This is a genomic window from Gaiella sp., assembly GCF_035710885.1.
Taxonomy (GTDB): Bacteria; Actinomycetota; Thermoleophilia; order Gaiellales; family Gaiellaceae; genus Gaiella.
The window spans coordinates 1-55,829 of sequence record NZ_DASTCS010000071.1 but is presented as its reverse complement, the minus strand read 5'-3'; the positions used below and the strand labels follow the sequence as shown (position 1 = coordinate 55,829).

Below are 55,829 nucleotides of genomic sequence, written 5' to 3'. Positions count from 1 at the left end.
GCCGTCGATCTCGAACATGGGCTACATCACGCTCGCCCAGACCGCGGTCGAGCGCGCCGCGACGCTGCCCAAGTCCGGGAACGCGGAGGGAGCCGCGGTCGCGGTCGACCCGCTCGGCGGGATCACCGTCCGGCTCGGCACGACCCCGCAGGGTCAGGGCCATCGGACCGTGGCCGCGCAGGTCGTGGCCGACGAGCTCGGCTGCGCGCCGGAGGAGGTCACCGTCCTCTCCGAGCTCGACACGGCGACGACGCCCTGGACGGTCGCGTCGGGGAACTACTCGTCGCGATTCTCGGGCGTCGGTGTGGGGGCGGTGCAGGCCGCGGCGCGCAAGGTGCGCGTCAAGGTCGACGCGATCCGGGCGCATCTCGGCGACCCCGAGCTGCCACTCAGGAAGGTCGCCGGGTCGGCGCACTGGAACCCGGAGGGGCTGCCCGAGGGCATGGAGCCGGGTCTCACTGCGGTCGCGTTCCACTCGACCCCGAACCTCGACCCGCCCGACGTCGAGGACCGGGTTGCCTCCTCCGGCGCGCACGGCTTCGTCGTCGACGTCTGCGCGGTCGAGATCGACTCCGCGACGGGCGAGGTCACGGTGACGGACTACGTGAGCGTCCACGACGCCGGCACGTTGCTGAACCCCCTGCTCGCCGACGGCCAGGTGGTCGGCGGGTTCGCCCACGGCGTGGGCGCGGCGCTCTTCGAGCGGCACGCGTACGACGCCGAGGGGAACCTCCTGACCTCGTCTCTCGTCGACTACCTCACTCCCACCGCGCCCGACCTGCCGCCGCTGACGGTCGACCACCTGGAATCGCCTTCCCCGTTCACGGCGCTCGGCGCGAAGGGCATCGGCGAGGGAGCGACGATGTCCGCCCCGGTCGCGATCGCCAACGCGGTCGCCGATGCTCTCGGCCGCGACGACGTGGAGCTGCCGCTCACTGCACCGCGCGTGTGGGAGCTGCTGGGAGACTCCGCCCACGCGGAAGCGGCCGACGAGGTCCGATGAAGCCGCCGGCGTTCGACTATGTCCGCGCCGAGTCCCTCGCGGAGGCGTTGGCCGTCCTCGCAGAGGGAGGCCCGGACGCCAAGCCGATCGCCGGGGGCCAGAGCCTCGTGCCGGCGCTGAACCTCCGTCTCGTCCGGCCGAGCCTGCTCGTCGACCTGAACCGGGCGGGCCTCGACGGCGTCTCCGCCGACGGGATGCTGCGCGTCGGCGCGACGACCCGTCAGGCTGCGCTCGACGGGGACGATCGCGTGCACCCGCTCGTCCGCTCGGCGCTGCCGTTCGTCGGTCACTTCGTGACGCGGAACCGGGGGACGGTCGGGGGCTCGATCGCGCACGCCGACGGGGCCGCAGAGCTCCCGCTCTGCCTCGTCGCCCTGGACGGGGTAGTCGTCGTCGACGGGCCCGACGGGAGGCGCGAGATCCCGGGGGCGGACTTCTTCGTCACGCACTTCTCGACGACGCTCCGCCCCGGGGAGCTCGTGGTCGAGACCGTCTGGCCCTTCGGCCAGGCGGAGGAAGCCTGCGCGTTCGAGGAGCTCGCTCTCCGCGCGGGGGACTTCGCGCAGGCGATGGTCGCCGTGGTGCTCGGGCGCGACGGGTCGGGGGCGGTGCAGAGCGCAGGCGTCACGGTCGGCGCCGTGACCGACAGGCCGACCCGGCTGACGGAGGTCGAAGGCCTCCTTCTCGGCTCCTCGGGGACCGAGGCCGCGGCCGACGCGGGCGCGCTCGCGGCGCGGGCCGTCGACCCACCCGGGACCGTCCACGCGAGCGCCCGCTACCTTCGCGAGCTGACGGGCACTCTCGTGAGACGGGCGATCGAGAGGGCGTCGTGACCGAGATCGACCTCACGGTGAACGGCCGCACAGTCCGAGAGGTCGTCGAGCCGCGGCTTCTGCTCACTGACTTCCTCCGCCACCGGCTGGGCCTGACGGGCACGCACGTCGGCTGCGAGCACGGCGTCTGCGGGGCGTGCACCGTGCTCGTCGACGGCGTCTCGGTTCGCGGCTGCTGCCTGCTCGCGGTGCAGACGGACGGCAGCCACGTCGAGACGGTCGAGTCGCTTGCCGACGGCGGCCCCCTGACCGCGCTCCAGGACGCGTTCCGGCGTCATCACGCGCTGCAGTGCGGCTTCTGCACGCCGGGCATCCTGATGGCCGTGCTCGACTTCGTCGAGCGCCATCCGAACCCGTCCAGAGCGGAGATCGTGGATCTCCTCTCCGGGCACCTCTGTCGCTGCACGGGGTACGCGCCGATCGTCGCCGCCATCGTGGACTTCGTCAGCCTTTCTCCCTCGGGGAGAACGGCGTGAACCTCGCGTGCTCGCTGCTCGCGGCCTGCGAGCGGCATCCGGAGCTCGAGGCGTTCCCGGGCATCCCGTACGGCGAGCTGCTGCCGCGCGTGCGGCGCATCGCCGGCGGCCTCGGCGTCGACCCGGGCGAGCGCGTCGCCGTGGTGCTCGACAACAGGCTCGAGACCGCACTGCTCTACTGGGCGGCCCAGTGGGCCGGGGCCGTGTTCGTCCCGTTGTCGTGGCGGCTCTCCGAGGACGAGCTCGACTACTGCCTCGGCGACTGCGGGGCGCGCGTCGTCCTTCGGGAGGCCGACGGGTTGCCGGCCGGCCCCGAGCACTCCGGGGAGCTCGACCGGGACGAGCGCGAGATCTCGCTGCTGCTCTATACGTCCGGGACGACCGGTCGCCCCAAGGGGGTGCCGCGCTCGCACGCGGCAGACCGCGCGGGCGGCTGGTCGCAGGCGCTCCAGCACGGCTACGGATCGGCCGACCGCACGCTCGGCGTGATGCCGCTCTACCACACGATGGGGATCCACTCGCTGGTCGCGATGCACCTCGTCGGCGGCTGCTTCGTGCCCCAGGCACGCTGGGACGCGGCCGAGGCGTTGCGGCTGATCGAGCAGCAGCGCGTGACGTCGCTGTACCTCGCGCCGACGCTGTTCCACGATCTCGTCCACCACCCGGACCTGCCCCGTCGGGACGTGTCGTCGGTCCGTGCGCTCGGCTATGCGGGCGCGGCGATGACCTCGACGCTCGTTCGCCGCTGCGCGGACGTCTTCTCCCCGGAGGTCTTCGTGAACCACTACGGGTCGACGGAGATCTACACCTTCTCGATCGGCCGGGATCAGCCGGCGAAGCCGGGATGTGCCGGGCGGCCCGCGGTCAACACGCGGCTACGCCTCGTCGAGACGGGCGAGATCTGGGCTCACCTCGGCTCGGACGAGGCGTTCGGCGGGTACTGGAACCGTCCCGACGCGGACGAGAAGGCGATCCACGACGGCTGGTACGCGACGGGTGACACCGGGCACCTGGACGAGGACGGTGACCTCTGGATCGACGGCCGGGTCGACGACATGATCATCTCCGGAGGCGAGAACGTGCACCCCCTCGAGGTCGAGGACGTGCTCGCCGCGCACCCGGGCGTGGTCGAGGTGGCGGTGATCGGCGTCCCCGACGAGCGCCTGGGGCAGCACGTCACGGCGATCGTGGTAGGGGAGGCGTCGGCCGACGAGCTCGACGAGCACTGCCTCGCCTCGCCGCTCGCGCGCTTCAAGCGGCCGCGCGAGTATCGCTTCGTGGACTCGCTTCCGAAGAGCGCGTCGGGGAAGATCCTCCGGAGGATGCTGCGGGACGAGACCAGAGCTGAAGCGTGACCGAGCACGAGGGGTTCACCGTGGCGCGCGACGGCGCCGTCGCGACGATCACCCTGGACGTGCCGGGGAAGCTGAACCGCGTCTCCATGGCGGCGCGCGACCAGCTCTCGGCCGTCTTCACGGAGCTGGATGCGGACGAGGCCGTGCGGTTCGTCGTCCTCACCGGCGCCGGCGGCCAGTTCACCGCCGGCGGCGACATCGCGGGGTTCCTCGAGCGCTCGCCCTGGCAGGTCTCGCAGCTCGCGAGGAACGTCGCCGCGCCGGAGCGCTGCTCCAAGCCCGTGATCGCGCGGCTCGAGGGGTACGTCTTCGGGGTCGGGCTGGAGCTCGCGCTCGCGTGCGACTTCCGTCTTGCCGCCTACGACATCCAGCTCGGCCTGCCCGAGGTCACCCTCGGGATGATCCCGGGGTCGGGAGGGACGCAGCGGCTCGTGCGCCTGATCGGCCTCGGACGCGCGAAGGACATCGTGATGCGCGGTCGGCGCGTCCTTGCGGACGAGGCGCTCGCCCTGGGGCTCGTCGGGGCGATCATGCCTGCGGACGGGCTCGACGCAGCGGTCGGCGGCCTCGTCGACGAGCTCTCGCGACACTCGCCGCTCGCGCTCGCGATGGCGAAGCGCGTCCTCAACGCGGCCTACGACGGGCCGCTCCACCTCGGGCTCGAGCTGGAGGGCCTCGCGTACGGGCTCCTGCGGCAGACGCACGACTTCCGCGAGGGCGTCGAGGCGTTCGGCGAGAAGCGCCCGCCGGAGTTCACCGGCGACTGAGCGCCCGACCAAGGCCAGACGGCCTCGCGTCACATGCGGAACACGCCGAAGGCCGTCTCCAGGACGGGGGCGTTCGCGGCGGCCGCCAGGCCGAGCCCGAGCACGCGGCGGGTGTCGCGCGGGTCGATGATCCCGTCGTCCCAGAGGCGCGCCGTCGAGTAGTACGGCGAGCCCTCGTGCTCGTACTTCGCGCGGATCTCCTCGGGGTCGGCGTCGCCGACCGTCGTCAGCACCGTCGCGGCCTGCTCGCCTCCCATCACGCTGATCCGGGCGTTGGGCCACATCCAGAGCTGACGCGGGCCATAGGCGCGGCCGCACATCGCGTAGTTGCCTGCGCCGAACGAGCCGCCGGTGACGACCGTGAACTTGGGCACGTCCGCGCACGCCACGGACATCACGAGCTTGGCGCCGTCGCGGGCGATGCCGCCCTCCTCGTACTCGCGGCCGACCATGAACCCGGTGATGTTCTGGAGGAAGACGAGCGGGATCCGCCGCTTGCAGGCGAGCTCGACGAAGTGCGCGCCCTTCTGGGAGGACTCGGCGAACAGGATCCCGCGGTTGGCGAGGATCCCGACCGGGAAGCCCTCGATCCGCGCGAACCCGCAGACGAGCGTCTCGCCGTAGAGCGCCTTGAACTCGTGGAACCGGCTCCCGTCGACGATTCGCGCGATCACCTCGAGCGGGTCGAGCTCGTGACGGAAGTCCTCCGGGACGAGGCCGTAGAGATCCGCGGGATCGACGACGGGGGCCTCGGGCGCCGTCTGCTCCCACGGCGAGGGCAGGGGGTCGCCGAGGTTCCGGACGATCTGGCGCGCCAGGGCGAGCGCGTGCTCGTCCGACGTCGCGTAGTGGTCGGCGACGCCCGACCGGCGCGTGTGCACGTCCGCTCCGCCCAGCTCCTCGGCGGTCACCTCCTCGCCGGTCGCCGCCTTCACGAGCGGCGGGCCGCCGATGAAGATCGTCCCCGTCCCCCGCACGATGATCGTCTCGTCCGACATCGCCGGGACGTAGGCGCCGCCCGCCGTGCACGAGCCCATCACGACGGCGATCTGCGCGATCCCCTTCGCCGACATGCGCGCCTGGTTGAAGAAGATCCGCCCGAAATGGTCGCGGTCCGGGAAGACCTCGTCCTGGAGGGGGAGGAAGGCGCCGCCCGAATCGACGAGGTAGATGGACGGCAGATGGTTCTGCTCGGCCACCTCCTGCGCGCGCAGGTGCTTCTTCACGGTGAGCGGGAAGTACGTGCCGCCCTTCACCGTCGCGTCGTTCGCGACGATCACGCACGCGCGGCCCTCGACGATCCCGATGCCCGTCACGATCCCGGCAGACGGCGCCTGGCCCTCGTAGACGTCCCAGGCCGCAAGCGCATTCAGCTCGAGGAACGCCGAGCCCGGGTCGACGAGCCGGTCGATCCGCTCCCGCGCGGGAAGCTTGCCGCGGGAGCGATGTCGCTCGAGGGATTTCGCGCCGCCGCCTGCCGCAACGACCGCCGTGCGCTCGCGAAGCTCCGCCACGAGCTGCTCCATGAGCGCCTCGCGGCGCGCGAACGCATCGTCGCGGGCGACGCGGGTGGCGAGCACGGTCATGCGGTCTCCAGCGTGACGAGCACGGCGCCGGTCGTCACCTGGTCGCCCACCGTCACGTCGACCGTACGGATGCCGCCGTCGTAGGGCGCGGTGACGACCTGCTCCATCTTCATCGCCTCCAGCACGACGAGTGGCTGGTGCGACTCGACCTGCTCTCCGGTCTCGACCCTGACGTCGATCACCTTGCCCGGCATCGGCGCGATCACACGGCCGTCCCCGCCCGCCGCGCCGCTCGTCTGCGCCGCGGCCTCGACCTGGAGCGCAGGCAGTGGAGGCGCCGCCGCGAGGTTGAGGCGCCAACCCTCGCCCCAGGGGCCGCCGGGTGGCGGGAGCGGGGGAGGGGAGAGAGGCGGGAAGCGCCCGAGGAAGCCGGTCGACACCTCGCCTGCGCGGAACGCCGGGTGGGCGACGAGCCAGCGGAGAAACGGGAGGTTCGTCGTCACGCCCTCCACGACCGTCTCGTCGAGCGCCTCCGAGAGCCGGTCGAGGGCCTCCGATCGGTCGGTGCCGTGGGCGATCAGCTTGCCGATCATCGGGTCGTAGCTCCCACCGACCTCGTCTCCCTCCTCGACGCCCGCGTCGACGCGGATCCCCGCGGGCAGGCGCAGGCGGCGCACCGGCCCCGGCCGGGGCAGGAACGTGCGCGGATCCTCGGCGTAGAGCCGTGCCTCGACCGCGTGCCCCTCCGATGCGACCTGCAGGCCCGCGAGTGACTCACCGTCGGCGACCCGGAGCTGGAGCTCGACGAGGTCGAGGCCCGTCACGGCCTCGGTCACCGGATGCTCGACCTGGATCCGCCCGTTCAGCTCGAGGAAGTAGGCCTCGTCGCCCTCCACCAGGAACTCCGCCGTCCCGGCGCTCTCGTAGCCGATCGCGCGGCCGAAGGCCACCGCGTGCGAGGCGAGCCGCTCACGCACGCCCGCGCCGAGACCGGGCGGCGGGGACTCCTCGACGACCTTCTGGTGGCGGCGCTGCACGGAGCAGTCGCGCTCGCCGAGTGCGAGGACGGTGCCGCGGCGGTCTCCGAGCAGCTGCACCTCGACGTGCCGGGGGTCGGGGAGGTAGCGCTCGCAGTAGACCGTGCCGTCGCCGAACGCCGCCTCGGCCTCGCGCGAGGCGGCCTCGAGCGCCTCCTCGAGCTCCTCGGGTCGCTCGACGACGCGCATGCCGCGCCCCCCGCCCCCCGCGGCTGCCTTCACGAGCAACGGGAAGCCGAGCTCGTCCGGCTCACCGGCCTCGAGCGTCGGCACGCCCGCTACGGCCGCGATCCGCTTCGACTCGAGCTTGTCTCCGCCCCGCCGGAGTGCCTCGGGCGGCGGGCCGACCCAGGTGAGCCCGGCGTCGAGCACGGCCTCGGCGAAGACGGCGCTCTCGGCGAGGAACCCGTAGCCGGGGTGAACGAGCTCTGCCCCGCTCTCGCGGGCGGCGGCGACCAGCGCCTCCGCGTCGAGGTACGAGACCACCGGCACCGTGGCGTCGGCGACACGAGCGTGGAGCGCGCCCTCGTCTCCCGGCCCGACCACCGCGATCGTGCGGAGCCCGAGCCGCCCGCACGTCGAGAAGATGCGCACCGCGATCTCGCCACGGTTCGCGACCAGGAGCGTCCGAGCGTCGCTCATCGCCGGACGACACTAGTGGATCGGCCCGCTGCCACAGCTGTCGAGCGCTGTCGCCGGAAGGCTCTCCGGCCTACGCGAAGAGGACGACGAGCAGGGCGGCGAGCGCCAGGGCTCCTCCCGCCGCGGAGAGCGCGGTCGTCCAGGCAGGCCGCAGCTCGGCGTACGTCCCCGCTGCCAGCGCACGGTCCGTCATCGCGCCGCGATCACGTCAGCTTTCGCCGTCCCAGTAGTCGACCTCGCTCGCGATCCTGAACAGCCGCGCCGGGTCGGCAGGGTTGCCGGGCCAGATGCCGATCTTCCCGCTGTCGGGGTAGACCGCCGCGTCCGGCGACTGCTTCGTGGACAGGATCAGGACCCGGATCGGCCGGTCGGTGTCGTTGCGCAGCTGGTGAGCTCCCTCGGGCCCCTCGCGGAAACAGACGACGTCGCCCGGGCGCATGACGTGCTCACCCTCGGGGTCGCGCAGCGTCGGCCGGCCCGCGACGACGAACAGCCACTCCTCGGCCCCGTACTCGTAGTGGTAGGGGAACGTCCGCTCGCCGGGCTCGAGCTCGTAGAGGCTGGCGCCGAGCTTCTGCGCACCGATGTGGTCGCCGACCACGGCACGGCGCCAGGAGAACCCGGGACGGTCGCGGCTCAGATCGAGCTCGCCGTCGATCAGGTTGAACGACCTCACGGAGCCGGGGGACGGTCCGGCGGCACGGGCTTGGGCTTCGGCTTCTCCGCCGGCTCGCCGGGCTCGAGCATCCGGCGGGGGTCGACCTCGCCGACGGCGTCCTTCACCTCGCGCACGCCGGTGCCGAGCCGCCGTGCCACGTCTGGCACGCCCTTCATGCCGAAGAGCAGCGCGAGCACGCCGAGCAGGATCACGATCTCCCAGATGCCGAGCCCGAAGGGCACGGGACCATCCTACGGGAGAGCCCAGTCGACCGGCTCGCGGCCGTCTGCGGCGAGCAGCTCGTTCGCCGTGGAGAAGTGGCGGCACCCGAAGAAGCCGTTCGACGCGCTCAGCGGCGACGGGTGGGCCGACGTGAGCACGTGATGGCGCGTCGCGTCGACGACGGCGCCCTTCTGCTGCGCGTAGCGCCCCCAGAGGAGGAACACGATTCCGTCCCGCTGCTCGGAGAGCTCACGGATCGCGCGGTCGGTGAAGTGCTCCCAGCCCTTCCCCGCGTGGGAGGCGGCGCGGCCGGGCGAGACCGTCAGCACCGCGTTGAGCAGCAGGACGCCCCGCTCGGCCCACGGTGTCAGGTCGCCCGACGAGGGGCGCGCCAGCCCGAGGTCGCGCTCGAGCTCGGTGTGGATGTTCTGCAGCGACGGCGGCGCGGGCACGCCGGGCGGCACCGAGAAGCAGAGCCCCATCGCCTGACCCGGCCCGTGGTAGGGGTCCTGCCCGATCACCACGACGCGTACCTCGTCGAACGGCGTGAGCGCGAACGCGTTGAAGACGCGGTCTGCAGGCGGGTAGAAGCGCCGGCCGGCGGCGACCTCCGAGACGAGGAACGAGCGGAGCTCAGCCATGTACGGCTGCTCGAGCTCGTCGCCCAGGACGGCGAGCCAGCTCTCGTGCATCCGGGGCTGCACGAGCGGAGCCTATGCCGCGGGCGGGACGGTCGACCCGGCGGCGCCGGACCGCGGCGCCTCGAGGTTGACATTCGCGCGGCGAACCTCTAAACGAGGCGCGTCCCGGCGCAGCGGGCGCCGGTTACGAGGAGGAGCACGATGAGCGAGACCGGCTCGACGGCCCCCGGCACGACCCTTGGGCAGAAGAACCTCTCCACGATCCACGCGGTCGCCCAGTCGCTCGCGATCGGCCCGATGTTCTCGACAGCGCTCCTCCTCGGTCTGATCTCGAACCCGGTCACGGGAGCAGGCTGGAACTCCGCGCTCGCGGTTCTGCTCGCCGGTCTCGGCGTGCTGGCGATCGGCTATGTCGTCGCGCTCTACGCTCGCAGGTTCGCCGGGGCGGGTGCGGTCTACGAGTACCTGACGCACGGCGCGCACCCCTGGGTCGGCGTGCTCACGGCCGGGATCTTCTTCCTCGGGACGCTCTTCCTCGGCGGTGGCGGGATCTACCTCGGAGTCGGGAACCTCGCCGAGGGGTTCTGGAACGCCCACATCTCGGAGGACGGGCCGGCGTGGTGGATCTGGGGGCTGATAGCGCTCGCGATCGTGCTGGTCCTCAACTACATCGGCGTGCGCATCGCCGTCGGCGCGATGCTGACGTTCGCGGCAGTGTCGTTCGTCCCCATGCTGATCCTCGCGATCGTGATCGTCGCGAAGGGCGGTGAGGACGGGATCTCGCTGAGCGTGTTCGACCCGGGCGAGACCGGGCTCCTCGACCTCACCGGAGGCGGCGTGCTCGGCGGCGTGCTGATCGGCATCCTGCTGTTCGTGGGGTTCGAGGCCGCGGCCTCGCTCGGCGAGGAGTCGCACGACCCGCACCGGTCGATCCCACGCGCCGTGCTCTTCACGATCGCGGCCGCCGCCGCGTTCTACGTCGTGATGTCCTTCGCCTTCTCGATGGGATACGGCAAGGAGGCGGTCGAGCAGGGCGCCTGGGCCGGAGACCCCGCGGCGGTCAACACCATGGCGACGGAGTACGTCGGCTCGTGGTTCGCGACGCTCCTCGAGCTCGTCGTGATCCTCGACGCGATGGCGCTCGCGCTCGCAATCTGCGTGACGATGGGACGCGGCTTCTTCGCACTCGCCCGCGACGGACTCCTCCCGTCGTTCTTCGCGAGGAAGTCGCGCTTCGACACGCCCTGGGCGGGCAACCTGATGGTCGCCGTCGGCGGCATCGGGCTGATGCTGCTCTCATGGCTGGCCGACTACGGCTCGCGCCTGTTCCTCGCGCCCGACGACTCGGGCAACCTCGTCCCGACGCTGCCCGACGGCTTCGCGACGTTCATCCTCTCCGCGACGATCGGATCGCTCGCGGTCGAGCTCGTGTACCTGATCCTGGCCGTCGCCGCGTTCGGCCTCGTTCGCCAGGCCGGGAACAAGTGGTGGCAGTACGCGATCGTCGCGATCGCGGTCCTGACGCCGGTTCTCGGATACCTCGGGGCGCTCAAGCCCGAGCCGCACGATCGGTCGAACGTCAACTGGGAGGCGCTCTACTGGACGATCGGCGTCGTGGTCGTCGCGCTGCTCTGGTTCCTGATCCTGATGCTGACGCGTCGCCGGAACGTCGACAATGCCGCGCGGCACGCGGCCGAGCACCGCGGGGTGCCGCCGCTCGACGAGGCGCTCGACTACGGTCCGGCGTCGTAGTGACGGAACCCTCGTGGCACGACCTTGGCCCCGCGGACGACTCGCCGGAGGGGGTCCTCCGGCGGGTCGAGGTGGAAGGTCGCGCCGTGTGCGTCGGGCGCACCGCCGGCGGCTGGGTCGCCTTCGACGACACGTGCACGCACGAGGAGTGCTCGCTCGCGGAAGGGGAGCTCGACGGCGGGGTGGTCGTCTGTCCCTGCCACGGCTCCGAGTTCGACGTTCGCACCGGCGACGTGCTGACGCCGCCGGCGCTCGAGCCGCTGCCGATCTACGAGGCGCGTCAGGAGGAGGGGGCGCTCCTCGTCCGCCTTGCGCCCCCTCCGGTGGCGGAGGCGGCCGCACATGCCCGCGACGACCATGTCACCGAGGCCGTCTCGCGCCAGGCGACCGTCCCTGGCCCTTCGCTCGAGGGGCTCGTCGTCGACGACGTCGACCTCACGGACCTCGACGTCTGGGAAGAGCGGGTCCCGTACGACTGGCTGGCCCTCCTTCGCCGCGAGGCGCCGCTGCACTGGCAGCCCGAGCGCGACGGGCGCGGGTTCTGGGCACTCACCCGCTACGACGACGTCGTCCAGGTGTCGAAGGACTGGCAGACGTTCTCCTCCGAGCTCGGAGGGACGTCGCTGCAGGACCTGACGGAGGAGGAGCTCGAGGCGCGGAAGTCGATGATCGACACCGATCCCCCGCCGCACACGAGGATGCGGGCGCTCGTCAACAAGGGCTTCACGCCGCGCGTCGTCAACGCGTACGAGGAGCGGATCCGGGGGCTCGCTCGCGGCATCCTCACAAACGCCTTCGAGCAGGCCGAGTTCGACTGGGTCGAGTCCGTCGCGGCAGAGATCCCGATGTGGGTCTTCTCCGAGATCATGGGCCTGCCGGTCGAGGATCGCCGGCTGATCATCGAGCTCGGCGACAAGATCCTCGGCAACACCGACCCTGAAGTGGTGGGGGAGGAGTACGTCGCCGAGCGGGCACTGCAGGATCCCGAGCTCCGCAGGCTCCCGTTCTCGAGCCCGTTCTCGCTCGACCTGATCGAGTACGGCCGGGCGCTCGGCGAGAAGCGGCGCAGCGACCCCCGGGACGACATCACCACCAGGCTGGTCGAGGCGGAGCTCGACGGGTCGAGACTCTCGGAGCAGGAGTTCGGCGTGATGTTCATCCTGCTCACGACGGCCGGGAACGAGACGACCCGGCACACGATCAGCCTCGGGCTGCTCGACCTCCTCGAGCACCCCGACGAGCTCCAGCGGCTCGTCGGCGACCCGTCGCTCGCCGGTCTCGCGGCCGACGAGCTGCTCCGCAGGGCGCATCCCGTGCACCACTTCCGTCGCACCGCGACCCGGGACGTCGTCATGCACGGCCGCCGCATCAGAGAGGGCGACAAGGTGACGATCTGGTACGCGGCGGCGAACTACGACGAGGAGAAGTTCGCCGATCCGTACCGGCTCGACGTGGGGAGGACGCCGAACCGACACGTGACGTTCGGCCTCGGCGGGCCGCACTTCTGCCTCGGGGCGCACCTCGCGAGGCTCGAGATCAAGGTGTGGCTCGAGGAGATGGTCCCGTACCTTCCGCGTCTCGAGCCGGTCGGCGATCCGGTGCGGCTACGCTCGAACTTCTTCAACGGCATCAAGCGCATGCCGGTCCGGGTACGCGGCTGAGAGGCGAGGAGGTGACGGGGTGAGCACTCACGGTCACGATCCCGAGGCCGCAGTCGCCTCGCTGCGGGGCCAGGGCGTCAAGGCGGTGCGGCTCCTCTACACCGACCTGCACGGCATCGCGCGCGGCAAGGACATCCCGATCGGCCACTTCGTCGAGCTGCAAGAGGAGGGAGTCGCGTTCTGCGCGGCCGTGATGGGCACGGACCTGCGGCACACGCCCGTCGTCGGCGGCGAGGAAGGCTACGTCGACTTCGCGATCCGCCCCGACCTCGACACCCTGCGGGTCGTCCCCTGGCAGCCCGAGGTCGCGTGGTGCCTCGGCGAGGCGTGGCGGCTCGACGGCTCGGACCACTGGCCGTCGTGCCCGCGGGCGCTCCTCGCGCGCGTGGTCGACCGCTACGCCACCCACGGTCTCCTGCCGGTCGTCGGGCCGGAGCTCGAGTGGTTCCTGTGCGAGCGCGATCCGACCGCGCCCGGCGGGATCAGGCGCTACGTCGACCAGCTCTCGCGGGTCTACACCGTGGGCGCGATCTCCGACCCGCGCCAGATCAACCTGAAGATGCTGCTCTGGGCGGACGAGCTGGGGCTGAAGGCGTACGCCGGGAACCACGAGTTCATGAACTCGCAGTACGAGATCAACGTGAAGCACTCCGGGGCGCTCGACGCCGCCGACAGGGCCTTCATGCTCAAGGCGGCGGTGAAGGAGATCGCGGCGATGGAGGGCCTGGTCGCGACGTTCATGGGACGGCCGTTCACCGACCAGGGCGGCTCCGGCTTCCATCTCCATCTCTCGCTCGCCGATACCGACGGCCGCAACGCCTTCGCGTCGGACGAGGCGCAGGTCGCCCCGCTCGCCCTGCGGTTCATCGGCGGCATCATCCGGCACGCGCAGGGGCTGCAGGCGCTGCTCGGGCCCACCGTCAACGCGTACAAGCGGATCCTCCCCGACAGCCTCGCCCCGACGCACGCCAACTGGGGCCACGACAACCGCACCGCGTTCTGCCGCGTGCCGAACGAGCGGGGCTCGCGCACACGCGTCGAGGTGCGGACGGGCGACGGCTCGGCGAACGCGCACCTGATCACGGCGGCGCTCCTCCTCGCAGGGCTCGACGGGATCGAGCGCGAGCTCGAGCCGCCCGAGCCCGTCGTCGGCGACGCCTACCGGATGGACGACGCGCACGCAGGCACGAAGCTCCCGGCGGACCTCGGAGCGGCGCTCGACGCGCTCGAGGCCGACACGTGGCTCGTCGAGCAGCTCGGGAGCGAGCTCGTCTCGACGTTCGTCGCGATGAAGCGTTTCGAGGTCGAGCGGTTCACCGAGGCCGTCGGCGCTCTCGACCTCGAGGTCGTGTCCGAGTGGGAGGTCGAGGAGTATGCGTCCCACCTTTGACCCGTCGCGGCGCCGCGTGCGGGTCGAGCTCGACGGAGAGCCTCGCTGGGGCCGGCGGGACGGCGAGACGATCGTGCTCGACGACGGGACCGAGCTGCGGGAGTCGAAGGCGCTCTACCTCGCACCGGTGGAGCCGACGAAGATCTTCGCCGTCCATCTGACGTATCGCTCGCGTGTCGAGGAGTACGCGGCGAGGATGCCGCCGCAGCCGTCGTACTTCGTCAAGCCGCCGAGCGCGCTCAACGGCCACCGGCGGCCGGTTCGGATGGCGAAGGACGCGCGGTTCCTCAACTACGAGGGTGAGCTCGCCGTCGTCGTCGGGCGACGGATGAAGGGCGTCTCGCTGGACGACGCGTTGTCCCACGTTGCGGGCTACGCCTGTGCCAACGACATCGGCATGCACGACTTCCGGCACGCCGACCGCGGTGCGATGCTGCGCGTCAAGGGTCAGGACGGCTTCCTCCCGCTCGGCCCGGAGCTGGTGCCCGCCGCCGAGTTCGAACCGACCGACTACACGCTGCGGACGTACCTCAACGGGGACATCGTGCAGGAGGCGACCGCCGGCGACCTGATGTTCGGCGTCGCGTATCAGCTCGCCGACCTCTCCCGCGTGATCACGCTGGAGCCCGGGGACGTGATCCTCACGGGGACGCCTGCGAACTCGCGGCCGATGAAGCCCGGAGACGTCGTCGAGGTCGAGATCTCCGGCCTCGGGCGGCTGACGAACACCGTCGAGGAGTGGGACGTCGATCTCGCCGGCCCGGGCGAGCAGCTCCAGGTGTCGGCGCAGACTCTCCACGTCGCCCTGGCGATCCCCGAGGACGAGGCCGAGCGTAGGGTCGCGGAGGGCCGCGTCGCTCCGTGATCCGCCTCGGCCGGATCGACCACGTCGGGCTCCGCGTCCGCGACCTGGACGAGGCGGCCGCGCGGTGGTGCATCCAGCTCGGCCTCGTCGAGAGGCCCGGTGGGCGCGAAGCCGGGCGCGCGTACCTCTCCTGCAACGACGAGCCGTACTCGCTCGAGCTGATCCGGGGTGACGAGCCGGGGCTCGACCACTACGCGTTCGAGCTCCACCGGGGGTGCTCCCTGGACGATGCCCGCAGTCACCTCGAGTCTGGAGCCGCTCCCTGGCGGGAGTCCGAGGGGTGCCTCTACGTCGAGGACCCCGACGGACGGACGGTCCAGCTGATGCCCCACCGGGAGCCCGCAGCCGAGCTCGACCGCCGGCCGCAGCACGCCCGCCCCTCCTCGACCGTCCGCCTCGGCGGCCCCAGGCGGCTGGGGCACGTCAACTGCCTGACGGGCGACCTCGAGGCGGGGCACCGCTTCTATACCGAGGTGCTCGGGATGCGCCTCTCCGACCGGCTCGGCGAGGCAGGCCTCTGGTTCCACGTCAATTCCGACCACCATGTGATGGCGCTCGTCGACGTCGGGTACGAGCACTTCCACCACCTGGCGTTCGAGGTGGTGGACATCGGGAAGATGCGCGACATGCTCGACCACCTCGCGCGTCACGGTCGCTGGGTCTCGTGGGGGCCGACGCGCCACGGCATCGCCGGGAACATCGCGACGTACGTCCGCATCACCGAGGAGCCGTGCCACGTGGAGCTGTACTGCGACATGGAGCAGCTTGCCGACGACCACGTGCCGCGCACGTATCCCGACGACCGCTACTCGTCCAACACGTGGGGCCCGCTGCCGCCGCGCTCGTACTTCCGCTTCGACCAGGTCGCGATCGACTTCGAGCGCGAGAGCTGGGAGACGCGAGGGCGGCCCCTGCCGCCCCCCGGGGAGCCCGCATGACGCCCAGGGGCTACAGCCTCCCGCTCACCCCCGAGGGGAGCTCGTCGCTCGTCCCGTACCCGCCGTGGCACTACGTGGGCGCGTTCCTCGTGATCGACTACTGGGCCGACCCGGAGAAGGCGGTCGCGTTCCTCCCCGACGGCATCGAGCCGCACCCGGATCCCGGCCGCTGCGCGTTCGTGGCCGCCGACTGGCAGTCGTGCTCGGAATCCGGCGAAGAGCTCCTCGACCCCTCGCGGTCGCAGTACAAGGAGGTGTTCGTCGTCGTCAACGGCCTGCTCGACGGGGAGGAGGTCACGGTCTGCTCGTACATCTGGGTCGACCGCGACTTCGCGCTGGCGCGCGGCTGGATCCAGGGGTTCCCCAAGAAGCTCGGCTCGATCTGGGTCACGCGCAGCTTCGGGCTGGGCGGGCCGGCCGACCCGGGGATGGCGCCGGGGGCAGGGTTCGGCGTGACCTGCGCCGCCTACGAGCGGCGCGTCGCCCAGGCGACGGTGACGCTGGAGCACGTCTCGACGGGAGGACCGTTCCACAACGCGCCGCCGATCGTCAACGTTCGCCACTTCCCGCGGCTCGCCGCGGGGCACCACGACGATCCCGCGGTGCACGAGCTCGTGCGCGCCGTCTCGCGCGACCGCGCGGTGTCCGACGTGTGGGAGGGGTCGGCGACGCTCGAGCTCTTCGGCGCCGCGCACGAGGAGGTCGACGCGCTCGCGCCGGTCCGCATCGGCCGCGGCTACCGCTTCACCTTCGCCTACACCGTCGACGACCTCGAGACGGTGCGGGAGCTGCGCGCATGAGACCGGCGTGAACAGCGCCACGATCGCCGGCGTCGAGGTCTCCACCGAGCACTTCATCGGGGGCGATCGCGTCGGCGGCGAGGCGACGTTCGTCGACCTGTCGCCGATGGACGCGCGGCCGTTGGCGGAGGTCGCCCGGGGCGGGGAGCGCGAGGCGGAGCTCGCGGTTGCCGCGGCGACCGAGGCGTTCCCCGGCTGGGCTGCGCTCGGGCCTGCCGGCCGCGCCGCCCACCTGCACCGCCTCGCCGACCTGATCGACGCGAACGTCGAGCGCCTCGCCGCCGTCGAGAGCGCGGACATGGCGATGCTGCTCCGTTCGCTCCGTGCGCGGGTGATCGCGCGCGGAGCGCGCAACTTCCGCGCCTACGCCGACCTCGCCGTCGCCCACGAGGAGCGCGTGTGGGAGTCCAACGGAACGCTGAACCGCGTGATCCGCATGCCGAGCGGCCCGGCCGTCGTGATCACCCCCTGGAACGCGCCGTTCATGCTCTCGACCTGGAAGACGGCCCCCGCGCTCGCCGCCGGCTGCACCGTGGTGCTCAAGCCCGCCGAGTGGTCGCCCCTCTCCTGCTCGCTCCTCTGCGATCTCGTCCAGGAGTCCGGGTTCCCGCCGGGCGTGTTCAACGTCGTCCAGGGCATCGGTGAGGAGGCCGGGGCCGCGCTCACCGCCCACCCGGGCGTCCGCCGGATCTCGTTCACCGGATCGCCGGAGACGGCGGTGCACATCGGCACCGCCGCAGCGCGCAACATCGTCCCGTTCACGGGGGAGCTCGGCGGAAAGGGGCCGCTGCTCGTCTTCGCCGACGCCGACCTCGAGGCAGCTGCGCGCAAGGCTGCCGGGCAGTACGACGACGCGGGCCAGGTCTGCCTCGCCGGCACGCGGCTCCTGGTCGAGGAGAGCGTCCACGAGTCCTTCCTCGAGCTGTTCCACCGCTTCACCGACGAGCACGTGCTCGGCGACCCGCGCGACGACGCCACCACCGTCACTCCGCTCATCCACCCCGACCACCTCGCGCGCGTCGAGGGGTTCGTCGAGCGCGCGCGTGCGCACGGCGACCAGATCGTGCGCGGCGGCCGGAGACGCGAGGACGTCGGCCCCCTGTTCTACGAGCCGACGCTCGTGGTGCCGAGGTCGAACGACTCGGAGATCGTCCAGCGGGAGGTGTTCGGCCCGGTGCTCACGTTCCAGACGTTCGCCGACGAGGACGAGGCCGTCGCGCTTGCCAACTCGACGCGCTACGGCCTCTCCGGGATCCTCTACACCGGCTCGGAGGAACGTGCGGAGCGCGTCGGGCGCGCCGTCCGGGCGGGGACGCTCTGGGTCAACACCTTCCTCGTCCGGGACCTCACCGCCCCGTTCGGCGGGATGGGCATCTCCGGGATCGGGCGCGAGGGCGGTGATTACGCGCTCGACTTCTACTCCGACCTGAAGACGCTCCAGATCCTCGACGGGACGACTGCATGAGCGCGATCGACGCGTATGCGGCCTCGGTGACGGTCGAGGAGCTCGACAGGGACCCGTACCCGGTCTATGCGCGGCTGCGCGCAGAGGCGCCGGTCTGCCTCGTCCCGGCCGTCCGGCTCTGGTTCGTGACGCGCTGGGCGGACGTCGAGGAGGCGGCGACCCGGCCCGACGTCTTCTGCTCGCGCGTCGACCCCTCGCCGCTCGAGCGGACGATGGGCGGCGAGAGCATCCTCCTCGTGGACGGCGAGCCGCAGAAGCGCCTCCGCTCGATGCTCGATCCGTCGCTCCGCCCGCGTGTCGTGGAGGCGGCGACGCCGGATCTGATCGAGCCGCTCGCCGACGAGCTGCTCGCCGCGATCGAGGCCAAGGGGGAGGCCGAGCTCATGAGCGAGTACTTCGAGCCCGTCTCGGTGCTCGGGCTGGGCCGTGTCCTGGGGCTCGGCCATCTCGACGGCGACACGCTGCGCGGTTGGTTTCACGGGCTCGCGGAGGGCGCGACCAACTTCGAGGACGACCCGGCGAAGTGGGACGTCGCAGACGCCACCGCGGCGGAGATCGACGAGGAGCTCGCGCCGGTGTTCGAGCGCCTGTACGCCGACCCGGACGGCTCGACGATCGCGACGATGCTGGCGCTCGCCGGGGGCACGCTCGAGGAACGGGTCGCCACGATCCTGCCGACGCTGAAGGTGATTCTCCTGGGTGGGATGCAGGAGCCCGGCCATGCCGCGGGCTCGACGCTCGTCGGGCTGCTGGAGTCGAGGCAGGTGAGGGCAGTGGTCGACGACCTCACGCTCGTGCGGGATGCCGTCGAGGAGGGCCTGCGCTGGGTCTCGCCGATCGGCACCCAGACGCGCCGCGCCCTCGTCGACGCCGAGCTCGGCGGCACGACCGTCCCGGCAGGCGCCAATCTCGGCCTCCTCGTCTCCTCGGCGAACCGCGACGAGGAGGTGTGGGGGCCGACCGCGGGCGAGTTCAACCTGTTCCGCCCGAGGCGGAGCCATGCGGCGTTCGGGTTCGGGTCGCACTTCTGCTCCGGCCATCACTTCTCGCGGGTGCAGATGCGGATCGCGCTCGGCCGGCTGCTCGACCGCCTCCCGGGGCTGCGACTCGATCCCGACCGACCGCCCGTGTTCGACGGCTGGGAGTTCCGCGCGCCCCGGCACCTCCACGTCCGCTGGGACGCATGACCCGGCTGATCGAGAACGTGTGAGACGTGTCGCGGCCAGCGCGAGGCCCGCGCCCTGCTCGGGTACTAATTCGCCGGGATGAGCACCGCCTTCGAGCTCCCGTCGCTCCGCCTCGACGCGACGCGCGAGGAGGCGCTGGAGCGTGCGTCCGCGATCGTCAGGGGCGCCTGGCAGAGCTTCGACCGCGCGCGGCCGGGGCAGCCGGTGATCGACGAGAGGCTCCACGAGCTGCTCCGTGCGGCCCTTCCCGGGCAGGGCTCGAGCGTGCTCCAGGCGCTCGACGATGCCGCCCAGCTCCTCGACGTCTCGATCGCCCAGCCACGCCCGCGCTTCTTCGCCTTCGTCGGCTCGTCCGGGCTCGAGATCGGCGTCCTGGGAGACCTCCTCGCGTCGTGCTTCGACGTGAACCTGGCGGTCTGGGCGGGCGCCGCCTCCGAGGTCGAGGACCAGGCGGTGCGCTGGGTCAGCGAGTTCATCGGCTATCCGGCCGAGGCGGGCGCGTTCACGAGCGGCGGGACGATCTCCAACGTCACGGCCTTCGCGGCCGCGCGCGAGCGGGCGCTACCCGGTTCGCGGCGCGCCGGGATGACGGCCACTCCCGGAGCGCTCTACTGCTCACAGGAGGCTCACTACTCGGTCGTCCGCTCCGCGGAGCTGCTCGGCCTGGGATCGGAGCAGGTTCGCTCGCTCCCGGTCGACGGTCGGCGCCGCCTCCGGCCGCAGGCGGTCGCCGAGGCGGTCGACGCCGACAGGGCGGCGGGCGTCGCGCCCGTCGCCGTCGTCGCGACCGCCGGGACGACGCTCACCGGTGCCGTCGACCCGATCGACGCCCTCGCGGACGTCTGCGAGGCGCGCGGCGTCTGGCTGCACGTCGACGGCGCGTACGGGGTCGCAGCGGCGTCCACGCCGTCCGCGGGCCACCTCTTCGCCGGCGTCGAACGCGCAGACTCGGTCACGCTCGACGCGCACAAGTGGCTCTTCCTGCCCAAGGCGTGCGGCGTGGTGCTCGTCCGCCGGCACGACGACCTCCACGGGGCGCTGGCGCACGAGGAGGACTACATCCCGCACGAACGGCCCGAGCACCACATGGTCGACATCACGCTCGAGTACTCGCGGCCGTTTCGCGCCCTCAAGGTATGGCTCGCCTTTCGCGCGCACGGGGCGGAGGCGATCCGCGCGGCGATCGAGCGCAATCTCGGCCAGGCCCGCCTCCTCTACGCCGAGGTGGCGCGGCACGACGACCTCGAGCACCTCTGCGGCGAGCCGCCGCTCTCGATCGTCCCGTTCCGGCATGTCCCCGCGGACGTCGAGGACCTCGACGAGCACAATGCGCTGCTCGTCGAGGCGTTGCAGGCGAACGGGGACGTCTGGGTCGCGCCGGCGCGTGTCGACGGCAAGGTCTGCCTGCGGCCGTGCGTCGTCAACTACCGCACGACCGACGACGACGTGCGCGCTCTCGTCGACCTCACGCGCGAGGTCGGCGCATCCCTCGCGTGAATCCACGCCTGCCGGTCGAGGCTCCGAGGTAGCCGCGAGGCGAAAGCTCGGGGCTAGCGCTTCTTCTTGGCGCTCTTGCCGGTCTTGCGACCGGCCGCGCCCGGGCGGTCCGAGACCGGCTTCGTCCTGACGGGCATGCCGGCTCCGCCGTGCTCCATGCGTCGCCTCAGCTGCCGGTTCGTCGCCTCGGGCAGCTGCTGCTCCTGCCCGACCGCCTCCATGTACGCGCGCCGCTCGGACGGCGTCAGCAGATTGAGCATCCGCTGAGCCTGCTCGGGGCTCTTGGGCTCGCCGAACGCCTGCATCTTCTTCATGGCCCCGGCGAGCTCCGGGTTCTCGCGCTCGAGGGCCGCGATCGATGCCTTCTGGAACCAGCGCTTGAAGAGCGGCACCTTCGAGAGGAACGTGATGACCGGTCGGAGGTACTTGCCGTTCTGGATCCGCCCGAGCAGGACGAAAACGCCGAGCAGCACGGCCAGCACGAGCAGCAGGACGAGCGGGATCCAGGCCCAGAACGGCACGGCGCGATCGTAGCTGGCCGCGTTCTCGAGTGGGGCGCCGGGGAGGGAGCGCGGAGTCGTCGCTCGCTTAGAGTTGCCCGATGATCTCCAGCCGTCGGAGGGGCCTGGTCGGGCTGGGGATCGGGCTCGCGCTCGCGGACTCCTCGGTCGTCACGCTCGCCCTCCCCGACATCCTGCGGCAGTTCGATGTCGAGATCCCGCAGGTGGCCTGGGTGCTCACGTCGTACAACCTCGGGCTGGCGCTCGCGGCCGTGCCCGCCGCGTACGCGGCGCGCCGGCGTCCCGTGGCGGCCTTCGTGGTGGGGACGCTCGTGTTCGCGGCCGCGTCGCTCGCCTGCGGGCTCGCGCCGTCGTTCGGAGTGCTCGTGGGCGCACGTTGCATCCAGGCGGTCGGTGGGGCGCTGCTGGTCTGCGCCGCGCTCGACCTGCTGACCGCGATCGAAGGCTCCGACGCCCGCGCCGTGCGCACGTGGGCCTCGGCCGGGGTGCTGGGAGCTGCGCTCGGGCCGGCGGCGGGCGGGATCCTCACCGAGACGCTCGGCTGGGAGTCGATCTTCCTCGTGCAGGCGCCGCTGGCGCTCGTGACCCTCCTCGGCGTCGTGCGCCTCCACGTCAGGCCGCTCGTCGAGTCGGCGGGACGGCCGAGCCTGCCGGCGAATGCCGCGCTGCTGCTCCTCTCGGGAGCGCTCACGGCCGCGCTCTTCCTGCTCGTGCTCCTGCTCGTCGACGGCTGGCGCATGCCGCCCGCCGTCGCAGGTGTGGTCGTCACGGTGATGCCGGTGGCGGCGATCGCCACCGCGGCGTTCGCGGATCGCGTCGGGAGCACCGTCGTCCGTGCTGCCGCCGGTGTGATCCTCGTCGCCGGGGGGCTCGCCGCGCTCGGCGTGCTGCCGGGCTCGAACTGGGGATGGACCGTGCTGCCGCAGGTGCTGGTCGGCGCCGGCCTCGGGCTCGCCCTCTCCGCACTCACCGAGCGTGCGCTGCACGGCCGCTCCCCGCAGGCGGTCCACGGCGGCTGGACGATCGCAGCCAGGCACGCGGGCGTCGTCGTCGGGCTGTTGCTCCTCACGCCGGTGTTCACCAGCGCGCTCGACCGCAACGAGGATCGTGCGCTCCGCGCGGGAGCAGCCGCTGTGCTCGACAGCCGCATCCCGCCGCTCGAGAAGCTCGCGGTCGCGCAGGACGTCCTCGCCATCGTCCGCGGCGCGGATCGCGAGGTTCCGGACGTACGGGAGGCGTTCGTCGACCGCCCGGACGTCCCGGAGTATCGGAGTCTCGAGGAGCGCCTCGTCTCCGAGCTCGACCGCGCCGTCACCGCCGCGTTCTCGCGCCCGTTCCTGCTCGCCGCGTTCCTCGCGCTCGCCGCGCTCGTCCCGATCGCCATCTCGCGCCGAGAGGTGAGCGTGTGAGGGCGGCGCCCGTGGTCGCGGCGGCGGTGGTGGCCATCTCCCTCGTCGGGGCGTACGTCGCTCTCGGCGGGACGTCCTACGAGCCGAGCCCGGTCGCCGACCCCTGCGCGCCCCGCCCGCCGCGCGACACGAACGGCACGGGCGAGCGGCTGGAGCTCGTCCTGCTCGCCGCTTCCGACGCCACGGCCTGCGAGCTCGGCGTCTCGCGCGAGGAGCTCGTGCTCGCTCTGCGGAGCGTCGACGAGCTGGACGCGCTTGCCGACCGAAAGGGCCGCTCGCGGGACGAGCTGGAGGATGCGCTTCGCGCGGGTCTCGTCCGCGCGGTCACCGAAGGCGAGAGCCAGGGGCTGATCGGCTCGACGACCGCAGGCGCACTCCGCTTCGCGGCGGAGCGCCTACCGCTGGGGCTGCTCCTCTCCGTGCTCCGCGGCGCATCGTCCTTCCTCGACTGAGCAGGGGTAGGGTGCCGCGGTGAGCGCCCGGCGCCGCCAGATCGCTCTCGGGGCACTCGCCCTCGTCGTCGTGGTCGTCACGTTCGCGGTCGTCCTGCCGCGGATCGCGGACTACGGGGAGGTCTGGGAGCTCGTCTCGCAGCTCGACCGCACCTGGCTGCTCGCACTCGTCGGCGCCGTCGCCCTCAACATCGTCACGTTTGCCCCCCCGTGGATGATCGCCCTGCCCGGGCTCCGCCTCCGACAGGCGCTGCCGTTCACCCAGGCCTCGACCGCGCTCACGTATGTCGCTCCGGGCGGCGGCATCGTCGGGATGGCAGGGTCCTACGGCCTGCTGCGCGCCTGGGGCTTCGACTCGCGCGCGGTGGCGCGCGCCGTGACGCTCACCGGCATCTGGAACCAGCTCGCCAACCTCCTGCTGCCCGTCGTCGCCGTGCTGCTGCTCTCGATCGAGGAGCAGCGCGACGCCCTGCTGACGACGGTCGCCGTGATCGGCGCGATCGTCTTCGCCGCCGCCGTCGGGCTCCTGGCGCTCGTGCTCTGGAGCGACGGCCTCGCCCGGGGCGTGGGAGAGCTCGTCCAGAGCGTCGTCAACCGGGTGCGGCGGGTCTTCACGCGGGGGCCGCTCCTGGGCTGGCCCGAGCGGCTCGTCCATTTCCGGCGCGCGACCGTCGATCTCATCAGGCGCCGGTGGCACGTGCTGACGCTGGCGGCGATCGTCGGGAACCTCGCAGTGTTCCTCGTGCTCATCGTCTCGCTGCGCGCCGTCGGGGTCGAGTCCAGCCAGGTCACGTGGGTCGAGGCGTTCGCCGGCTGGTCCCTCGCCCGCGCGCTCCAGCTGATCCCGTTGACCCCGGGGGGCGTCGGGCCGGTCGAGCTGGGGCTGACCGGGATTCTCGTCGGCTTCGGCGGCCCGAACGCCGGGGTCGTCGCCGCAGTGCTCCTGTACCGGGCGTTCACGATACTCCCGACGCTGATCATCGGCCTGGCGACCATGGCCGCGTGGCGCTGGCTGGGGCCGGGCCGCTCCGAGGAAGGAGTCGACGCAGCCGCGGGGAATCCGCCCGGCGGGTGAAGGAGCAGAGCCACAAGGAGGAGATGTCCGCCGCGCTCCGCGGGGACTTCCAGCGACTGCGGGAGCGTGGCGTGCCGGCGACGCTCGTCCCGCACGAGGAGACCGGCGCGGAGCCGGAGGCGCCGCCGCCGAACGCAGCCGGCGCCGGGGACGAGGACGGCGTGACGGCTGACGCCCAGGGAGTCGCCGACGCGGTCGCTCGTTCTGGCTCCAGGCCGTCCTCACCGGCGGTCGAGGAGGAGGCGGCCGAGCCTCCCCGGCCCGGCTGGCTCGCCCGCCTCGTAGGCCTATAGCGGCACCTGTACCGTGGCGCCGATGAGGGCGCTGCGACGCCTCGCTCGGTTGATCTGGGGCGACGACGTCGACCCTGCGCTGCGCCCCGTGCTGGGCGTGACGCTCGCCTCGATGGCGGCGGGGTCGACGCTCTGGAGCTTCATGGCGATCTGGGCGGTCGAGGAGCTCGGTGCCAAGAGAGAGCTGCCGTATGCCTTCCTCGTCGGCGCGCTGCTCTCCGGTGTCGTCGGATTTGCCGGCGGCTACCTCTCCGACCGCATCGGCCGGCGCCGGGTGCTCCTGATCGGACAGGGGGCCATGATCGGCTACCCGGTGCTGCTCCTCGTGCTCTCGGGCTCGAAGTGGGCGGGCCTTGCGGCGCTGAGCCTGGCCGGCGTGGTCGGGGCGCTCGGCGGTTCCGTCGCGCAGGCGATGGTCGCCGACCTGGTCGCTCCCGAGCGGCGGGAGGCGGCCTACGCGTCGGTGCGCGTGGCGGCAAACCTCGGCGTCGTCGCCGGTCCCCCGATCGGAGGCCTCGTGCTCCTGATCGGCTCGTGGCCGGCCCTCTTCCCTACGGTCGCCGTGCTCTCGGCAGTCGCCTGGTTGATCGCAGTCCGGTACCTGCCTCACCGCGGCGCGTTCTCGCCGGAAGGGCCCCCCGAGCGCGGCTCGCTGGGCGTGATCGTGAGAGACCGGCCGTTCCTTCTGTTCCTCGGGTCCGCGGTCTTCGCGTGGCTCGTCTACGTCGCGTACGAGGTCGTCCTGCCCGTCTCGATCGTCGACGGCTTCGGCTACGAGCCGGCCGCCTGGGGCTTCCTCGTATGGATCAACCCGCTCCTCGTGACGCTGTTCCAGCTGCGGCTGACGCGGCTCACGGCGCCGGTTCCGGCCGCGCCGAAGCTCGTCGTCGCGCTGCTCGTGATGGGGCTTCCGTACCTGCTCCTCGTCAAGTCGCACGCGGTTCCGGTGCTCGTGACGGTCGTCGTCGTCTTCGTGATCGGGGAGATGCTCTGGGTGCCGACGTCGCAGGCAGTCGTGGCGTCGCTCGCCCCTGCCGACATCCGTGGTGCGTACATGGGTGCGTTCGGCAGTGCGCCCGCGATCGGCTTCGCCCTCTCGCCGTTGATCGGCCTCCAGGTGCGCAACAGCTTCGGCGACGACGCCACGTGGACGATGTTCGCGTGCATCGGCGTGATCGCGGCGGTGCTCGGCGGGCTGGCGCTGGCGGGCGTGCGACGCCGCGTCGGCGGCGGCCCCTCTGCTGTACTGGAGACGTGAGGCAGGACGAGCGGGAGGCACTGCTCCGCGAGGACGTTGCGCGGGTCCAGACCGCGCGTGAGCGGCGGCAGCTCGCCGGGGTCGACGAGGACCTTCGCTCCAGCCCGCTGCGCGGGAAGCAGCTTCCGCTGCGGCTCCGCAACTTCCGCCCCGCGGCGGACGGCTACCTCACCTCCCTCGGCGGGCCCCTTCCCTACATGGTCAGGCTGCGCGAGATCGAGAGCCTGACGGCGGCCCACGAGCGTGCGCTCGTGGCCGAGCGAGAACGGCTCGTGCTGGAGGCTCCCGCGGACGGCTTCGACGCCGCCTGGCGGGCGGTGGCCGAGACGTGGAGCTTCCACGAGGTGAACGACCTGATCGAGCGGCACAACCGCTGGTTCCCGGCGGAGTCGCGGCTGCCCATGGATCCCCGCCGCGGCGACTTCGCGCTCGTCAACGGACGCGACTACCGGCTGCGCTTGCTCGACGCGGCCTGGGTCCTCGGGCGGTTCCCGCCCGGGCCGACGTCGTAGTTCACGCCGCTCGCAGCCGCGCTGCGCCGCGCGTCGCCGCGATGAGGGTGAGCCCGCAGAGCGCCCCGCACAGGAGATAGGGGACAGGGTCGCCGAACGCCTGGGCCAGCGCTCCGCCGACGGCCGGGCCCGTCAGGGCCCCGAGGGCCCACGCGGTGTTCGTCACGCCGAAGCCGATCCCCTGTGAGAGCCCGGCACGGTCGGCGCGATCGGCGACGAGCGACATCCCCGGGGTGTAGAAGCCCCCGAAGGTGACGGACGCGGCCACGACGAGCACCGCGACGACGATCGGCTCGGTCGCGAGCGCGAGAGCGGCGGCCACGACGATCGAGGCGGCGAGCGCGACACGCACCGGAAGCAGCCGCCCGTGGCGGTCCGAGACGCGCCCCACGAACGGGTTGACGAAGACCTCCACGAGACCGGCGGCGAAGAACACCGCGGCGATCGCCAGCGCGCCATAGCCGGCGTCGTCGAGGCGCAGCGGCACGAGGACGTCCAGCGCCCCGAAGAAGAGGGCCGGCAGGGTGTTGAGCCAGAGGCCTCCGACGAAGGCGCGATCGCGGACCGCCCGCTTTGCCGCTCCCGGGCGGGCCTCTTCCCGCGCCGGCGCCTCGATCGTCGCGATGCCCGCCGCGAGCCCGGCCGCCACGAGCGCGACGAGTGCGAACGACGGCCGGATCCCGACGACGTCCGCGACACCGCCGAACATCGGCCCGACCACGAACCCGAACACCGCCAGCCCGAACACGCTGCCGAGCGCCTGACCGCGGCGCTCGCGCGGCACGCTGACCGCGACCCACGCGAGTGCGCCGGCCCAGGTCGTCGCGCTGGAGACGCCCTGGGCGAACCGCGCCGCGCCGAGGGCGACAGGCCCGCCCGCCAGCGCGAACGCGAAGCTCGCCAGGGCGAGCACGAGGAGCCCGGCCAGGACACCGCGCTTGGGCCCGACCCGGCCGACCAGGATGCCTCCGGGGATCCCGCCGACGAGGGCTCCCGCCCCGTACGTGCCGAGCAGGATCCCGGCCTCGAGCTTCGTCAGGTCGTAGTCGTCCGCGAACCTCGGTAGGAGGGGGATGATCGCCCCGAACAGCATCGCGTCGAGGAACACGATCGACCCCGTGACGGCCACGATGCGACGCACTCGGCGAGGATACGGCGAGCTGCCTTCGACTCGCCCGGCTCGAACGGCATCGACGCGCCGCGGCGGATGCTGGCGAAGCCGGCGCCTTCAGGGATCTTCCCCGCCGCAGGCGGGGGTCCGAGCGGCGGGATCCCGCTCCTGCGGGGATGCGGCGAGCTGCGTTCGACTCGCTTCGGTACGACGCGTCGTTGCGGCGGCGAAGCCGGCGCCTTCAGGGATCCGCCCCGCCGCAGGCGGGGGTCCGAGCGGCGGGATTCCGCTCGGCGGAATCCCGCTCGCGGACCAAAGAAGCGCACCGAGTCGGTCTCGCCTCCGTCCAGCTCACCCGATCGACCTTCGCCGAAGCGACTGCCGGGCGGGAGTGCCTTCGTCCTTCGGCGCTCCGTGCTCGGTGCACTCGGAAACCTACCGGCGAATTCCACGACCGTCAAGCGCTCCGAACGCGACGAGATCGCAAATTGCGACAATTACCGGCCGCGGGGTCTTTTCGCGATGGATTCGCCTCGAGAGCGCGAAATCAACGCAAGAATGCACCGAGGCCGGTGCTCCCTCGTCCGGCTTGCCGACCGACCTCCGCCGAAGCGTTTGCCTGTCGGAGAGCCATCGACCTCGGGCGCTCCTTCCTCGGTGCACCCAGGACACTAGACCGTCAGGAGGTGATCGTCAAGCAGTGTGGGAAACAAGAAGATCGCTGTTTGCGATCTTTTCTTTACAAGGCGCACATACTTGCGTAGAGCCGCATGTGCTCTACATAAACGGGACCAAGGATTCGCCGAGCCGGGTGCGCTTTCGTCCACTTCCCCGGCTGACCTTCCGCTTCCGCGTACGGCCTCCCGGGAGAGCTTCGTCCTACTCGCGTCCCGTGCTCGGCGCAGCGGCAATCTACGCTGTCGCGGCGGTGCCCGCAAGGAGAACCGATCACGGAAAGGCCGCAAATTGCGAACTCGAACGCACGTGGGGGATCGGATGACGGGGAAGCACGTCGTCGTGACGGGGGCCGGCACGGGGATCGGACGCGCGATCGCCCTGCGGCTCGCCCGCGAGGGCGCCTCGGTGACGCTCCTCGCCAGAGGCCGTGAGCCGCTCGAGGCGACTGCGGCGGCGGCCACGGGCCCGACCCGGGTGGAGCCGTGCGACATCCGTGACCGCGCGGAGGTGGAGGGAGCCATGGAACGCGCGGCGAGATCGCTCGGGCCGATCCACGCTCTCGTCGCAGCGAGCGGGATCGGCGGCCCGAACGGCGACTCCGACGAGGGCGGCGACCGCTTCGACGACCTCGTCCGGACGAACGTCAACGGCACGTACTACTGCGTGCGTGCGGTGCTGCGACACCTCGCCCCCGGGCCCGACGCCCGTCACATCGTCGTCATCTCCTCCATCCTCGCCCGGATCGCCGTGGCCGGGTACACCGGCTACAGCGCCTCGAAGGCGGGCCTTCTCGGTCTCGTCCGCTCGTTCGCGGCCGAGCTCGCCCCGGCCGAGGTCCAGGTCAATGCGATCTGTCCCGGCTGGGTCGACACGGACATGGCCTGGCAGGGCCTCGCCGCGGCTGCGTCGGCGGGCGGCGTGACCCGGGAGGACGCATATCACGACGCGATGCTCCAGGTGCCGCTGCGCCGGATGTCGCAGCCCGAGGACATCGCGGGCACCGTCGCCTGGCTCCTGTCCCCGGACGCCCGTGGCGTCACGGGCCAGACGATCGACCAGAACGGCGGCGCCTGGGTCTGAGCGACGATCGGTCGGCGGCCCCCCTCGGGTGCCGCGACGACCTCGCGGGCAACGGTCTAGGTTCCGCGTAGCGGGCGTCGGCAGCGAAGACGGAGGCGTGGTGCGGTCGAGCGCGAGGGCGGTGGTGATCGGCGGCGGAGTGGGGGGCTGCTCGGTCCTCTACTGGCTGACGCGGCTCGGCTGGGACGACGTCGTCCTGGTCGAGCGTGCGGACCTGACGAGCGGCTCCACGTTCCACTCGGCGGGCCTTGTCGGCCAACTCCGCTCGTCGCTCTCGCTCACCCGGATGATGATGGAGAGCGTCGACCTCTACCGCACGCTCGAGGCAGAGGTCGGCCTCGCGACCGGCTGGCGCGAGGTCGGCTCCCTGCGGCTCGCCTCGTCGCAGGAGCGCATGGAGGAGATCGCCCGCCAGGCCGGGTGGGCGAAGACCTTCGGGCTCGCGCTCGAGCTGATCTCCGCCGCGGAGGCCCAGGAGCTGTTCCCTCCGATGACGGCCGACGGCGTGCTCGGCGCCGCGTACCTCCCGACGGACGGGTACATCGACCCGAGCCAGCTGACGTTCGCCCTCGCCGAGGGCGCGCGCAGGCGCGGTGCGGAGGTCGCCACGAGCACCCGGGTCACCGGAGTCCGCGCCCATCGCGGCCGCGTCACGGCGGTCGAGACCGAGCGAGGGGCGATCGAGACGGAGGTCGTCGTCAACGCCGGCGGCATGTTCGCGGGCGAGCTCGGTGCGCTGGCGGGGGTGACCGTGCCGGTCGTGCCGATGGCCCACGAGTACCTCGTCCTGAAGCCCTCGGGGCTGCCCCTCGACATGCCGACGATGCGCGACCCGAGCCTGCTCGTCTACTTCCGGCCCGAGTCGGGCGGGCTGATCATGGGCGGCTACGAGCGGCATTGCGCGCCGTGGTCGCTCGACGGCATCCCGCCCGATTTCAACGGCAAGCTGCTCGAGGAGGACTGGCCGCGCTTCGAGGAGCTGATGGAGAACGCGATCGTGCGCGTCCCCTCGCTGGAGGAAATGGAGGTCGTGCGGCTGATCAACGGCCCCGAGGCGTTCACGCCCGACGGCGAGTTCATCCTCGGCCCTTCCGACCTGCGCGGCTATTGGGTTGCGGCCGGGTTCTGTGCCCACGGGCTCGCGGGCGCCGGCGGCATGGGCAAGCTCGTGGCCGAGTGGATCGTCGAGGGGACGCCCTCACTCGACGTCTGGCACATGGACTCCAGGCGCTTCGGTTCGGCCTATCGCTCGCGGGACTACACCGTCGCGCGCACCAGGGAGATCTACGAGACGTACTACGACGTCGAGTACCCGGGCCACGAGCGCGAGGCAGGGCGGCCGCTGCGCCTGTCGTCGGCGAACGCCCGGCTGCGCGAGCTCGGTGCCGTGTTCGGGGAGAAGTCGGGCTGGGAGCGGGCGAACTGGTTCGAGCCGAACGCCGCAGCCGGGGACGAGTCACTTCGCCCGCGCGGCTGGGCGGGGAAGCTCTGGTCCCCGGCGATCGGCGTCGAGCACCGCGCGTGCCGCGAGGGCGCGGCGCTGTTCGACGAGTCGTCGTTCGCCAAGCTCGACGTCTCCGGGGACGGCGCAGCCGACTTCCTGGAGAGCCTCTGCGCGAACAGGGTCGCACGCGAGGAGGGGCGCGTCACGTACACGCAGATGCTCAACCCGCGCGGCGGCATCGAGTGCGACTTCACGGTGACGCGCCTCGGGGAGGACTGGTTCAGGATCGTGACGGGGACGGCGTTCGGCCAGCACGACGCAGCGTGGATCCGCCAGCACGCGCCCGGCGACGGCTCCGTGCACGTCACCGATGTGACCTCCGCGTCGTCGTGCTTCGGCCTCTGGGGGCCTGCGAGCCGAGAGGTGCTCCAGCCGCTCACGGTCACAGACCTGTCGAACGACGCCTTCCCCTACATGACCGCGCGCGAGCTCGCGGTCGGCCCCGTGCCCTGCCTCGCCGTCCGCGTGACGTACGTCGGCGAGCTCGGCTGGGAGCTGTACTGTCCGGCCGAGTTCGGCGCGCGGCTGTGGGACGAGCTGTGGGCCGCCGGCCGGGACCACGGCCTCGTCGCAGGGGGATACAAGGCGATCGACTCGCTGCGCCTCGAGAAGGGGTACCGCGTGTGGGGTGCCGACATCTCGCCGGAGGACACGCCGTACGAGGCCGGGCTCGGATTCGCCGTGAAGCTCGACAAGGGCGACTTCGTCGGACGAGACGCACTCGTCGCGGCGGCCGAGCCGGAGCGCCGCCTGCGCTGCCTGACGCTCGCCGAGCCCCGCGCCGTCGCGCTCGGCTCCGAGCCCGTCCGGGTCGGGGGCGAGCCCGTGGGCCGGGTGACGAGCGGCGGCTACGGGTACACGGTCGGGGCCTCGATCGCGTTCGCCTACCTCCCCTCGGAGCACGGCGTGGGCAGCGAGGTCGCCGTGGAGATCTTCGGGGAGTGGATCGACGGCGTCGTCGTCGACGAGCCGCTCCACGACCCGTCGGGCGAGCGGGTCCGCGCGTGAGCGCCACGCTGGCGGCCGCCGTCGAGCGGGTCTGGCCCGCCGGCGGGTCGACGTGGGAGGTGCTCGGCGGCGGCATCACCAACCACAACCTCAAGGTGACGCGGGCGGAGGGAGTGTTCGTCCTCCGCGTTGCCGGGAAGGACACCGACCTGCTCGGCATCGATCGCCACGTCGAGCTCGCGGCCACGCGGGCCGCGGCGGCGGTGGGCGTCGGGCCCGAGGTGGTCGACTTCGTCGAGCCGGAGGGCTGGCTCGTCACACGGTTCATCGACGGCTCGATCCCCCCGCCGGAACGTCTCCGGGAGCCGGCGCAGCTCGCGCGGGTCGCCGCGACGCTCCGCGCCGTCCACCAGGCGCCGCCGATCCCCGGACGCTTCGACGCGCTGGAGGTCGTCGAGACGTACCGCGGCACGGCGCTCGACCGCGGCGCGTCATTGCCGGTCGCGTTCGCCGACGCGCACGATCTGGCGAGGAGGATCGCGGGCCTGCGCGCCGGCCAGCCTCCACGCCCGTGTCACAACGACCTCCTCAACGCGAACGTGATCGACGACGGCGAGCGGCTCCGGATCGTCGACTGGGAGTACGCGGGGATGGGCGACCCGTTCTTCGACCTGGCGAACTTCTCGATCAACCACGAGCTCGACGCCGGCGCCCGGGCGGTGCTCCTCGCGGCCTACGCGGGCGACGCGCATCCCGACGCCCTCGCGGCGCTCGACCTGATGCGCTTCATGTCCGACTTCCGGGAGGCGATGTGGGGGGTCGTGCAGAGCGTCGTCTCCGAGCTCGACTTCGACTTCGACGGGTACGCGGCGGAGCACTTCGAGCGCCTGGAGCGCACGGCGGCCGAGCCCGCGTTCGTGGCCGCGCTCGGCCGATGAACGACGAGGGGCGCCTGCGGGCGCCCCTCGTTCGCACGCCTCTGAGACGTTCGCTAGGCCGGCTCGCCCTCCGTCGGGAGGTCGAACTGCCCGAGCGATCTCTCCTCCAGAGCCTCGAGCTCTTCCTCGGTGCCCATGCGCACCGGGCCCTTGAACCAGTTCTTCGCGGAGATGACCCACCACCCGCCGAAGAACAGCAGCGCGCCGAGGACGGTGACCGGTGCGTAGTTCACGACGTCCCAGTTGAAGCCCGGGTCGTCCTTGAACGGGATGCCCGCGGGCGAGATCGGGAGCATGAACAAGACCGAGATGATCGCCACCCAGACGATCGCGATCGGGTCGATCCACTTGTAGTGCTTGCCGAGGCTCCAGGCGCCCGGCTCCCAGGCGTCGCCGATGCGATACCGGAGGATCACCGGGAGGATGAACGCGATGTACAGCCCGATCACCGCGATCGAGGTGCCCACGAGATAGCCCACGAACGCGTTCCAGTACGTCGGGATCATCAGCGCCCAGGCGAGGAAGCCGATTGCGACCACCGCGAGCTGCGGGACGCGGTTACGGCCCACCTGGCGCCAGAGCCTGTGCCCGGGGATCGCGCCGTCGCGCGAGAACGCGAACATCATCCGGGACGCGGACGTGACCGAGGCCGTGAGGCAGAACATCTGCGCGATGCAGCAGATGAGCAGGAGGATCTCCGCCCAGTTCTGGCTCATCGACGCCTGCCAGATGTACATCACCGCATTGCTGCCCGCGGCGACGACGCCCTCCACGTCCGGGACGGCGAACGTCACGGCGAGAAGCAGGATCCACCCGAACACGACTGATGCGACGACCGACATGTACATGCCCACCGCGGCCATCCGCGAGGCCTGGTGCGTCTCCTCGGCGAGGTGGGCCGAGGCGTCGAACCCCGTGATCGTGTACTGCGACATCAGGAGCCCGATCCCGAAGACGTACCAGAACATGATGCTGCCGAAGTTCGTCCCGGAGAAGCCCGAGTTGTTCAGCGTGTCCGTGAAGACGAAGCCGATCGACCGGTGCTGATCCGGGACGATGATCAGGACGAGCACGATGAAGGCGACGCCCACCATGTGCCAGTACGCCGAGATCGTGTTGAGCATCGACGTGAACCGGACGTTGAACAGGTTGATGACCACGGCGATGATCATCACGACGGAGTAGGTGAGGAGCGTCCACTCCTTCGTGTTCGGGTAGTCGAACCAGAAGTTCAGGAGCGCGGTCGAGAAGATCGCGAGCCCGTACCCGATCGCGGCGGTCACGGCGATCTGGCCCACGAGGTTGAACCAGCCCGTGAACCAGCCCCACGCCGGGCTGCCGAGCTTGGACGACCAGTAGTAGAGGCCTCCGGCCGTGGGGAAGACCGAGGCGATCTCGGCCATCGCGAGGGCGATGATCGTGCTCATCGTCCCGACCCACAGCCAACCCCAGGAGATCGCAATGGGACCGCCGTTGTTGAAGGCGATCGCGTACGAGGTGAGGCAGCCGGCGAGGATCGAGATGATCGTGAAGCTGATCGCGAAGTTCTGGAACCCGCCCATCGCGCGGAACAGCTCCTGCGCGTAGCCGAGCCGGTGGAGGATCTGCTCGTCCTCCGAGGTGTGGTACCCGCCGCCCGCGGGCCCTGTGCTCATCGCCTGCCTCCTTGTGGGGGTTTGAACGGGGTATTCACCTATGCGGCGTTCCTCGTGTCAAGACATGTCAACGATCAGCGAGTGTCGTCCGCGAGGCGGACGGAATAGGATCGCCGCCATGCTGACCTTCGCGGAGCTGAAGGCGCTCGCCGCGACCGGCGAGGTCGACACGGTCGTCGTCGCCTTCACCGACATGCAGGGGCGCCTGCTCGGCAAGCGCCTTCACGCCGAGTTCTTCGTCGAGGAGATGGAGGCGGAGCACCCGGTCGAGGGGTGCAACTACCTGCTCGCGCTCGAGATGGAGATGGACCCCGTGCCGGGCTACGAGATCGCGAGCTGGGAGCAGGGTTACGGCGACTTCGGCATGCGCCCCGACCTGGCGACGCTGAGGCGGGTCCCCTGGCTCGAGGGGACCGCGCTCGTGCTCGGCGACGTCCAGTGGCACGACGGCTCGCCGGTGCAGCCGTCCCCGCGACAGGTGCTTCGCGCCCAGATCGAGCGCGCGGCGGAGCTCGGGCTCACGCCGATGATGGGCTCCGAGCTCGAGTTCTATCTCCTCGAGGAGACCTTCGCCGAGGCGCACGCCAACGGGTACACGGGCCTGACGCCGACCGTGCCGTACATCCTCGACTACCACATCCTGGCCACGACCTACGACGAGCCGCTGCTCCGCGCGATCAGGAACGGGATGCAGGAGGCGGGGATGCGAGTGGAGGCCTCGAAGGGGGAGGCCTGGCCCGGCCAGCAGGAGATCAACTTCCGGTTCTCGGACGCTCTGACGATGGCCGACAACCACGCGATCTACAAGAACGGGGCCAAGGAGATCGCCTTCCTGCACGGACGCTCGATCAGCTTCATGGCCAAGCCGTTCGAGGGCTGGATCGGCAACTCGTGCCACATCCACTCGTCGCTCTTCCGCGGCGACCAGCCGGCGTTCGCGGACGACGAGGTGCTCTTCGGCCGGTGGCTCGCGGGTCAGATCGCGTGCGCGAAGGAGCTCGCGGTCTTCTTCGCACCCACGATCAACTCGTACAAGCGCTACGCAGCGGGAAGCTGGGCGCCGACCACGCTCGCGTGGGGCCACGACAACCGGACGTGCGGCTACAGGGTCGTCGGCCACGGCACGGCGAGGCGCGTGGAGACGCGGATCCCGGGCGGCGACGTCAATCCCTACCTCGCGTTCGCTGCGATGATCGCGTCAGGCCTGCACGGGATCGAGCAGGGCCTGGAGGCACCGCCGCCGCTGCAGGGCAACGCCTACGAGTCCGACTCGGAGCGGTTCCCCTCGTCGATGAGAGAGGCGATCGCGGCGCTCGAGCAGGGGTCGATGGCGCGCGCCGCCTTCGGCGACCAGGTCGTCGACCACTACCTCAACTACGCACGCACCGAACAGGGGCTCTTCGATCGCTTCGTCACCGACTGGGAAAGAAAGCGCTACTTCGAGCGCATCTGACCCCCTGCGGCTGCCACGGGCGAAGCGGGCCCTCGACGTCGCCGTCTCGGGGTCGTTGCTCGTCGCGCTCACGCCGGTGTGGGCGGTGGTGCTCGGCGCAATCGGCGTCGACATGCTGCGCTGCCCGCAGGACCGCGGGCGCCTCATCTACCGGGAGCGGCGCATCACACGCGGCCGCCCTTTCGAACTGCTCAAGCTCCGTACGTTGCGCGAGAGCGTGCTCGTCGAGGCGGCGGGCCATGTCCGGCCCTTCGAGGCGGACGCCGCCAATCTCACCTGGGCCGGCCGCCGCGTGCTGAAGCCGATGTACCTCGACGAGCTCCCGCAGCTCGTCAACGTCCTGCGTGGGGAGATGAGCCTCGTGGGGCCCCGCCCGCAGCCCGAGCAGCTCGTCGAGCGGCAGCTCGCGCGCGGCCTCGACTACCGGCTTCGCGCGATCGCGGGATGGACCGGCCCCGCCCAGGTCGAGAAAGGGCACGACGTGGCATCCGAGGAGCTCGACCTGGCGTACGTCGAGCTGCTCGCGTCCGGGTCCGGCTGGGAGGTCGTCCGGCGCGACCTGGACATTCTCCGTCGTACGGTGGGGACCATGCTGCGCCGCGAGGGGCTCGCCTACTGATGACCCACGAGAAGAGGATCGAGATCCGCTGGCGCGACCTGGACGCGTACCGCCACGTCAACAACGCGGTCTACGCCACCTACCTCGAAGAGGGCCGCGACGAGTGGATGGTGCGCGCGCTCGGCGACGCAGGCGACCCGTGGGACTACGTCCTCGCCCGCGTCGCGATCGACTTCCGCCGCGAGCTGACGCAGGAAGACGACGCCGTGCTCGTCCGCATCCGCCTCACGCGCATCGGCACCTCGAGCCTGACGCTGCGCGAGGAGATCGTGACCGTCGACGGCTCCCTCTCGGCCGAGGCCGAGGCCGTGCTCGTCGCGCGCGACCCCGAGACGGGTCGCTCCCGGCCGCTCACCGACGTCGAGCGGGGCGTGCTCGCCGCTCGGCTCGAGCCGGGGGACGGCGCCTGACACCCTGCCCGGTGTCAGGCGCCGGCGAAGCTCAGTGGACGATCAGCACGTCGGTGTGCGCCGCATGCGCCACCGCGTCGCCGACCGAGCCCTCGATCACGCGCGAGACGAGGCCGCCTTCGTGCGCGCCCAGCACGATCAGGTCGGCCTTCCTCTCGTCGGCCAACTCGACGATCGCATGGCTCGGGTCGCCGGTGGTCACCACCGCTTCCACGTCCGTCAGGCCGAGCTCGGTGAGCCGGGCGACGGCGTGGTCGACCTCCTTCCGATGCCGCGAAGGGGGATCGGCGGGATCCCACGGGCCCTGGCCTCTCGTGAGCAGCACCGGGGCGACGCTCGTGACGAGCACCTTCGCCGAGAGGGCCTTCGCCAGCTCCGCGGTGCGCTCGAGGATGCGCCGCGCAACCGGTCGCTCCTCGTAGGCGAGGAGGATGGTCTTCATCACGCACCTCCTTTCTCGCCCAGCCTCGCGCGCCCGCGCCGCCACCGCATCCGCAAACGGCGCGATCGGGCGTGCGGGGAGCTACGGATTCGCCGTGGGTGTTGCGTAGGCTTGAGCCGTGGCCGACCGGCCGATGATCGGGATCACGTCCTACGCGCAGCCCGCGCGCTGGGGCGCCTGGGAGCTTCCGGCCGCGCTCGTGCCGTTCCACTACGTCGAGTCGGTCGAGCGGGCCGGAGGCCGGGCACTCGTCGTGCCGCCGAGCGTGGAGGCGGTCGACGAGACACTCGACGTCCTCGACGGCGTCGTCTTCTCGGGCGGGATCGACATCGATCCACAGACGTACGGAGCCGAGCGCCACGAGCAGACCGACCCCGCGCAGGCGCGCCGCGACGCGGGCGAGCTGGCGCTCCTCCGGCGGGCCCTCGAGCGCGACGTGCCGACGCTTGCGATCTGCCGCGGCTTCCAGCTCCTCACCGTCGCGCGCGGAGGCGACCTCGTCCAGCACCTGCCCGAGTCGCTCGGCCACGAGGGCCACCGCGAGGTGCTCGGCGCGTTCTCCGAGCATCCCGTCGAGGTGAAGGAGGGGACGAAGCTCGCCGAGATCCTGGGACCGCGCCACGACAGCGTCCAGTCGAGCCACCACCAGGGTGTCGGCCGGGTGGGGGAGGGCCTCGTCGAGACCGCCTGGGCCGAGGACGGCTCGCTGGAGGGCCTGGAGGATCCCGACAAGCGATTTGCCGTCGCGGTGCTCTGGCATCCGGAGATGGAAGAGGACAAGCGCCTGTTCGAGGCTCTCGTCGCCGAGGCGCGGCACTATCGGGCGGAGCGCTCCGCGCCCAGGGCCGCGATCCCGTGACGGCGCCCGTCACCGCGTTCCACTCCCAGCTGCCGGTGAAGATCGCCTTCGGGGACGGCGTCATCGCCGAGCTGGGGGACGCGCTGGCGTCGCTTCGCGCGACGGCAGCGCTCGTCGTGGTCGAGGAGCCCGTCGCCGAGCACTCGGACGTCGTGGCGGCGCTGCGTGCGGTGGAGAGCGCCGGCGTCCGGGTCGAGCGCATCGTCAAGGGTCCGGGCGAGCCGACGTTCACCCTGGCGAACGAGCTCGCCGGGCGGGTGCGGGGCCGGGCGCTGGACGCGGTCGTGGGCATCGGCGGCGGCTCGGCGCTCGACGTGGCGAAGGCCGCCAGGATCGTGGCCGACCAGGGCGGAGAGGCCTCCGACTACGCGAGCGGCGCGCGCACGCCCGAGCCGCCGCGCATCGGGCTGGTCCTCTGCCCGACGACGGCGGGGACGGGAAGCGAGGTCTCCGGCGCGAGCGTCCTCACCGATACCGCCGGCGACCGGAAGATCGGCTTCGGGCATCCGGACATGCGAGCCCAGCACGCCCTCGTCGACCCGGTGCTCACACACGGGCTCCCGCCGGCACCGACAGCCCACTCCGGTGTCGACGCCATCGCGCAGGCGATCGGCGGCTGCACCGTGGCGAACTCGTCGCCGCTCTCCGTGGCGTTCGGGCTGGAGGCCTGCCGGCACGCCGCGCGGTCGGTCCGCGAGGCGGTCGCCGACGGGGGCGACGAGGACGCCCGACGGCGCCTCTCCTGCGCGAGCCTGATCGCGGGGCTCGCGATGAACCTCTCCGACTGCGCTGCCGATCACGCGCTGGGGCAGGCGCTCGGGAGCGTGAAGCACCTGCCGCACGGCCTGACGGTCGGCCTCGTCCTCGCCGAGACCCTCGACCTCACGCGCGCGGACTGCGCCGACCGCCTCGAGCGGGTGGCCGATGCCCTGGGCGAGCCCGCCGACGACTCCACGGACGGCTCACGTGCCGTACGGGCCGTACGCCGGATCCTCGCGGACGTCGGCTTTCCGACTCTCCGGGACGCCGGGGTGACCGAGGGCGATCTGCCCGCACTCGTCACGAGCGCGACCGGCGAGCAGTCGTACAACCTCGAGGTCGACTGTCACGACTGGTCCGAGGCCGAGGTCGAGCAGGCGTTCCGGGCGGCGCTGGCTCTGGAATCCCGCTGACCCGATGCTAGGCTGGCCGCAGCCGAGGTGATGCCGGCGGTTGCCGGCACCTCGGTGGTAACGCCCGAGCCGTCCTGCGGATTCGGGACACGTGCCTCGACAGCAAGGTCGTGAGATTGAGGTTCCCAGGCGCCGCCCGGCCCGCCCACCGCGACCGACGAGGCTTCGCGTCGTGACACCGCTCGATCCGGCGCGCGGCTCGGGCCAACGGCCCACGCCGATCGGGCCGTTCAACGCGGTGCAGCCCGGGACGACGCGATCACGCCCGATCCCGGCACCGTGGATCGACTGCCCGGTCTGCGCGTGGCGGCACTACCCGAGCACGAGCGGGGGCCGTTGGCAGATCGCGACAGGCTGCGCGTCCTGCGGCGCGCCGCTGGACACCGACTGACCCCGGACGGCGGGCCGCCGCCGCGCCCTCCGGCCACCATCCCCGAGGAGAGGACACCACGCCGATGCGATCCAAGCGACAGATGACCATGGCGAAGATGATGCGCGAGCAGGCGGTCCGTGACCGGCGCGCGCGCAAGCAGGAGAAGAAAGAGGCGCGCCGCCAGGCGGCGACGCCCGGTGAACCGGACGCCGTCACTCCGGAGGAGACGACTCCGACCGCCGACGGCCAGGAGCCCGGCTCGCCCCCGTCCAGCTAGGGCTCCGTCGAGACGAAGACGCTCTTCAGCTCGGTGTTGTGCACGAGCCCGTCCATGCCGAGCTCCTTGCCGACCCCCGACTGCTTGTAGCCGCCGAACGGCGCCTGGGGGAAGACCGAGCTGTTCGAGTTCACGCCGATCGCCCCGGTTCGGAGAGCGCGGGCGACGCGGAGCTGACGTGCGCCGTCGCGTGTCCACAGCGACCCGGAGAGGCCGTACGGCGTGTCGTTCGCCAGGCGGACCGCCTCCTCCTCGGTCTCGAACGTGATCACCGAGACGACAGGCCCGAAGATCTCCTCGCGCGCGACCACCATCTCGTTCGTGCAGTCCCCGAGAACCGTGGGGCGGAGGTAGAAGCCGCCGGCGAGCGCCCTGTCGTCCGGCCGGGAGCCGCCCTCCAGCACCGTCGCCCCCTCGTCGACTCCACGGGCGATGTACCCCTCGACGGTCTCCCGCTGCCCGGCCGAGACGAGTGGGCCGACCTGGGTCTCCGGTGACTCGGGATCTCCGACGACGATCTCCCGCGTCGCGGCGACGTAGTGCTCGAGCAGCTCCTCCCGGGCCGAGGCCTCGACGAGCAGCCTGGAGCGGGCGCAGCAGTCCTGACCGGCGTTCTCGAAGACGGAGAACGGTGCCAGCCGCCCCGCCTTCGCCAGGTCCGCGTCTGCGAAGACGATGCAGGCGCTCTTGCCCCCGAGCTCGAGCGTGACGCGCTTGACCGTGCCGGCTGCCTTGCGCGCGATCTCGATCCCGACCTCGGTCGAGCCGGTGAACCCGACCTTGCCGACGAGCGGATGCTCGACGAGCGCGTCACCCACCGCGCCTCCGGGGCCCGGGACGACGTTGAGCACGCCCGGGGGGAGCCCCGCCTCGAGACCGAGCTCCGCATAGCGAAGGACGGAGAGAGGGGAGAGGCTCGCGGGCTTCAGCACGACGGTGTTCCCGGCCGCGATCGCCGGCGCCGTCTTCCAGTTGCCGATGTTCAGCGGGAAGTTCCACGGCGTGATCAGCGCCGCGACGCCGATCGGCTCGCGGAAGGTGAGAACGATGCCGTCGCGGTCGACGGGGATCGTCGAGCCGAAGAACTTGTCGACCGCGCCCGCGTAGTAGCGCATGACCGCCGCGGCGTTGCCCGCGCACCAGCGCGCGTCGCCGATCGCCATGCCCATGTCGCGCGTCTCGATCAGCGCGAGCTCGTCCGCATGCTCCTCGATCAGGTCGGCCCAGCGGTAGAGCACCTTCGCGCGCTGGACCGGCGTGCGCACGCCCCAGTCCTCGAACGCCCTCGCGGCGGCCCGCGCGGCGCGGTCGGCATCCTCGGGCCCGGCCTCCGCAACGGTCCGGAACACCTGGCCCGTCGCGGGGTTCACGGTCTCGAAGGTGCGGCCCTCCGCGGACGGCACCCGCTCGCCGCCGATCAGGAGGTTCTCGACCGCGCCCACGTCGGCAACCCTAGATGGGAGAGCATCGAGTCAGGCTGGTTCGGCCGCTCGAGATTCGCCTCGGTTCGCGGCCGGAGGGCGGCCTTGCCGCCCGGGAGGCCAGCGTGCCTGTCGATGCCGAGCCCGAGGAGGGGGCTCGTGGGGGAACCAGGGTTCCCTGCGTCGTCAGACGCCGACGACGTGGACGAGCCAGCGGCGGTCGCGCTCGCGGTCGAGCTCGAGGAACAGCACGCGCTGCCAGCGGCCGAGGCACAGGACGCCGTCCCGCACGGGGATCGACTCGCCCGCCGGCCCCATCAGCATCGACATGCAGTGCGAGTGGCCGTTCGAGGCCTCCATGTCCTCCTCGGACACGTTCTCGGTGCGCCTGTCCCAGTCGTCGTGCGCGTAGTAGTGCTCGGTCGGGACGAGCCGCCGGAGCAGGACCGAGAAGTCCTCGAGGAAGCCGCGCTCGTACTCGTTGACGCGCACCGAGCAGGTCGTGTGCGGCGAGTAGACGCAGCACACGCCGTCGCGGACACCGCTCTCGCGGACCGCCTCCTGCACCTGCTCGGTGATGTCCGTCACCGAGAGCCCGCCCGCCGTGCGGAAGTGCGTCTCTCGATGGAAGGTCTTCATCGAGCCGCCGTTCGGGACGGAGCCCAGTGTCGCCTCGGTTGGCCCGGGTGCGCTCGCCATCCGACCGCATTGTGTCAGCAGCGCGGCAGAGAGGTCGCGCGCAAGCGATGACCCGGTTAGCGGACGGAGGCTCTACGCTGGTGCGAAGCGGGCCCGTAGCTCAGCTGGTCAGAGCAGCCGACTCATAATCGGTAGGTCCCTGGTTCGAGTCCAGGCGGGCCCATCATCCGACGCCGGGGGGATGCCGGGCTCACGCCGAACGTGCTTGTCTGTAGACGGCCCCGCTGCGCGACCCGTATCCCCCCTGCGCGCGGCGGGGCCGCCCGACCAGGTTTTCTATCGCGCGTGCGGCGCCGGTGGACTGGACGTTCGACCCGACTTCCCCTACCCGCACGAGGGGCACGCGCAGGGAACAAGAGGTGCGCGGAGCGGCTGCGGGAAACGTGCATGAGGATCGCGGACGGCGGGTATACACGCTCATCATCGACAGCGTCACCAGGGGGGAGCGGATCGTGTCCACCGACGATCATGAAGTGCGAGCCGGCGCAGAGGTGAGGCCCGACCACGAGGTCGGCGATCCCGATTCCGGCTGGCCGCAGCTGTCGGAGCTCGATCTCGGCGTCTGCCTGTCCACGTCGCCGGCACGGGCGGACGGTGGTGCCGAGGAACCCCGAGCGAGGGCCGATGGAGCTTCTCACCGGAGGTAGGAAGCGACGCCGACAGCGGGGGCTGGCGCCGCGGCTCTGGCTCGCTGCGGCAGGCATCGCCGCCGTGGTCGTCGCCGCCGCGCTCCTCGTCAGGGTCTAGGTGTAGTCCCGCCGGCGTCCCGACGGCGACCGGAGGCTCGCTCCGCATGACACAAGACCCCCCGAAGTGGGGGTGGATCCACGCCCCGTCGCCGCGATCGACCTGTCATCACGACCGTCGAAGAGCACGCAGCGGACGCGATACCCGGGTACGCCGCCGGGGGCATGCAGCCCTCCGAGGCACTTCTGTCCACTCGCTGTGGTGACCAGGAGAGCGACCCGTCCCTGATGCTCGGCGTGGTGATCCTCGTCGCGGTCAACACGCTCGTCGTCGTGACGCTGATCGTCGGCCTCGTCTGGATGCTCGCCTGACCGTGCGCGGCGGGGCCTAGCGGCCTCTGCCATACGCGCAGCTCTCCGGCTCCGCTCGAAGGCGAGCGTCCCCGGGAGGAGTCGGACGGTCCGCGCGGTATCTCGCATGGGCGGCAGGTCCGGTGACAGGCCGCCTGAGGGTTGGGGACCCCGACCCTCGAGAGGACGGCTGCGGAGCCGCCGCCACCCCCTCCCCTGAGGTGCGGCGGCCCGCGCCGCCCACCGGGAGAAAGCTGGGGGCCCGGCACTCGGGCCCCCGGTCACGACGCAACGTCGAGGCAGGCGAGTTGTCGCCCGTGGGGAGAGGAGTCGCGCCGCGCTGGTGGTATCTGTCTCACATCCGGTGCTCGAATACGAGAGAATTGGCCATCCATCGAAAGGAAACGGGCGGAAAATGGACAAGTTCAATGAGCTCACCACGGGCGCAAAGCTCGTGCTGGGCGCGACGATCGTTTTCCTGATCGTCTCGTTCTTCAGCTGGTTCGACTACGGGGGACCGGGAGAGGACGAGCTCGACGCGATCGGGGCCGACACGGGCATCACGATGTGGCACGGCGTCGGCTGGATCGCAGGTTTGCTCGCGATCGGGCTGATCGTCTGGCAGGCGCTGCGCCTCGCCAACATCGAGTTCGAGGTCGGAGTCACGCCGTCGATGATCACGGCCGCGCTCGCGGTGCTGCTGCTCATCTTCACGTTCATTCGTTGGATCGACAAGCCGGGCGGTGACTTCGTCGATCGCACGTTCTGGTCCTGGCTGGGACTCGCACTGGCGATCATCATCGTCGTCGGCGCCTGGATGAACATGCAGGCCTCGGGCGAGAGCCTGGCCGACGTCAGGAGCCAGATGTCGTCCGCGACCTCGAGGGCTCGAGACGCGGTCGACCGTGACGACACGCCCGCCCAGGCACCGCCCCCACCGTCTGCCCCGGACACCGCCGACACCGTCGTCGACGACGCCGGCGACGAGCCACCCAGACCGGCCTGACGGCTTCCACCGCGGGGCGCCTCGCCTTCGATTGACGGTCGAGGCGCCCCGCTACACTCAGCGCATGGCCGAGATCGGCACGCTGCGCGTCAAGACGGGCCTCGCAGAGATGCTCAAGGGCGGGGTCATCATGGACGTCGTCGACGCCGACCAGGCGCGGATCGCGGAGGAGGCCGGCGCGTGCGCGGTGATGGCGCTCGAGCGGGTCCCCGCCGACATCCGCCGCGACGGCGGCGTCGCCCGCATGTCGGATCCGCAGCGGATCCGGGAGATCCAGGAGGCGGTCTCCATCCCGGTGATGGCGAAATGCCGCATCGGCCATTTCGTCGAGGCGCAGATCCTCGAGGCGCTGGAGATCGACTACATCGACGAGTCGGAGGTGTTGACACCTGCCGACGTCGAGCACCACGTCGACAAGCACGCCTTCACGGTCCCCTTCGTGTGCGGCGCCACGAACCTCGGCGAGGCGCTCCGGCGGATCGCGGAGGGCGCAGCGATGATCCGGACGAAGGGCGAGGCCGGGACGGGCGACATCGTGAACGCGGTCACGCACATGCGCGCCGTGTTCGGAGCGATCCGGCACCTTCAGGGCTTGCGCGACGAGGAGCTCTACGCCGCCGCCAAGGAGCACCGGGCACCGTACGAGCTCGTCCGCTGGGTCGCCGAGAACGGCCGCCTGCCGGTCGTCACCTTCACGGCGGGCGGGATCGCGACCCCGGCCGACGCGGCGCTGTGCATGCAGCTCGGCGCCGACGGCGTCTTCGTCGGGTCGGGCATCTTCAAGTCCGGTCGCGACATCGAGCTCGACTCCGACGGCTGGGCGGAGGACGTCTCCCGTCGGGCGAAGGCGATCGTCGAGGCCACGACGCACTACGCCGACCCGAAGATCCTCGCCGAGGTCTCGTCGGGGCTGGGGGCGCCCATGGTGGGCATCTCCGCGAGCACGCTCCCCGAGGGGGAGCGTCTCGAAGTTCGCGGCTGGTAGCGCACGCAGCACAGGCGCAAAGCCGGCCCGATCTACACTTCGAGTAGATGGACGGGAGGCCGCGGATCGGAGTCTTGGCCCTGCAGGGAGCCTTTCGCGAGCACGCGCGCGCGCTGCGGGCGGCGGGAGCGGATGTCGTGGAAGTGCGCCTTCCCGAGCACCTCGACTCCCTCGACGGCCTCGTCATCCCGGGCGGGGAGTCCACGACGATCACGAGGCTGGCATCGCTCTACGGGCTCGAGGAGGCGATCCGCGCGTTCGACCGGCCGGTCTTCGGCACGTGCGCCGGGATGATCCTCGTCGACCGGGCGCACCTCGGGCTGGCCGACCTCGTCGTCGACCGGAACGCGTACGGGCGTCAGGTCGCGAGCTTCGAGGCGGACGTCCCTCTCGAAGGCGAGAAGCGGCCGTTCCGGGGCGTCTTCATCCGCGCCCCGCGCGTTCGCGACGTCGGCAAGGACGTGGAGGTGCTGGCGGAGCTAGACGGCGAGCCGGTGCTCCTGCGCGACGGTCAGGTGCTCGTTGCGTCGTTCCACCCCGAGCTCACGGATGATCCGCGGATCCACGAACGGTTTCTCGAGCTGGTCACGGAGGCGACGAGTGTCAGGGCATAGCAAGTGGTCGACGATCAAGCACAAGAAGGGCGCGGCGGACGCCAAGCGCGGCAAGCTGTTCTCGAAGCTCTCCCGCGCGATCATGGTCGCCGCAAAGGAGGGCGGCTCCGACCCCGCCTCGAACCTGGCGCTCCAGAACGCGATCGAGAAGGCGCGGTCGTACTCGATGCCGAAGGACAACATCGAGCGTGCGATCGCCAAGGGCGCGGGCGAGGGGATCGACGGCGCGAGCTTCGAGACCGTGGTCTACGAGGGCTACGGGCCGGAGGGCGTCGCGGTGATCGTCGAGGCGCTGACGGACAATCGCAACCGCACGGCGTCCGACGTGAGGCACCTCTTCTCCAAGCACGGCGGCAACCTCGGCGCGACCGGGGCCGTGGCATGGCAGTTCGAGCGGCGCGGCGTGGTCCTCGTCGACGCCGACGGGGTGGACGAGGACGAGCTCGTGCTCGCAGCGGCCGACGCGGGCGCCGACGACGTCGAGCTCGACGGCACGAGCTTCGTCGTGTCCTCGACGCCCGAGGGGCTGACCGGCGTGCGCGAGGCCCTCGAGACCGCGGGGTACACGCTCGAGTCGGCGGGGCTCTCCATGGTGCCGAAGACCACGGTCTCGATCGCCGAGGAGTCGACCGCCAAGCAGGTCGTCCGGCTGGTCGAGGGCCTCGAGGACAACGACGACGTGCAGGACGTCTACGCGAACTTCGACATCCCGGAGGCCGTGCTGGAGGCCGTCGCCTCCTGAGGAGGGGGCTCGTGGGGGAACCAGGGGTTCCCCCGCGTCGAACGACGACGTGCAGGACGTCTACGCGAACTTCGACATCCCGGAGGCCGTGCTGGAGGCCGTCGCGACCTGACGTCGCGCGGGTGCGTTCACGAGGGCGAGGCGGGGAGACGCGCGATCTGGAGACCGCCCCTGCGGCGGTGCACGGTGAGGCAGCGAAGGCCGTCGGGGCCGGCGGCGACGCTTCGGCTCGCGCCGCGGGGCACGATCGCGAACGAGCCGGCTGCGAGGGGATGCTCGGAGCGGTCCACTGCGAGGGTGCCCGAGCCCGCGAGCGCGAGGATCGCGACGTCGCACTGTTGGTTCACGTGCTCGGGCTGTCCTTCGCCCGCGCGCCAGACGAGGAGCGTCGCGTTCAGCTCCTCGCTGGCCGTTCCCCACGCAGGGCCGCGCCCGTCGAGCGCCGTCAGGTCGACGATCTCCACGCCCGGACCGTAGACGATTGCCGTCCGGAGGGACCCGTACCCTCTGCACGTGAAAGTCCTCGGCATCGACCCAGGGACGGCGACGTGCGGGTACGGGATCGTCCACGTAAACGGCGGGCGTATCAGGGCTCTCGACCACGGGTGCTGGACGTCCGGCGCCAGGGAGCGCCCGGAGCTTCGCCTCAGGACGATCTTCGAGGGGGTCACCGGCCTCATCCACGAGCACGCCCCGGACGCCGTCGCGCTGGAGGAGTCGTTCGTCGGTGCCGACGCCCGCATCGCGCTCTTCGTCGGGCAGGCGCGCGGCGCCGCGCTCGTCGCGGCCGCGTCGGCCGGGGTCGCGTGCACCGAGTACGCGCCGGCGCGCGTGAAGCAGGTCGTGTGCGGGTACGGCCGGGCCGACAAGGGCCAGATCTCGCGGATGGTGCGCATGCTGCTCTCGCTCGACTGCGAGCCCGAGACGTCGCACGCGGCCGACGCGCTCGCCGTCGCGATCTGCCACGTGTCCATGCCGCCGCTCACCCGCCTCGCGTCGTGAGGGCCGGACCGTGATCGCGCGTCTCCGGGGGAGACCCGCAGGCCGCACGCCGGACGGCCTCGTGCTCGACGTGAACGGCGTCGGCTATCTCGTCGCCGCGACGCCGGCCGTTCTCCGGCGTGCGACGGCCGGCGCCGAGGTGACGGTCGAGACGTACCTCCACGTCCGCGAGGACGCGATGCAGCTCTACGGCTTCGTGGACGGAGAGGAGCGCGAGCTCTTCGTGCACCTGCTGACGGTCAGCGGCGTCGGGCCGAAGGTCGCGCTCGCGGTCGTCTCGGGCTCGCCTGCGGCCGAGCTGCGCCGGGCCATCGCACTCGGCGACCATGCGCGCTTCCAGGCGATCCCCGGCATCGGCAAGAAGACGGCCGAGCGGATCGTCCTCGAGCTCAGGGAGAAGCTCGGCACCGTCGTGGAGCCCGCGCTCTCCGCCGTGGGTGACGCGCCCGGCCACGCCGTCGCTCGCGACGCCCTCGTCGAGCTCGGGTACGCCCTCGTCGACGCCGAGCGGGCGCTTGCCGAGATCGATCCCGACCTGCCGGCCGAGGAGCGCGTCCGGCTCGCGCTGCGCGGTGCGGCGGCATGAGGATTGCCCTGATGAGCGAGCCCATGCGCGCTCCTGGGGCGGCGCTCGCGGTGCGGGGCCGGAGGGCACAGTATGCGTAAGACGGGCCCGGACGGCACCGTGCCGCGAGCGACGTCAGGCGGCGGCGGAGCCGGGCTTCGCCCGGCGGGAGCTGCCGCCCGCCAGGAGCGCGCATGAGCCAGTTCCTTGCGCCCGCGCTGCGACCGGAGGAAGAGGAGGCGGAGCGCTCGCTGAGGCCCCGCCGGCTCGACGACTTCGTCGGCCAGGAGAGGGTCAAGGAGCAGCTGCAGATCGCGCTCGACGCGGCCAAGGCGCGCGACGAGGCGCTCGACCACGTGCTCCTGGCGGGCCCGCCCGGGCTCGGGAAGACGACGCTGGCCCAGATCGTGCGCGAGGAGCTCGGCGTCGGTCTGCGCACGGTGGCCGGGCCTGCGCTCGAGAAGAAGGACATCGCCGCGATCCTCACCGCCCTCGAGCCGCGCGACGTGCTGTTCGTCGACGAGATCCACCGCCTCAACCGCTCCGCCGAGGAGATCCTGTACCCGGCGCTCGAGGACTTCCGGCTCGACATCGTCTTCGGGCAGGGCGCCGCCGCGCGGACGCTGACGCTCGACCTGCCGCCGTTCACCCTCGTCGGCGCCACGACGCGGACCGGTCTGCTCACGACCCCCCTCCGAGACCGCTTCGGCATGACCTTCCGGCTCGGCTACTACGACCCGGGGCAGCTGGCCACGATCGTGCGCCGCTCCGCAGGGATCCTCCAGGTCGAGATCGCCGACGACGCGGCCGAGGAGATCTCGTCGCGCTCGCGCGGCACGCCGCGGATCGCGAACCGCATCCTCCGGCGCGTACGCGACGTCGCGGAGGTGCGGCACTCCGGCGCCGTCACCACCGCCGTCGCACAGGAGGCGCTGGAGCTGCTCGAGGTCGACGAGCAGGGGCTCGAGCGCGTCGACCGCGAGCTCCTCGAGGCGGTGGCGGTCAAGTTCGGTGGAGGCCCGGTCGGCCTCTCGACGCTGGCAGTCGCGCTCGGCGAGGAGACCGACACGATCGAGGACGTCTACGAGCCGTACCTCCTGCAGCTCGGGTTCCTGCAGCGGACGCCTCGGGGCCGGGTGATCACCGACCTCGGGAGGGCACACCTCGGCACGACGCGCGACGACACGAGCCTGTTCTGAGCACCGCGATCTGGACACCCGGGATGCCCGGCCCGCTCGACGAGCTGGTCAAGCGGATCCTGCGCCGGGTCGAGGCGTTCAAGCAGGAGCACGGGCTGGAGGACGCCGAGGTGAGCCTCGAGCTCGTCGACGGGTCGCTCCACCGGCTGAGGACGCTGTCGGCAGAGCCGGGCTTCGGCTTCGTCAGCTTCTGCCCGCACTGCGACGACGACGATCCGGAGGAGATCATCGTCCCGCTCGGCGCCGTGCGAGAGCTGCGCATCGGCGCGCCGACGCAGGAGCGGGCACCCGGGTTCACCGGGTCCGGCGACTCCGGCGAGCTCTAGCGGGTTCAGCGGCTGTCGCTGCGGAACTGGAGCGCGCGCCACGAGGGCGTCGGGGCGAGCTCGAGTAGGGCGCGCCCGCCCGCCGGCTCCGCGTAGGCGAACTCGCCGTTCTCCTCGTCCCAGACGATCTCGAGCAGGCCCTCCTTGACACGATGGTCGAGGTAGGCACCCCGGAAAACGAGCTTGCGGAGCCAGTAGACGAGCGACTCGCCGTCGACGAGCGCCAGCCGTTCCCAGTTGCGGACGAGGTACGCCCCGAGGGCGCTCCGCGACTGCGCGATGCGCCCGTCGGCCGAGAGCTCGACGAGGTCGGCGACCTCGTCCGGGTCGAGGTCGTTCGAGGGCACGAGGCCGAGCTTGACGGCAGCGGCACCGACCCGCTCCTCGAAGTCGCGCGCGCCGAACGAGAAGCGGTACCCGAGGAACTCGAGCGTGTAGTCGTCGCCTGACGAGTAGTTCGACGCGATCTCGCTCATCGGACGCAGGCTAGTACACGTCTCCGTCAGTTCGTCCGTGTCCGGAGGGCCCAGACCGAGCAGTCCCGGGACGCAGGGAGCCCCGATACCCTCGGTCTCGGGGCGACCGAGGACGACGGAATGCGACGCGTTGGGGGCCGCCGGGCACACCACTGCACGTGCGGAGGCGTGGACTACCCTGCGTGTGTGAAGAACCGCCGCCTCGTGATCGGGATGATCGGCGCGGTGCTCGCCATCTGGCTGGTGGGCGCCGCGGTGACGAAATACTCGATCGAGCAGATGGCGTACTTCGCGCCCATCGCGGTGTGCGTGCTCGGAGCGACGGTCGCCGTGGTGATGCTGTGGGTCAAGGTGATCCTGCAGCTCCGGCGCGAGCGGCGCGAGCGGCGCGCGTAGAGATCCTGCTCGCGAGACGGGGCTCCGCAGAAGCGGAATCCTGCCGCTGATCCCCGCCTTCGGAGCGGCCGATCCCCGAACGCGGCGGCTTCGCGGCCGCAGCTGCGGGGAGGCGTCAGAGGCAACCATTCGCGACCCCCGGCCACGAACGTCCGTCCGACACGGTCCGTACCGTCGGCGGGGCGATGCAGGAGGGCCGCTGGACCACTCGACCGTGTGACTGGGACCGTGTCGAGGCGCTCGCCGACGAGCTCGGCGTGAGCCAGACGACGGCGACGGTGCTCGTCCGCCGCGGTCTCGGGGAGCCCGCCGCAGCACGCGTGTTCCTCGACGCGGCGCCGCCGGCGCACGACCCCTTCACGCTCGGCGACATGGCCACGGCGGTCGAGCGCATCCGGTCGGCGGTCACCGCCGGCGAGCGGATCTGCGTCCACGGGGACTACGACGTCGACGGGATCTCGGCGACCGCCGTGGCGGTTCTCGTGCTCGAGGAGATCGGCGCGAACGTCGAGTACCGTCTGCCGAGCCGCTTCGAGGAGGGCTACGGCCTCGCCGGGGAGACGATCGAGCGTCTCGCCGAGGAGGGCGTCGACCTCGTGCTCACCGTCGATTGCGGGATCACGGCCGTCGAGGAGGTCGCCCGCGCACGGGAGCTCGGGCTCGACGTGATCGTGACCGACCACCACCGGCCGGGCGAGAAGCTCCCCGACTGCCCCGTCGTCGCGACCAGGCCCTCCCGCTACCCCTGCCGGGAGCTCTGCGGCACGGGGGTCGTCCACGTGCTCGCCCGGGCGCTGCTCGGCGACGACCACCCCGCCGTCGCCCGCACGCTCGACCTCGTCGCGCTGGCCACGATCGCCGACGTCGTCCCGCTCGTCGACGAGAACCGCGCGCTTGCTGCGGCCGGGCTCCGCGCGCTCGCGCGCACCGGTCGGCCGGGCCTGCAGGCGCTCATGCACGCAGCGCGGGTCGACCCCGCGGCCGTCGACGCGACCGCCGTCGCCTTCCGGCTGGCTCCGCGGATCAACGCAGCCGGGCGACTGGGACGGCCGGACCTCGCCCTCGAGCTCCTGCTCACCGAGGACCGTGCCGAGGCCCGCTCGCTCGCGGCCCAGCTCGAGGAGCTCAACCGGGATCGCCAGGGCGTCGAGGAGCGGATCCTGCGCGACGCCATCGCCCGCGTCGAGGCGTTGCCGGCTGCCGTACGCGACCGGAGGGGATACGTCCTCTGGGACGAGAGCTGGCACGAGGGCGTGATCGGGATCGTCGCGTCGCGCCTGGTCGAGCGGTTCCACCGCCCGGTGGTGCTGATCGCCAGGAGCGGTAACGGCTGGAAGGGCTCCGGACGCTCGATCGCGGACTTCGACCTCCACGCCGGGCTCGGCGCGTGCGCGGAACACCTGGGACGCTACGGCGGGCACCGCGCCGCGGCCGGGCTCTCGATCGAGACGGAGCAGCTCGAGGCGTTCTCCGAGGCATTCGGGAGACATGCGGACATCGAGCTCGCGGACGTCGACCTCCGCCCGCTCACGACCGTGGACGCGATCGTCCCGGCGAGCGCGCTGACGCTCGAGCTCGCGCAGGAGCTCGATCTGCTTGCCCCGTTCGGGCTCGGAAACCCCGAGCCGACGTTACTCGTCGCGTGCATCGAGGCGACAGGCGCGACCGCCGTCGGGGAGGGCAAGCACCTGCGCTTCCGCGTGCGTCAACAGGGGCGGGATGGAGGCTCGGCGATCGCCTTCGGGCTCGGCGCCCAGGTCGATCGGCTCCAGGGTGCCACCCGCTTCGACGTCGCCTTCCGCCTCAAGGAGAACCGCTGGAACGGCACCGTCGCGCCACAGCTCGTCGTACGACGGGTCTTCGACGCGCCGGACGCCTACGACGAGCTGCGCGCGTGGCTCGTGGAGCAATGGAGAGCGGGCGAGGCGGCGTGGACGCCGGAGGCGAGTCGGATCTTCGCCGAGCTCGGGCTCGCCGGCGGCGTGAGGCGCCAGCTGCTCGAGTCGGCCAGCTTCCGTGCGCTCCTCGAGCGCGGCCCCGTGGAGCTGCCGGAGGCCGCGTAGGCCATCCTCTCGAGAGCATGAGATCGCGCGCCGTCTTGTCGCATGGGGGCGGGACGGGCCTGGGACGGCCGGAAGCGCCCGCATTCGCAGGCTGTCAGGAGGTGGCCGAGGTCGTCGGGGACGTCAGCGTCGCGTCGAGGCGGCGAGCATGAAGAGCATGCGCCGCAGCCGACGTCGTTCCAGGTAGTCACGCACGAGCCGCATGATCCACACCCTTCGTCGCGACCGGGCGGGCTCCTTCCCCCCTTAGGGGGAACTCGCGCCTTCGGCCCGTACACTGGGTTCATGACGGTCGTAGGCGCCGAACAGCATCACGAGAACCTCGTCGAGGAGCTGCTCGCGACCGTCGAGACCTACAACCCCGACGTCGATCGCGACCTCATCCGACGGGCGTTCGAGACTGCCGAGCGCCGCCACCGGGGGCAGCTGCGCCGCTCGGGCGAGGACTTCATCCACCATCCGTGGGGAGTGGCGTGCATCTGCGCCGAGCTCCATCTGGACGGCCAGACGATCGCCGCGGCGCTGCTGCACGACGTCGTCGAGGACACCGAGGCCGAGCTCGACGACCTCCGGGCCGAGTTCGGCGCCGAGATCGCCCAGCTCGTGGAGGGCGTCACCAAGCTGACCCGGATCCAGTTCTCCAGCCGGGAGCAGGCGGAGGCGGAGAACTACCGCAAGATGATCGTCGCGATGGCCCAGGACGTGCGGGTCATCCTGATCAAGCTCGCCGACCGGCTGCACAACATGCGCACGATCGAGTACCTCGGCAAGCAGAAGCAGGTGCAGAAGGCGAAGGAGACGCTCGAGGTATACGCGCCGCTGGCGCACCGCCTCGGCATTCACGCCCTGAAGTGGGAGCTCGAGGATCTCTCGTTCCAGGCCCTCCACCCCCGCAAGTACGCCGAGATCAAGGCGATGGTCGCCGACCGGCGCGCCGACCGGGAGGAGCAGGTCGACCAGGCGGCGACGATCCTGGCGCTCGAGCTCGAGAAGGCGGACATCCCGGTTGCCATCTCGGGCCGCGCGAAGCACTTCTACTCGATCTACGACAAGATGGCCAAGAAGGGCCGCGAGTTCAACGAGATCTACGACCTCACGGCGATGCGCGTCATCGTCGACCGCTCGGGCGAGGAGGGGACGCGCGACTGCTACGGCGCGCTCGGGATCATCCACTCCCTCTGGAAGCCGATGCCGGGGCGCTTCAAGGACTTCGTCGCGATGCCGAAGCTCAACCGGTATCGCTCGCTGCACACCACCGTGATCGGCCCTTCCGGGACGCCGCTCGAGATCCAGGTGCGCACGCGCGACATGCACGAGGAGGCGGAGCTCGGGGTCGCCGCCCACTGGCTCTACAAGCGCGGCAAGGCGGGGAAGGGCGACGACGAGTGGATCACGTGGGTGCGCTCGCTGATGGACTGGCAGGGCGACGAGCAGGACGCGGCCGAGTTCATGCGGACGCTCCGCACCGACCTCTTCGACGACGAGGTCTACGTGTTCACCCCGAAGGGCGAGGTGAAGACACTGCCCGCGGGCGCCAGCCCGATCGACTTCGCCTACGCCGTTCACACCGACGTCGGCCACCGGACCGTGGGGGCGAAGGTGAACGGGCGGATCGTGCCGCTCCACTACCGGCTCAAGAACGGCGACTTCGTCGAGATCCTCACCTCGAAGTCGGGTCGCGGGCCGTCACGCGACTGGCTCTCGCTCGCGGCCTCCTCCCGTGCCCGCAACAAGATCCGCCAGTGGTTCCAGCGCGAGACACGCGGTGAGACCGAGCAGCGCGGCCGGGAGGCGCTCGACCAGGCGCTGAAGGGCCAGAACCTGCCGTACCGCAAGCTGCAGGGCTCCAGCGTCCTCGCCTCCGTGATCCGCGAGCTCGGCTTCAAGAAGGCCGAGGACTTCTACCTCGCGCTCGGCTCGGGGAAGATCGGGACGGGGCACGTCGTCAACAAGGTGCTCCAGCGCCTCAAGACGGACGAGGTCGACGACGAGCCCGTGATCACGGTCAAGCCGGCCGCGCGCAAGCGGATCGTCAGGGGCGAGTCCCTGGGCGTGGTCGTTCCCGGGGTCGAGGACGTGCTCGTCCGGCTGGCGAAGTGCTGCACCCCCGTGCCGGGCGATGACATCAAGGGCTACATCTCGCTCGGACGGGGCATCACGATCCATCGCGGCGACTGCCCGAACGTGAAGGCGCTGATGCGGAACCCGGAGCGGTTCACCCCGGTGGAGTGGGAGACCGGCACGACCTCGTCGAGCTTCCGCGTGCAGATCGCCGTCGACGGCTGGGACCGGGCGCGGCTCCTCGAGGACGTGGCCCGCACGTTCGCGGAGCACGGTGCCAACATCGTCTCGTACGGCGGCACAGTCGAGGACGGGATGGCCAGGAACTGGTACACGGCCGAGCTCGGCGACGTGAAGGCCCTCCGCTCGCTCCTCACGTCGCTGCGCAACCTGGACGCCGTGTTCGACGCGTACCGGATGACGCCCGGCGCGTAGGACCTGCTCCCGGCCGGCACGAGCCGGCCTCCGGGCCGCGCCAGCCCGGCGCCGCATGCGCGACGGCTTGCGGCGCTCGCCGCGAGTCAGAGCCGGTCGCGTACCGAGACGAGATCGTCGTCGCCGGCCGCCCACTCGCGTGTGCGCGGATCGAGCTCGACGGCCCGGCGCAGCGTCTCGAGCGCCTCGTCCTCGCGCCCGGCCAGGGCGAGCCAGCAGGCGGTCGAGTAGATCACGCCGACGTGATCCGGGAAGCGCTCGTTCGCCTCGTCCATCAGGCGGAGCGCCGCCTCCGGGTCGAGCGGGTCGCGGAACCGCTCGGCCTCGAAGTACCACTCCCAGGCGGACGGGGTGTACGCCTCACCCGGCTTGCCACCCACCGCGAGCACCGTCGTTCCCGGCTCGGCGGCGCTCGCGTACCGTCGCACGGTCGGGTCGCGGAGGAACACGATCGTCCCCGCGGGCGCGTCCAGGCTCTCGCCGTCGAGCTCGAAGGTCGCCCGGCCGGCGAGCACGAGATAGACCTCCTCGTGCCCGAGCCGCTCCTCGCTGTGGCGCTCGACGACGTCGTCACCGACGTTCTCGCCCGTGTACGCGTTCATGCCGAACGCCTCGATCCCGAGCGTACGGCGCACCGGCTTCCAGCGAAGCTCGCCTGCGACGGTGATCGGCGGGACGTCGTCGAGGCGGAGACTCGTCCAGCGCTCGCTCATCGCCTCGACGCTACCGGAACCTGCGGGAACCGCCGGGTGTAGAAGAGCCGAGTGGGGAGCCGACCACTGGACGAGACGACGCTCGTCATGCGCGCGAAGCGTGGCGACGTGGACGCCTACGAGGAGCTCGTACGCATGCACCAGGAACTCGCATTCCGTGTCGCGCTGGTCGCCGCGGGTGACCGCGGCGACGCGGAGGAGGCGGTGCAGGACGGCTTCGTCAAGGCGCACCGGGCCCTCGGCCGCTTCCGCGAGGGCTCCCCGTTCCGGCCCTGGCTCCTCCGGATCGTGGCCAACGAGGCGCGCAACCGGCGGCGGTCGGCCGGTCGCCGAGC

General features: G+C 71.6%; 58 protein-coding genes and 1 tRNA gene (1 of these 59 running past the window's edge). 44 read left to right on the top strand and 15 right to left on the bottom strand.

The window, feature by feature from the left end:
* The 5 genes in view from VFO26_RS16385 to VFO26_RS16365 are tightly spaced (each overlapping or abutting the next) and all read left to right on the top strand, a layout consistent with a single transcriptional unit that may run on beyond the window.
* Positions 1–1,003, top strand: the end of a protein-coding gene (locus VFO26_RS16385) for a xanthine dehydrogenase family protein molybdopterin-binding subunit (RefSeq protein ID WP_325116145.1). It extends 1,331 nt beyond the left edge of the window; only the last 1,003 of its 2,334 coding nucleotides appear in the window; the start codon falls outside the window, past its left edge; its stop codon occupies positions 1,001–1,003.
* Positions 1,000–1,836 carry an FAD binding domain-containing protein gene (locus VFO26_RS16380; protein WP_325116144.1) on the top strand — a complete coding sequence of 279 codons (837 nt, stop codon included), beginning with the start codon at positions 1,000–1,002 and terminating at the stop codon, positions 1,834–1,836. The genes VFO26_RS16385 and VFO26_RS16380 overlap by 4 nt, the downstream gene beginning before the upstream one ends.
* Positions 1,833–2,312, top strand: a complete 480-nt coding sequence (locus tag VFO26_RS16375; protein ID WP_325116143.1) for a (2Fe-2S)-binding protein — start codon at positions 1,833–1,835, stop codon at positions 2,310–2,312. The genes VFO26_RS16380 and VFO26_RS16375 overlap by 4 nt, the downstream gene beginning before the upstream one ends.
* Complete coding sequence (locus VFO26_RS16370; RefSeq protein ID WP_325116142.1) at positions 2,309–3,667, top strand: class I adenylate-forming enzyme family protein; 1,359 nt, start codon at positions 2,309–2,311, stop codon at positions 3,665–3,667. The genes VFO26_RS16375 and VFO26_RS16370 overlap by 4 nt, the downstream gene beginning before the upstream one ends.
* On the top strand, positions 3,664–4,434 hold the full coding sequence (locus VFO26_RS16365; RefSeq protein WP_325116141.1) for an enoyl-CoA hydratase/isomerase family protein: 771 nt from the start codon (positions 3,664–3,666) through the stop codon (positions 4,432–4,434). Before VFO26_RS16370 ends, VFO26_RS16365 begins: the two co-directional genes overlap by 4 nt.
* A gap of 29 nt (positions 4,435–4,463) precedes the next feature.
* Here VFO26_RS16365 and VFO26_RS16360 read toward each other — a convergent pair whose 3' ends face one another.
* From VFO26_RS16360 to ung, 6 genes are all read right to left on the bottom strand, one after another.
* Positions 4,464–6,020, bottom strand: coding sequence for a carboxyl transferase domain-containing protein (locus VFO26_RS16360; RefSeq protein ID WP_325116140.1), 1,557 nt, complete (start codon positions 6,018–6,020; stop codon positions 4,464–4,466).
* Positions 6,017–7,639, bottom strand: a complete 1,623-nt coding sequence (locus VFO26_RS16355; RefSeq protein ID WP_325116139.1) for an acetyl/propionyl/methylcrotonyl-CoA carboxylase subunit alpha — start codon at positions 7,637–7,639, stop codon at positions 6,017–6,019. Before VFO26_RS16355 ends, VFO26_RS16360 begins: the two co-directional genes overlap by 4 nt.
* Before the next feature lie 70 nt (positions 7,640–7,709).
* Positions 7,710–7,832 carry a hypothetical protein gene (locus VFO26_RS16350; RefSeq protein WP_325116138.1) on the bottom strand — a complete coding sequence of 41 codons (123 nt, stop codon included), beginning with the start codon at positions 7,830–7,832 and terminating at the stop codon, positions 7,710–7,712.
* A 15-nt stretch (positions 7,833–7,847) separates the two neighbouring features.
* A complete protein-coding gene (locus tag VFO26_RS16345; RefSeq protein WP_325116137.1) occupies positions 7,848–8,315 on the bottom strand; it encodes a cupin domain-containing protein in 468 nt (155 codons plus the stop codon).
* Positions 8,312–8,539, bottom strand: coding sequence for a twin-arginine translocase TatA/TatE family subunit (locus VFO26_RS16340; RefSeq protein WP_325116136.1), 228 nt, complete (start codon positions 8,537–8,539; stop codon positions 8,312–8,314). The genes VFO26_RS16345 and VFO26_RS16340 overlap by 4 nt, the downstream gene beginning before the upstream one ends.
* A 9-nt stretch (positions 8,540–8,548) precedes the next feature.
* The gene (ung, locus tag VFO26_RS16335; protein WP_349259097.1) at positions 8,549–9,211 is read right to left on the bottom strand and encodes a uracil-DNA glycosylase; all 663 of its coding nucleotides are present in this window, start codon (positions 9,209–9,211) and stop codon (positions 8,549–8,551) included.
* A gap of 150 nt (positions 9,212–9,361) precedes the next feature.
* Here ung and VFO26_RS16330 point away from each other — a divergent pair, with 150 nt between their 5' ends.
* The 9 genes from VFO26_RS16330 (at position 9,362) to VFO26_RS16290 (ending at position 20,715) form a co-directional block, all read left to right on the top strand.
* Positions 9,362–10,912: an APC family permease gene (locus tag VFO26_RS16330; RefSeq protein WP_325116134.1), complete on the top strand. Its 1,551-nt coding sequence runs from the start codon at positions 9,362–9,364 to the stop codon at positions 10,910–10,912.
* On the top strand, positions 10,912–12,573 hold the full coding sequence (locus VFO26_RS16325) for a cytochrome P450 (protein ID WP_325116133.1): 1,662 nt from the start codon (positions 10,912–10,914) through the stop codon (positions 12,571–12,573). Before VFO26_RS16330 ends, VFO26_RS16325 begins: the two co-directional genes overlap by 1 nt.
* Positions 12,574–12,592: 19 nt before the next feature.
* On the top strand, positions 12,593–13,963 hold the full coding sequence (locus VFO26_RS16320) for a glutamine synthetase family protein (protein ID WP_325116132.1): 1,371 nt from the start codon (positions 12,593–12,595) through the stop codon (positions 13,961–13,963).
* Positions 13,947–14,828, top strand: coding sequence for a fumarylacetoacetate hydrolase family protein (locus VFO26_RS16315; protein WP_325116131.1), 882 nt, complete (start codon positions 13,947–13,949; stop codon positions 14,826–14,828). The genes VFO26_RS16320 and VFO26_RS16315 overlap by 17 nt, the downstream gene beginning before the upstream one ends.
* Positions 14,825–15,766 (top strand): VOC family protein, encoded by a 942-nt coding sequence (locus tag VFO26_RS16310; RefSeq protein WP_325116130.1) that lies wholly within the window; start codon positions 14,825–14,827, stop codon positions 15,764–15,766. The genes VFO26_RS16315 and VFO26_RS16310 overlap by 4 nt, the downstream gene beginning before the upstream one ends.
* Positions 15,763–16,566, top strand: a complete 804-nt coding sequence (locus VFO26_RS16305; RefSeq protein WP_325116129.1) for an acetoacetate decarboxylase family protein — start codon at positions 15,763–15,765, stop codon at positions 16,564–16,566. The genes VFO26_RS16310 and VFO26_RS16305 overlap by 4 nt, the downstream gene beginning before the upstream one ends.
* Positions 16,567–16,573: 7 nt before the next feature.
* Entirely contained in the window at positions 16,574–18,031 is a 1,458-nt protein-coding gene (locus VFO26_RS16300; RefSeq protein ID WP_325116128.1) for an aldehyde dehydrogenase, read from the top strand.
* Complete coding sequence (locus VFO26_RS16295) at positions 18,028–19,218, top strand: cytochrome P450 (protein WP_325116127.1); 1,191 nt, start codon at positions 18,028–18,030, stop codon at positions 19,216–19,218. The genes VFO26_RS16300 and VFO26_RS16295 overlap by 4 nt, the downstream gene beginning before the upstream one ends.
* Before the next feature lie 78 nt (positions 19,219–19,296).
* Entirely contained in the window at positions 19,297–20,715 is a 1,419-nt protein-coding gene (locus tag VFO26_RS16290; RefSeq protein ID WP_325116126.1) for a pyridoxal phosphate-dependent decarboxylase family protein, read from the top strand.
* Positions 20,716–20,768: 53 nt separating this feature from the next.
* Here the strand turns inward: VFO26_RS16290 and VFO26_RS16285 are convergent, their stop codons facing one another.
* A complete protein-coding gene (locus VFO26_RS16285; RefSeq protein WP_325116125.1) occupies positions 20,769–21,236 on the bottom strand; it encodes a hypothetical protein in 468 nt (155 codons plus the stop codon).
* 80 nt (positions 21,237–21,316) lie between these two features.
* Between VFO26_RS16285 and VFO26_RS16280 the strand changes: the two genes are divergently transcribed.
* The 6 genes from VFO26_RS16280 to VFO26_RS16255 are packed head-to-tail and all read left to right on the top strand — an operon-like array spanning position 21,317 to position 26,235.
* The gene (locus tag VFO26_RS16280) at positions 21,317–22,645 is read left to right on the top strand and encodes an MFS transporter (protein WP_325116124.1); all 1,329 of its coding nucleotides are present in this window, start codon (positions 21,317–21,319) and stop codon (positions 22,643–22,645) included.
* Positions 22,642–23,097 (top strand): hypothetical protein, encoded by a 456-nt coding sequence (locus tag VFO26_RS16275; protein WP_325116123.1) that lies wholly within the window; start codon positions 22,642–22,644, stop codon positions 23,095–23,097. The genes VFO26_RS16280 and VFO26_RS16275 overlap by 4 nt, the downstream gene beginning before the upstream one ends.
* A gap of 19 nt (positions 23,098–23,116) precedes the next feature.
* Complete coding sequence (locus tag VFO26_RS16270) at positions 23,117–24,172, top strand: lysylphosphatidylglycerol synthase transmembrane domain-containing protein (RefSeq protein ID WP_325116122.1); 1,056 nt, start codon at positions 23,117–23,119, stop codon at positions 24,170–24,172.
* The gene (locus VFO26_RS16265; RefSeq protein ID WP_325116121.1) at positions 24,169–24,465 is read left to right on the top strand and encodes a hypothetical protein; all 297 of its coding nucleotides are present in this window, start codon (positions 24,169–24,171) and stop codon (positions 24,463–24,465) included. Before VFO26_RS16270 ends, VFO26_RS16265 begins: the two co-directional genes overlap by 4 nt.
* Positions 24,466–24,487: 22 nt before the next feature.
* On the top strand, positions 24,488–25,723 hold the full coding sequence (locus VFO26_RS16260) for an MFS transporter (protein ID WP_325116120.1): 1,236 nt from the start codon (positions 24,488–24,490) through the stop codon (positions 25,721–25,723).
* A complete protein-coding gene (locus tag VFO26_RS16255; protein WP_325116119.1) occupies positions 25,720–26,235 on the top strand; it encodes a hypothetical protein in 516 nt (171 codons plus the stop codon). The genes VFO26_RS16260 and VFO26_RS16255 overlap by 4 nt, the downstream gene beginning before the upstream one ends.
* 1 nt (position 26,236) lies before the next feature.
* Here the strand turns inward: VFO26_RS16255 and VFO26_RS16250 are convergent, their stop codons facing one another.
* Positions 26,237–27,376 carry an MFS transporter gene (locus tag VFO26_RS16250; RefSeq protein WP_325116118.1) on the bottom strand — a complete coding sequence of 380 codons (1,140 nt, stop codon included), beginning with the start codon at positions 27,374–27,376 and terminating at the stop codon, positions 26,237–26,239.
* Between the two features lie 966 nt (positions 27,377–28,342).
* Here VFO26_RS16250 and VFO26_RS16245 point away from each other — a divergent pair.
* The 3 genes from VFO26_RS16245 to VFO26_RS16235 all read left to right on the top strand — a co-directional run bounded on the left by VFO26_RS16245 (position 28,343) and on the right by VFO26_RS16235 (position 32,494).
* On the top strand, positions 28,343–29,104 hold the full coding sequence (locus VFO26_RS16245) for an SDR family oxidoreductase (protein ID WP_325116117.1): 762 nt from the start codon (positions 28,343–28,345) through the stop codon (positions 29,102–29,104).
* A 97-nt stretch (positions 29,105–29,201) separates the two neighbouring features.
* Positions 29,202–31,616 (top strand): FAD-dependent oxidoreductase, encoded by a 2,415-nt coding sequence (locus tag VFO26_RS16240; RefSeq protein ID WP_325116116.1) that lies wholly within the window; start codon positions 29,202–29,204, stop codon positions 31,614–31,616.
* Positions 31,613–32,494, top strand: coding sequence for a phosphotransferase (locus VFO26_RS16235; RefSeq protein ID WP_325116115.1), 882 nt, complete (start codon positions 31,613–31,615; stop codon positions 32,492–32,494). Before VFO26_RS16240 ends, VFO26_RS16235 begins: the two co-directional genes overlap by 4 nt.
* Positions 32,495–32,547: 53 nt before the next feature.
* Here the strand turns inward: VFO26_RS16235 and VFO26_RS16230 are convergent, their stop codons facing one another.
* Complete coding sequence (locus tag VFO26_RS16230) at positions 32,548–34,149, bottom strand: amino acid permease (protein WP_325116114.1); 1,602 nt, start codon at positions 34,147–34,149, stop codon at positions 32,548–32,550.
* A gap of 118 nt (positions 34,150–34,267) precedes the next feature.
* On the opposite strand from VFO26_RS16230, the gene VFO26_RS16225 reads away from it, so the two are divergent.
* The 3 genes from VFO26_RS16225 to VFO26_RS16215 are packed head-to-tail and all read left to right on the top strand — an operon-like array spanning position 34,268 to position 36,631.
* The gene (locus VFO26_RS16225; protein WP_325116113.1) at positions 34,268–35,602 is read left to right on the top strand and encodes a glutamine synthetase family protein; all 1,335 of its coding nucleotides are present in this window, start codon (positions 34,268–34,270) and stop codon (positions 35,600–35,602) included.
* A complete protein-coding gene (locus tag VFO26_RS16220; protein ID WP_325116154.1) occupies positions 35,553–36,221 on the top strand; it encodes a sugar transferase in 669 nt (222 codons plus the stop codon). The genes VFO26_RS16225 and VFO26_RS16220 overlap by 50 nt, the downstream gene beginning before the upstream one ends.
* Positions 36,221–36,631: a thioesterase family protein gene (locus VFO26_RS16215; RefSeq protein ID WP_325116112.1), complete on the top strand. Its 411-nt coding sequence runs from the start codon at positions 36,221–36,223 to the stop codon at positions 36,629–36,631. The genes VFO26_RS16220 and VFO26_RS16215 overlap by 1 nt, the downstream gene beginning before the upstream one ends.
* A gap of 31 nt (positions 36,632–36,662) precedes the next feature.
* Here VFO26_RS16215 and VFO26_RS16210 read toward each other — a convergent pair whose 3' ends face one another.
* A complete protein-coding gene (locus VFO26_RS16210) occupies positions 36,663–37,073 on the bottom strand; it encodes a universal stress protein (protein ID WP_325116111.1) in 411 nt (136 codons plus the stop codon).
* A 118-nt stretch (positions 37,074–37,191) separates the two neighbouring features.
* Here VFO26_RS16210 and VFO26_RS16205 point away from each other — a divergent pair, with 118 nt between their 5' ends.
* From VFO26_RS16205 to VFO26_RS16195, 3 genes are all read left to right on the top strand, one after another.
* Positions 37,192–37,932 carry a gamma-glutamyl-gamma-aminobutyrate hydrolase family protein gene (locus tag VFO26_RS16205; protein ID WP_325116110.1) on the top strand — a complete coding sequence of 247 codons (741 nt, stop codon included), beginning with the start codon at positions 37,192–37,194 and terminating at the stop codon, positions 37,930–37,932.
* Positions 37,929–39,104 carry an iron-containing alcohol dehydrogenase gene (locus VFO26_RS16200; RefSeq protein ID WP_325116109.1) on the top strand — a complete coding sequence of 392 codons (1,176 nt, stop codon included), beginning with the start codon at positions 37,929–37,931 and terminating at the stop codon, positions 39,102–39,104. The genes VFO26_RS16205 and VFO26_RS16200 overlap by 4 nt, the downstream gene beginning before the upstream one ends.
* Before the next feature lie 455 nt (positions 39,105–39,559).
* Entirely contained in the window at positions 39,560–39,754 is a 195-nt protein-coding gene (locus tag VFO26_RS16195; protein ID WP_325116108.1) for a hypothetical protein, read from the top strand.
* Here VFO26_RS16195 and VFO26_RS16190 read toward each other — a convergent pair.
* Positions 39,751–41,196 carry an aldehyde dehydrogenase family protein gene (locus VFO26_RS16190; RefSeq protein ID WP_325116107.1) on the bottom strand — a complete coding sequence of 482 codons (1,446 nt, stop codon included), beginning with the start codon at positions 41,194–41,196 and terminating at the stop codon, positions 39,751–39,753. The genes VFO26_RS16195 and VFO26_RS16190 overlap by 4 nt on opposite strands.
* A 165-nt stretch (positions 41,197–41,361) precedes the next feature.
* Positions 41,362–41,874, bottom strand: a complete 513-nt coding sequence (locus tag VFO26_RS16185; RefSeq protein ID WP_325116106.1) for a secondary thiamine-phosphate synthase enzyme YjbQ — start codon at positions 41,872–41,874, stop codon at positions 41,362–41,364.
* An 89-nt stretch (positions 41,875–41,963) separates the two neighbouring features.
* Between VFO26_RS16185 and VFO26_RS16180 the strand changes: the two genes are divergently transcribed.
* From VFO26_RS16180 to VFO26_RS16150, 7 genes are all read left to right on the top strand, one after another.
* Positions 41,964–42,037: transfer RNA gene (locus VFO26_RS16180), tRNA-Ile, on the top strand.
* Positions 42,038–42,498: 461 nt separating this feature from the next.
* On the top strand, positions 42,499–42,621 hold the full coding sequence (locus VFO26_RS16175) for a hypothetical protein (protein ID WP_325116105.1): 123 nt from the start codon (positions 42,499–42,501) through the stop codon (positions 42,619–42,621).
* 164 nt (positions 42,622–42,785) lie between these two features.
* Positions 42,786–42,932 carry a hypothetical protein gene (locus VFO26_RS16170; RefSeq protein WP_325116104.1) on the top strand — a complete coding sequence of 49 codons (147 nt, stop codon included), beginning with the start codon at positions 42,786–42,788 and terminating at the stop codon, positions 42,930–42,932.
* Positions 42,933–43,326: 394 nt separating this feature from the next.
* Positions 43,327–43,917 carry a hypothetical protein gene (locus tag VFO26_RS16165; protein WP_325116103.1) on the top strand — a complete coding sequence of 197 codons (591 nt, stop codon included), beginning with the start codon at positions 43,327–43,329 and terminating at the stop codon, positions 43,915–43,917.
* A gap of 64 nt (positions 43,918–43,981) precedes the next feature.
* Positions 43,982–44,902, top strand: a complete 921-nt coding sequence (gene pdxS, locus VFO26_RS16160) for a pyridoxal 5'-phosphate synthase lyase subunit PdxS (RefSeq protein WP_325116101.1) — start codon at positions 43,982–43,984, stop codon at positions 44,900–44,902.
* 47 nt (positions 44,903–44,949) lie between these two features.
* Positions 44,950–45,516, top strand: a complete 567-nt coding sequence (pdxT, locus tag VFO26_RS16155; protein WP_325116100.1) for a pyridoxal 5'-phosphate synthase glutaminase subunit PdxT — start codon at positions 44,950–44,952, stop codon at positions 45,514–45,516.
* Positions 45,503–46,258, top strand: a complete 756-nt coding sequence (locus VFO26_RS16150; RefSeq protein ID WP_325116099.1) for a YebC/PmpR family DNA-binding transcriptional regulator — start codon at positions 45,503–45,505, stop codon at positions 46,256–46,258. The genes pdxT and VFO26_RS16150 overlap by 14 nt, the downstream gene beginning before the upstream one ends.
* A 128-nt stretch (positions 46,259–46,386) precedes the next feature.
* Here VFO26_RS16150 and VFO26_RS16145 read toward each other — a convergent pair whose 3' ends face one another.
* The gene (locus tag VFO26_RS16145; RefSeq protein WP_325116098.1) at positions 46,387–46,722 is read right to left on the bottom strand and encodes a cupin domain-containing protein; all 336 of its coding nucleotides are present in this window, start codon (positions 46,720–46,722) and stop codon (positions 46,387–46,389) included.
* A gap of 49 nt (positions 46,723–46,771) precedes the next feature.
* Between VFO26_RS16145 and ruvC the strand changes: the two genes are divergently transcribed.
* The 4 genes from ruvC to VFO26_RS16125 all read left to right on the top strand — a co-directional run bounded on the left by ruvC (position 46,772) and on the right by VFO26_RS16125 (position 49,350).
* Complete coding sequence (ruvC, locus tag VFO26_RS16140; protein WP_325116097.1) at positions 46,772–47,260, top strand: crossover junction endodeoxyribonuclease RuvC; 489 nt, start codon at positions 46,772–46,774, stop codon at positions 47,258–47,260.
* 10 nt (positions 47,261–47,270) lie between these two features.
* On the top strand, positions 47,271–47,846 hold the full coding sequence (gene ruvA, locus VFO26_RS16135; RefSeq protein WP_325116096.1) for a Holliday junction branch migration protein RuvA: 576 nt from the start codon (positions 47,271–47,273) through the stop codon (positions 47,844–47,846).
* 173 nt (positions 47,847–48,019) lie between these two features.
* A complete protein-coding gene (ruvB, locus tag VFO26_RS16130) occupies positions 48,020–49,024 on the top strand; it encodes a Holliday junction branch migration DNA helicase RuvB (protein ID WP_325116095.1) in 1,005 nt (334 codons plus the stop codon).
* A 23-nt stretch (positions 49,025–49,047) separates the two neighbouring features.
* Positions 49,048–49,350, top strand: coding sequence for a hypothetical protein (locus VFO26_RS16125; protein ID WP_325116094.1), 303 nt, complete (start codon positions 49,048–49,050; stop codon positions 49,348–49,350).
* 5 nt (positions 49,351–49,355) lie between these two features.
* Here VFO26_RS16125 and VFO26_RS16120 read toward each other — a convergent pair whose 3' ends face one another.
* On the bottom strand, positions 49,356–49,826 hold the full coding sequence (locus VFO26_RS16120; RefSeq protein WP_325116093.1) for a hypothetical protein: 471 nt from the start codon (positions 49,824–49,826) through the stop codon (positions 49,356–49,358).
* Positions 49,827–50,012: 186 nt separating this feature from the next.
* On the opposite strand from VFO26_RS16120, the gene VFO26_RS16115 reads away from it, so the two are divergent.
* The 3 genes from VFO26_RS16115 to VFO26_RS16105 all read left to right on the top strand — a co-directional run bounded on the left by VFO26_RS16115 (position 50,013) and on the right by VFO26_RS16105 (position 54,781).
* Positions 50,013–50,222: a hypothetical protein gene (locus VFO26_RS16115; protein ID WP_325116091.1), complete on the top strand. Its 210-nt coding sequence runs from the start codon at positions 50,013–50,015 to the stop codon at positions 50,220–50,222.
* Between the two features lie 185 nt (positions 50,223–50,407).
* Complete coding sequence (recJ, locus tag VFO26_RS16110; protein ID WP_325116090.1) at positions 50,408–52,285, top strand: single-stranded-DNA-specific exonuclease RecJ; 1,878 nt, start codon at positions 50,408–50,410, stop codon at positions 52,283–52,285.
* A 285-nt stretch (positions 52,286–52,570) separates the two neighbouring features.
* Positions 52,571–54,781: a bifunctional (p)ppGpp synthetase/guanosine-3',5'-bis(diphosphate) 3'-pyrophosphohydrolase gene (locus VFO26_RS16105; RefSeq protein WP_325116089.1), complete on the top strand. Its 2,211-nt coding sequence runs from the start codon at positions 52,571–52,573 to the stop codon at positions 54,779–54,781.
* Positions 54,782–54,867: 86 nt separating this feature from the next.
* Here VFO26_RS16105 and VFO26_RS16100 read toward each other — a convergent pair whose 3' ends face one another.
* Positions 54,868–55,494, bottom strand: coding sequence for a TPR end-of-group domain-containing protein (locus tag VFO26_RS16100; protein WP_325116088.1), 627 nt, complete (start codon positions 55,492–55,494; stop codon positions 54,868–54,870).
* Between the two features lie 51 nt (positions 55,495–55,545).
* Here VFO26_RS16100 and VFO26_RS16095 point away from each other — a divergent pair.
* A partial coding sequence (locus VFO26_RS16095) for an RNA polymerase sigma factor (RefSeq protein ID WP_325116087.1) occupies positions 55,546–55,829 on the top strand: 284 nt, incomplete at its 3' end.

Excerpts from the sequence above, each read along its gene's own strand:
- VFO26_RS16380 (WP_325116144.1), top strand. The coding sequence starts at position 1,000 with ATGAAGCCGCCGGCGTTCGACTATGTCCGCGCCGAGTCCCTCGCGGAG.
- VFO26_RS16360 (WP_325116140.1), bottom strand. The coding sequence starts at position 6,020 with ATGACCGTGCTCGCCACCCGCGTCGCCCGCGACGATGCGTTCGCGCGC.
- VFO26_RS16355 (WP_325116139.1), bottom strand. The coding sequence starts at position 7,639 with ATGAGCGACGCTCGGACGCTCCTGGTCGCGAACCGTGGCGAGATCGCG.
- VFO26_RS16350 (WP_325116138.1), bottom strand. The coding sequence starts at position 7,832 with ATGACGGACCGTGCGCTGGCAGCGGGGACGTACGCCGAGCTGCGGCCT.
- ung (WP_349259097.1), bottom strand. The coding sequence starts at position 9,211 with ATGCACGAGAGCTGGCTCGCCGTCCTGGGCGACGAGCTCGAGCAGCCG.
- VFO26_RS16330 (WP_325116134.1), top strand. The coding sequence starts at position 9,362 with ATGAGCGAGACCGGCTCGACGGCCCCCGGCACGACCCTTGGGCAGAAG.
- VFO26_RS16315 (WP_325116131.1), top strand. The coding sequence starts at position 13,947 with ATGCGTCCCACCTTTGACCCGTCGCGGCGCCGCGTGCGGGTCGAGCTC.
- VFO26_RS16305 (WP_325116129.1), top strand. The coding sequence starts at position 15,763 with ATGACGCCCAGGGGCTACAGCCTCCCGCTCACCCCCGAGGGGAGCTCG.
- VFO26_RS16295 (WP_325116127.1), top strand. The coding sequence starts at position 18,028 with ATGAGCGCGATCGACGCGTATGCGGCCTCGGTGACGGTCGAGGAGCTC.
- VFO26_RS16290 (WP_325116126.1), top strand. The coding sequence starts at position 19,297 with ATGAGCACCGCCTTCGAGCTCCCGTCGCTCCGCCTCGACGCGACGCGC.
- VFO26_RS16280 (WP_325116124.1), top strand. The coding sequence starts at position 21,317 with ATGATCTCCAGCCGTCGGAGGGGCCTGGTCGGGCTGGGGATCGGGCTC.
- VFO26_RS16260 (WP_325116120.1), top strand. The coding sequence starts at position 24,488 with ATGAGGGCGCTGCGACGCCTCGCTCGGTTGATCTGGGGCGACGACGTC.
- VFO26_RS16245 (WP_325116117.1), top strand. The coding sequence starts at position 28,343 with ATGACGGGGAAGCACGTCGTCGTGACGGGGGCCGGCACGGGGATCGGA.
- VFO26_RS16230 (WP_325116114.1), bottom strand. The coding sequence starts at position 34,149 with ATGAGCACAGGGCCCGCGGGCGGCGGGTACCACACCTCGGAGGACGAG.
- VFO26_RS16225 (WP_325116113.1), top strand. The coding sequence starts at position 34,268 with ATGCTGACCTTCGCGGAGCTGAAGGCGCTCGCCGCGACCGGCGAGGTC.
- VFO26_RS16215 (WP_325116112.1), top strand. The coding sequence starts at position 36,221 with ATGACCCACGAGAAGAGGATCGAGATCCGCTGGCGCGACCTGGACGCG.
- VFO26_RS16210 (WP_325116111.1), bottom strand. The coding sequence starts at position 37,073 with ATGAAGACCATCCTCCTCGCCTACGAGGAGCGACCGGTTGCGCGGCGC.
- VFO26_RS16195 (WP_325116108.1), top strand. The coding sequence starts at position 39,560 with ATGCGATCCAAGCGACAGATGACCATGGCGAAGATGATGCGCGAGCAG.
- VFO26_RS16185 (WP_325116106.1), bottom strand. The coding sequence starts at position 41,874 with ATGGCGAGCGCACCCGGGCCAACCGAGGCGACACTGGGCTCCGTCCCG.
- VFO26_RS16175 (WP_325116105.1), top strand. The coding sequence starts at position 42,499 with ATGGAGCTTCTCACCGGAGGTAGGAAGCGACGCCGACAGCGGGGGCTG.
- VFO26_RS16170 (WP_325116104.1), top strand. The coding sequence starts at position 42,786 with ATGCAGCCCTCCGAGGCACTTCTGTCCACTCGCTGTGGTGACCAGGAG.
- VFO26_RS16165 (WP_325116103.1), top strand. The coding sequence starts at position 43,327 with ATGGACAAGTTCAATGAGCTCACCACGGGCGCAAAGCTCGTGCTGGGC.
- pdxS (WP_325116101.1), top strand. The coding sequence starts at position 43,982 with ATGGCCGAGATCGGCACGCTGCGCGTCAAGACGGGCCTCGCAGAGATG.
- pdxT (WP_325116100.1), top strand. The coding sequence starts at position 44,950 with ATGGACGGGAGGCCGCGGATCGGAGTCTTGGCCCTGCAGGGAGCCTTT.
- ruvB (WP_325116095.1), top strand. The coding sequence starts at position 48,020 with ATGAGCCAGTTCCTTGCGCCCGCGCTGCGACCGGAGGAAGAGGAGGCG.
- VFO26_RS16125 (WP_325116094.1), top strand. The coding sequence starts at position 49,048 with ATGCCCGGCCCGCTCGACGAGCTGGTCAAGCGGATCCTGCGCCGGGTC.
- VFO26_RS16120 (WP_325116093.1), bottom strand. The coding sequence starts at position 49,826 with ATGAGCGAGATCGCGTCGAACTACTCGTCAGGCGACGACTACACGCTC.
- recJ (WP_325116090.1), top strand. The coding sequence starts at position 50,408 with ATGCAGGAGGGCCGCTGGACCACTCGACCGTGTGACTGGGACCGTGTC.
- VFO26_RS16105 (WP_325116089.1), top strand. The coding sequence starts at position 52,571 with ATGACGGTCGTAGGCGCCGAACAGCATCACGAGAACCTCGTCGAGGAG.
- VFO26_RS16100 (WP_325116088.1), bottom strand. The coding sequence starts at position 55,494 with ATGAGCGAGCGCTGGACGAGTCTCCGCCTCGACGACGTCCCGCCGATC.